The sequence below is a fragment of the uncultured Veillonella sp. genome (genome assembly GCF_963522475.1).
Taxonomy (GTDB): domain Bacteria; phylum Bacillota; class Negativicutes; order Veillonellales; family Veillonellaceae; genus Veillonella.
In genome coordinates this window covers 1-57671 of sequence record NZ_CAUQYW010000011.1, presented here as the reverse complement: position 1 = coordinate 57671, position 57671 = coordinate 1, and the positions used below count along the sequence as shown (strand labels likewise).

The 57671-nt window shown below is 37.7% G+C and carries 51 protein-coding genes (1 of these 51 running past the window's edge); 2 read left to right on the top strand and 49 right to left on the bottom strand.

Annotation, left to right across the window (positions count from 1 at the left end):
* The 20 genes from uvrC to RWP19_RS07075 all read right to left on the bottom strand — a co-directional run.
* Nucleotides 1-1713, bottom strand: the 5' portion of a protein-coding gene (gene uvrC / locus RWP19_RS07170; protein WP_314357086.1) for an excinuclease ABC subunit UvrC. The gene continues 114 nt to the left of window position 1, outside the view; 1713 of the gene's 1827 nt are visible here — the first part of the coding sequence; the start codon lies at nt 1711-1713; the stop codon falls past the left edge of the window.
* Between the two features lie 43 nt (nt 1714-1756).
* Nucleotides 1757-4609 (bottom strand): excinuclease ABC subunit UvrA, encoded by a 2853-nt coding sequence (uvrA, locus tag RWP19_RS07165; protein ID WP_314357085.1) that lies wholly within the window; start codon nt 4607-4609, stop codon nt 1757-1759.
* A 119-nt stretch (nt 4610-4728) separates the two neighbouring features.
* Nucleotides 4729-6903 (bottom strand): excinuclease ABC subunit UvrB, encoded by a 2175-nt coding sequence (uvrB, locus tag RWP19_RS07160; RefSeq protein WP_314357084.1) that lies wholly within the window; start codon nt 6901-6903, stop codon nt 4729-4731.
* Nucleotides 6903-7286, bottom strand: a complete 384-nt coding sequence (locus tag RWP19_RS07155) for a hypothetical protein (RefSeq protein ID WP_105085452.1) — start codon at nt 7284-7286, stop codon at nt 6903-6905. The genes uvrB and RWP19_RS07155 overlap by 1 nt, the downstream gene beginning before the upstream one ends.
* Nucleotides 7276-8211 (bottom strand): signal recognition particle-docking protein FtsY, encoded by a 936-nt coding sequence (ftsY, locus tag RWP19_RS07150; RefSeq protein WP_295210465.1) that lies wholly within the window; start codon nt 8209-8211, stop codon nt 7276-7278. The genes RWP19_RS07155 and ftsY overlap by 11 nt, the downstream gene beginning before the upstream one ends.
* Nucleotides 8211-11765: a chromosome segregation protein SMC gene (gene smc, locus RWP19_RS07145; protein WP_314357082.1), complete on the bottom strand. Its 3555-nt coding sequence runs from the start codon at nt 11763-11765 to the stop codon at nt 8211-8213. Before smc ends, ftsY begins: the two co-directional genes overlap by 1 nt.
* Nucleotides 11766-11810: 45 nt before the next feature.
* Nucleotides 11811-12953, bottom strand: coding sequence for a radical SAM protein (locus RWP19_RS07140; RefSeq protein WP_314357081.1), 1143 nt, complete (start codon nt 12951-12953; stop codon nt 11811-11813).
* Nucleotides 12954-13112: 159 nt separating this feature from the next.
* Nucleotides 13113-13850 carry a ribonuclease III gene (gene rnc, locus RWP19_RS07135; protein WP_314357079.1) on the bottom strand — a complete coding sequence of 246 codons (738 nt, stop codon included), beginning with the start codon at nt 13848-13850 and terminating at the stop codon, nt 13113-13115.
* Complete coding sequence (gene fabF / locus RWP19_RS07130; protein ID WP_314357077.1) at nt 13850-15094, bottom strand: beta-ketoacyl-ACP synthase II; 1245 nt, start codon at nt 15092-15094, stop codon at nt 13850-13852. The genes rnc and fabF overlap by 1 nt, the downstream gene beginning before the upstream one ends.
* 36 nt (nt 15095-15130) lie before the next feature.
* Nucleotides 15131-16087: a nitronate monooxygenase family protein gene (locus tag RWP19_RS07125; protein ID WP_009372047.1), complete on the bottom strand. Its 957-nt coding sequence runs from the start codon at nt 16085-16087 to the stop codon at nt 15131-15133.
* Nucleotides 16088-16164: 77 nt separating this feature from the next.
* The gene (locus RWP19_RS07120) at nt 16165-16395 is read right to left on the bottom strand and encodes an acyl carrier protein (RefSeq protein WP_004693441.1); all 231 of its coding nucleotides are present in this window, start codon (nt 16393-16395) and stop codon (nt 16165-16167) included.
* A 51-nt stretch (nt 16396-16446) separates the two neighbouring features.
* Nucleotides 16447-17190 carry a 3-oxoacyl-[acyl-carrier-protein] reductase gene (gene fabG, locus RWP19_RS07115; RefSeq protein WP_314357076.1) on the bottom strand — a complete coding sequence of 248 codons (744 nt, stop codon included), beginning with the start codon at nt 17188-17190 and terminating at the stop codon, nt 16447-16449.
* Between the two features lies 1 nt (nt 17191).
* Nucleotides 17192-18133, bottom strand: coding sequence for an ACP S-malonyltransferase (gene fabD, locus RWP19_RS07110; protein WP_314357075.1), 942 nt, complete (start codon nt 18131-18133; stop codon nt 17192-17194).
* A gap of 10 nt (nt 18134-18143) precedes the next feature.
* Nucleotides 18144-19088, bottom strand: a complete 945-nt coding sequence (gene fabK, locus RWP19_RS07105; RefSeq protein ID WP_295210555.1) for an enoyl-[acyl-carrier-protein] reductase FabK — start codon at nt 19086-19088, stop codon at nt 18144-18146.
* Nucleotides 19089-19103: 15 nt separating this feature from the next.
* A complete protein-coding gene (locus RWP19_RS07100) occupies nt 19104-20099 on the bottom strand; it encodes a beta-ketoacyl-ACP synthase III (protein ID WP_295258330.1) in 996 nt (331 codons plus the stop codon).
* The gene (gene plsX / locus RWP19_RS07095; RefSeq protein WP_295258327.1) at nt 20083-21111 is read right to left on the bottom strand and encodes a phosphate acyltransferase PlsX; all 1029 of its coding nucleotides are present in this window, start codon (nt 21109-21111) and stop codon (nt 20083-20085) included. The genes RWP19_RS07100 and plsX overlap by 17 nt, the downstream gene beginning before the upstream one ends.
* A 3-nt stretch (nt 21112-21114) precedes the next feature.
* Nucleotides 21115-21675, bottom strand: coding sequence for a transcription factor FapR (gene fapR, locus RWP19_RS07090; protein ID WP_295210548.1), 561 nt, complete (start codon nt 21673-21675; stop codon nt 21115-21117).
* A gap of 296 nt (nt 21676-21971) precedes the next feature.
* A complete protein-coding gene (gene rpmF / locus RWP19_RS07085) occupies nt 21972-22148 on the bottom strand; it encodes a 50S ribosomal protein L32 (RefSeq protein ID WP_004693428.1) in 177 nt (58 codons plus the stop codon).
* Nucleotides 22149-22173: 25 nt separating this feature from the next.
* Nucleotides 22174-22686 (bottom strand): DUF177 domain-containing protein, encoded by a 513-nt coding sequence (locus tag RWP19_RS07080; protein ID WP_314357073.1) that lies wholly within the window; start codon nt 22684-22686, stop codon nt 22174-22176.
* 101 nt (nt 22687-22787) lie between these two features.
* A complete protein-coding gene (locus tag RWP19_RS07075; RefSeq protein WP_004693422.1) occupies nt 22788-22922 on the bottom strand; it encodes a rubredoxin in 135 nt (44 codons plus the stop codon).
* Nucleotides 22923-23457: 535 nt separating this feature from the next.
* Here RWP19_RS07075 and RWP19_RS07070 point away from each other — a divergent pair.
* Nucleotides 23458-24411: a nitronate monooxygenase gene (locus tag RWP19_RS07070; RefSeq protein ID WP_314357072.1), complete on the top strand. Its 954-nt coding sequence runs from the start codon at nt 23458-23460 to the stop codon at nt 24409-24411.
* 17 nt (nt 24412-24428) lie between these two features.
* On the top strand, nt 24429-24977 hold the full coding sequence (locus tag RWP19_RS07065; RefSeq protein WP_295208734.1) for a gamma carbonic anhydrase family protein: 549 nt from the start codon (nt 24429-24431) through the stop codon (nt 24975-24977).
* Between the two features lie 170 nt (nt 24978-25147).
* Here RWP19_RS07065 and RWP19_RS07060 read toward each other — a convergent pair whose 3' ends face one another.
* From RWP19_RS07060 to RWP19_RS06920, 29 genes are all read right to left on the bottom strand, one after another.
* Entirely contained in the window at nt 25148-26386 is a 1239-nt protein-coding gene (locus tag RWP19_RS07060) for a chloride channel protein (protein WP_314357070.1), read from the bottom strand.
* A gap of 2 nt (nt 26387-26388) precedes the next feature.
* Complete coding sequence (gene nrdG, locus RWP19_RS07055; protein WP_295258338.1) at nt 26389-26886, bottom strand: anaerobic ribonucleoside-triphosphate reductase activating protein; 498 nt, start codon at nt 26884-26886, stop codon at nt 26389-26391.
* Nucleotides 26887-27031: 145 nt separating this feature from the next.
* Nucleotides 27032-29182 carry an anaerobic ribonucleoside-triphosphate reductase gene (nrdD, locus tag RWP19_RS07050; RefSeq protein WP_314357068.1) on the bottom strand — a complete coding sequence of 717 codons (2151 nt, stop codon included), beginning with the start codon at nt 29180-29182 and terminating at the stop codon, nt 27032-27034.
* Nucleotides 29183-29427: 245 nt separating this feature from the next.
* Nucleotides 29428-30231: a CpsB/CapC family capsule biosynthesis tyrosine phosphatase gene (locus RWP19_RS07045; protein ID WP_314357066.1), complete on the bottom strand. Its 804-nt coding sequence runs from the start codon at nt 30229-30231 to the stop codon at nt 29428-29430.
* 263 nt (nt 30232-30494) lie between these two features.
* Complete coding sequence (locus tag RWP19_RS07040; protein WP_295208723.1) at nt 30495-30941, bottom strand: VanZ family protein; 447 nt, start codon at nt 30939-30941, stop codon at nt 30495-30497.
* A gap of 34 nt (nt 30942-30975) precedes the next feature.
* Nucleotides 30976-32142: a nucleotide sugar dehydrogenase gene (locus RWP19_RS07035; RefSeq protein ID WP_314357065.1), complete on the bottom strand. Its 1167-nt coding sequence runs from the start codon at nt 32140-32142 to the stop codon at nt 30976-30978.
* Nucleotides 32143-33240: an NAD-dependent epimerase/dehydratase family protein gene (locus tag RWP19_RS07030; protein WP_314357063.1), complete on the bottom strand. Its 1098-nt coding sequence runs from the start codon at nt 33238-33240 to the stop codon at nt 32143-32145. It lies immediately after the preceding gene.
* A 26-nt stretch (nt 33241-33266) separates the two neighbouring features.
* Nucleotides 33267-34718 carry a lipopolysaccharide biosynthesis protein gene (locus RWP19_RS07025; RefSeq protein WP_295208716.1) on the bottom strand — a complete coding sequence of 484 codons (1452 nt, stop codon included), beginning with the start codon at nt 34716-34718 and terminating at the stop codon, nt 33267-33269.
* Nucleotides 34718-35857 carry a CapA family protein gene (locus tag RWP19_RS07020; protein ID WP_314357062.1) on the bottom strand — a complete coding sequence of 380 codons (1140 nt, stop codon included), beginning with the start codon at nt 35855-35857 and terminating at the stop codon, nt 34718-34720. Before RWP19_RS07020 ends, RWP19_RS07025 begins: the two co-directional genes overlap by 1 nt.
* Nucleotides 35835-36767, bottom strand: coding sequence for an ATP-grasp fold amidoligase family protein (locus tag RWP19_RS07015; RefSeq protein ID WP_314357060.1), 933 nt, complete (start codon nt 36765-36767; stop codon nt 35835-35837). The genes RWP19_RS07020 and RWP19_RS07015 overlap by 23 nt, the downstream gene beginning before the upstream one ends.
* Nucleotides 36745-37986 (bottom strand): O-antigen ligase family protein, encoded by a 1242-nt coding sequence (locus tag RWP19_RS07010; RefSeq protein WP_314357059.1) that lies wholly within the window; start codon nt 37984-37986, stop codon nt 36745-36747. The genes RWP19_RS07015 and RWP19_RS07010 overlap by 23 nt, the downstream gene beginning before the upstream one ends.
* Nucleotides 37987-38005: 19 nt before the next feature.
* Entirely contained in the window at nt 38006-39073 is a 1068-nt protein-coding gene (locus tag RWP19_RS07005) for a glycosyltransferase (protein ID WP_314357058.1), read from the bottom strand.
* A complete protein-coding gene (locus RWP19_RS07000; protein WP_314357057.1) occupies nt 39070-40119 on the bottom strand; it encodes an NAD-dependent epimerase/dehydratase family protein in 1050 nt (349 codons plus the stop codon). Before RWP19_RS07000 ends, RWP19_RS07005 begins: the two co-directional genes overlap by 4 nt.
* The gene (locus RWP19_RS06995; protein ID WP_314357056.1) at nt 40112-40834 is read right to left on the bottom strand and encodes an IspD/TarI family cytidylyltransferase; all 723 of its coding nucleotides are present in this window, start codon (nt 40832-40834) and stop codon (nt 40112-40114) included. Before RWP19_RS06995 ends, RWP19_RS07000 begins: the two co-directional genes overlap by 8 nt.
* 21 nt (nt 40835-40855) lie before the next feature.
* Nucleotides 40856-41710 carry a phosphorylcholine transferase LicD gene (locus RWP19_RS06990; protein ID WP_295258296.1) on the bottom strand — a complete coding sequence of 285 codons (855 nt, stop codon included), beginning with the start codon at nt 41708-41710 and terminating at the stop codon, nt 40856-40858.
* 11 nt (nt 41711-41721) lie between these two features.
* Nucleotides 41722-42408, bottom strand: coding sequence for a sugar transferase (locus RWP19_RS06985; protein ID WP_314357054.1), 687 nt, complete (start codon nt 42406-42408; stop codon nt 41722-41724).
* Nucleotides 42402-43601: a DegT/DnrJ/EryC1/StrS family aminotransferase gene (locus tag RWP19_RS06980; RefSeq protein WP_314357052.1), complete on the bottom strand. Its 1200-nt coding sequence runs from the start codon at nt 43599-43601 to the stop codon at nt 42402-42404. Before RWP19_RS06980 ends, RWP19_RS06985 begins: the two co-directional genes overlap by 7 nt.
* A gap of 75 nt (nt 43602-43676) precedes the next feature.
* On the bottom strand, nt 43677-44288 hold the full coding sequence (locus tag RWP19_RS06975; protein WP_314357051.1) for a CpsD/CapB family tyrosine-protein kinase: 612 nt from the start codon (nt 44286-44288) through the stop codon (nt 43677-43679).
* Nucleotide 44289: 1 nt separating this feature from the next.
* Complete coding sequence (locus RWP19_RS06970; RefSeq protein WP_314357050.1) at nt 44290-45732, bottom strand: GumC family protein; 1443 nt, start codon at nt 45730-45732, stop codon at nt 44290-44292.
* A gap of 120 nt (nt 45733-45852) precedes the next feature.
* Nucleotides 45853-47679 carry a nucleoside-diphosphate sugar epimerase/dehydratase gene (locus tag RWP19_RS06965; RefSeq protein WP_314357049.1) on the bottom strand — a complete coding sequence of 609 codons (1827 nt, stop codon included), beginning with the start codon at nt 47677-47679 and terminating at the stop codon, nt 45853-45855.
* Nucleotides 47680-47715: 36 nt separating this feature from the next.
* Nucleotides 47716-48459 carry a polysaccharide biosynthesis/export family protein gene (locus tag RWP19_RS06960; protein WP_314357048.1) on the bottom strand — a complete coding sequence of 248 codons (744 nt, stop codon included), beginning with the start codon at nt 48457-48459 and terminating at the stop codon, nt 47716-47718.
* 418 nt (nt 48460-48877) lie between these two features.
* On the bottom strand, nt 48878-49588 hold the full coding sequence (locus tag RWP19_RS06955; RefSeq protein WP_119206281.1) for an ABC transporter ATP-binding protein: 711 nt from the start codon (nt 49586-49588) through the stop codon (nt 48878-48880).
* Nucleotide 49589: 1 nt separating this feature from the next.
* Nucleotides 49590-50351, bottom strand: coding sequence for an ABC transporter ATP-binding protein (locus tag RWP19_RS06950; protein ID WP_005384247.1), 762 nt, complete (start codon nt 50349-50351; stop codon nt 49590-49592).
* 11 nt (nt 50352-50362) lie between these two features.
* Nucleotides 50363-51376, bottom strand: coding sequence for a branched-chain amino acid ABC transporter permease (locus RWP19_RS06945; RefSeq protein ID WP_314357045.1), 1014 nt, complete (start codon nt 51374-51376; stop codon nt 50363-50365).
* A complete protein-coding gene (locus RWP19_RS06940; protein WP_105086569.1) occupies nt 51376-52257 on the bottom strand; it encodes a branched-chain amino acid ABC transporter permease in 882 nt (293 codons plus the stop codon). Before RWP19_RS06940 ends, RWP19_RS06945 begins: the two co-directional genes overlap by 1 nt.
* Nucleotides 52258-52273: 16 nt before the next feature.
* Nucleotides 52274-53422 carry an ABC transporter substrate-binding protein gene (locus RWP19_RS06935; protein ID WP_101928159.1) on the bottom strand — a complete coding sequence of 383 codons (1149 nt, stop codon included), beginning with the start codon at nt 53420-53422 and terminating at the stop codon, nt 52274-52276.
* 109 nt (nt 53423-53531) lie between these two features.
* Nucleotides 53532-55451 (bottom strand): ABC-F family ATP-binding cassette domain-containing protein, encoded by a 1920-nt coding sequence (locus RWP19_RS06930; protein WP_314357042.1) that lies wholly within the window; start codon nt 55449-55451, stop codon nt 53532-53534.
* Nucleotides 55452-55478: 27 nt separating this feature from the next.
* Nucleotides 55479-56738, bottom strand: a complete 1260-nt coding sequence (locus RWP19_RS06925) for a secretion protein (RefSeq protein WP_314357094.1) — start codon at nt 56736-56738, stop codon at nt 55479-55481.
* A 29-nt stretch (nt 56739-56767) separates the two neighbouring features.
* A complete protein-coding gene (locus RWP19_RS06920; RefSeq protein ID WP_314357041.1) occupies nt 56768-57568 on the bottom strand; it encodes a hypothetical protein in 801 nt (266 codons plus the stop codon).
* Between the last annotated feature and the right edge of the window lie 103 nt (nt 57569-57671).

Genomic DNA, 57671 nt, shown 5'->3' with positions numbered 1-57671 from the left:
TTTCATGGCCTCTAAACAATTGAAATGTGCCCACAAGGCTTTGCGGCGTTTAGGGCCAATCCCTTCTATATGATCTAAAATGGATTCCAAATTGCGTTTCCCCCGCAATTTACGATGGTACGTAATGGCAAAGCGATGAGCTTCATCACGTATTTGTTGAAGCAATTGAAGCTCTGGTGTGTGATGGCTTAAGATGATACTTTCAGATTGTCCTTCTACAAAGACCTCTTCAATACGCTTAGCTAAAGAGATAACAGGCACGTCGGTAACACCTACACTGCGAATCAACGGCAATGCTGCATTAAGCTGACCTTTACCACCATCGATAATAATGAGATCTGGCATAGGCCAATCTGTTTCATTACCATATCGTCGTTCCATAATTTCAGCCATAGACTTAAAGTCATCAGGTTTACCTTGTGTAGTTTTCAATTTAAAACGACGATACTCCTTCTTCGCAGGCTTACCGCCTTCAAATACAACCATAGATGCCACCGTTTCGGCCCCTTGTGTATGGGAAATATCGAAACATTCCATACGCTCTGGTAATCGCGGCAAGTCTAGGACTTCAGCTAATTTTTTAACAGCCCCACCAGTCTTATCAATTTGGTGTTGCCACTGACGGCGACGCTCTTCTAGGAAGGTTTCTGCATTCTCATGAGCCATCTTAATCATATCCATCTTATAACCACGCTGAGGCACAGATACGTCTACATTCTGACCTTTAAGCTGTGTAAACCATTCCTTTAACAAGTCTCTATCGGTGCTATCCATAGGTAATAATAGTTCCTTTGGAATGAAGTTTGTATCTCCATAGTATTGCTTGATAAAGTCCGTCATGATAGTTTCTTGACTATCTCCATCATGTTGTACAAAGTAGTTCTCACGGCCTAATAGTCGGCCACCGCGGATGAATAATAACTGTACGCAAGCCATTGATGTATCCACTGCAATACCTAACACGTCTAAGTCGCCACGCTGTGTAACCATACGCTGCTTTTCTTGAATTTTTTCTATACTAGTTAGCTGATCTCGATAGCGTGCTGCATCTTCAAAGCGTAAGTCTTCTGCAGCAAGCTCCATCTTCTCTTTAATTTCCTTCAGCAAAGGGATAGGCTTACCTTCAAAGAGCTCTATAATTTCATCAATATACTTTCCATAATCCGATACGGAAATCTTGTTAAAGCACGGTGCTTCACAGTAGTGCATATGATATTGCAAACATGGTCGCTCTACCCTCATAGACTTACATGTCCTGAGTGGATAGTACTGGCGTATTAATTTCAATACTACATGTACAGATGTTACATCTGTAAAAGGGCCAAAGTACTTGGCTCCATCGCGTTCTAGTCGGCGCGTCATATATACCCGTGGATAGTCCTCTTGTACTGAGATTTTTACGTACGGATACGTTTTATCATCACGAAGCCTAATATTGTATTTAGGTTCATGCTCCTTGATGAGCGTATTCTCTAAGATAAGCGCTTCCATCTCTGTCTTTGTTTGGATAATCTCCACATCTACGGCACGCTTCATCATAGCCGTAACCTTCGGCGCTCGGTTCGCATCATTACGCACATAGGAACGTACACGATTACGCAAATTAATAGCTTTACCTACATAGATGATACGATTATATTGATCGCGCCATAGATACACGCCAGGTGTAGTTGGTAGATGACTGACCTTCTCTAGTAATTCTTCAGATGGCATATGTCCTCCTTTCTTCGTAGATTTTTAAGTTTTGTACTCACTACTATTTCTTATTTTGAGCTGCTTTCATAAATTTCTTAGTCTGTTCTAAAACAGGGCCTAAGAATTTACCTGTATAGCTTTCTTTTACCTTAGCAATTTGCTCAGGTGTACCTGTCGCTACAATGGTACCACCACGATTACCACCTTCAGGACCTAAATCGATAATATGATCGGCCACCTTAATAACATCTAAGTTATGTTCAATAACAACAACTGTGTCTCCACCATCGACGAGCTTTTGTAGTACATCTAATAGTTTACGAATATCTTCAGCATGTAGACCTGTAGTTGGTTCATCAAGAATGTAAAGGGTTTTACCTGTACTACGGCGAGCCAGCTCAGTAGCTAATTTAACACGTTGAGCCTCACCACCAGATAATGTTGTGGCAGCTTGACCTAAACGGATATAACCAAGACCTACCTCTTGTAAGGTAATCATCTTACGATGAATTTTAGGGATAGCACTAAAGAATTCTACTGCATCATCTACAGTCATATCTAATACATCGGCAATGGATTTACCTTTATATTTTACCTCTAAGGTTTCTCGGTTATAACGTGCTCCTTTACATACCTCACAAGGTACGTATACATCTGGTAAGAAGTGCATTTCTATTTTAATGATACCGTCACCACGGCAAGCTTCACAACGACCACCTTTTACGTTAAAGCTAAAGCGACCTTGTTTATAGCCGCGCATCTTAGCCTCTGGTGTTTGGCTATATAATTCACGAATAGCATCGAATACACCAGTATAGGTAGCTGGATTAGAGCGCGGTGTACGGCCAATCGGACTTTGGTCGATATTGATGATTTTATCGATATGTTCAAGACCACGAATTTCTTTATGAGCCCCTACTTTGTGGTTAGAGCGATATAATTGATTAGCTAAACCTTTGTATAGAATTTCATTAATCAAGGTAGATTTACCAGAACCGCTGACACCAGTAACAACATTGAATAAGCCAATAGGGAATTTTACATTTACATTTTGTAAATTATTTTCCTTCGCACCGCGAATTTCAATACAGTTCTTACCTGGTTTACGGCGTTCTTCAGGAAGCGCTATAAACTTATGTCCACTCAAGTACTGACCCGTAATGGAATCTTTGACCTTCATCACTTCGTCTACCGTACCAGCTGCAATAATTTGACCGCCATGCTCACCTGCACCTGGACCAATGTCCACGAGATAGTCAGCCGCACGCATCGTATCTTCGTCGTGTTCTACAACGAGCAAGGTATTACCTAAATCACGCAAGCCTTTTAAGGTATCGATGAGTCGATCATTATCTCGTTGATGTAGCCCTATGGACGGTTCGTCTAAAATGTACAATACACCTACCAAACCAGAGCCGATTTGCGTAGCTAAACGAATACGTTGCGCTTCACCACCAGACAAAGTACCTGCACTACGGTTCATAGTAAGGTAATCGAGGCCTACATTATTGAGGAAGCCAAGGCGAGCATTGATTTCCTTCAAAATTTGAGCGCCAATCACTTGTTCCCGCTCTGTCAACTGTAACTTACCAAAGAAATCGAGTGCTTCTTTAATGGTCAATTGGGTCACTTCATTGATGTTCTTATCCCCTACGGTTATAGCTAATACTTCAGGTTTAAGACGAGCTCCATGGCATGTGGTACAAGGCTTAATGGACATAAATTTTTCAAACTCTTCACGCATAGAATCTGTAGAGGCTTCACTATGACGACGTTTTACCATCGGTAAAATACCTTCGTACTCAGTAAAGAATTCCTTCACTTCACCGCGCATATTTTCGTACGTGAAAGCCACCTTATCTGTCGTACCGTACATTACCTTTTTTTGCAAGGCTTTTGGCAATTCATCATAAGTAGAATCTAAAGAGTATCCATTAGCTTTTAATAGACCTTCTACTTGGCGCATAAACCATGCATTAGGGTTAGAGCTCAACGCTTGTACACAACCATCGGCAAAGGTAATAGATCCATCTGGAATAACGCGTTCTTCATCTACTTCCATGGTAGAGCCAATTCCCAAACAAGCTGGGCAGGCACCAAATGGACTGTTAAAGGAGAACATACGTGGTTCAATTTTCGGTAAGGAAATATGACAATCTGGACATGCAAAGTGTTGGCTATACATATGTTCAGGTCCATCTACCTCTTGGATAACTACAATGCCTTCTGCCCATTTTGATGCGGTCTCCATAGAGTCTGCTAAGCGAGATTCAATACCTTCTTTTACAACGAGACGGTCTACGACGATATCGATGGAATGTTTTTTATTTTTCTCTAATATAATATCTTCATCTAATGTACGTACAACGCCATCTACACGGGCACGAACAAAGCCTTCTTTTCGAAGTTGTTCAAAGACAGATTTATGCTCCCCTTTTTTTCCTTGAATCATAGGAGCTAATACTAAAATCTTAGTACCTTCTGGGAAGCTCATTACGTCATCTGTCATTTGTTGTATTGTTTGTTGTGTAATAGGCTTACCACATTCTGGACAATGGGCATGACCTACACGAGCAAATAATAGACGCAAGTAGTCATAAATCTCTGTTACAGTACCCACTGTAGAACGAGGGTTACGGCTTGTGGTCTTTTGGTCGATAGAAATTGCTGGAGATAAACCTTCAATATAGTCTACATCAGGTTTATCCATTTGTCCCAAGAATTGACGTGCATAAGCAGATAAAGACTCTACATAGCGTCGTTGCCCTTCTGCGTAAATTGTATCAAATGCCAAGGACGATTTACCAGAACCACTGAGGCCAGTCAAAACGATAAACTGATCTCGTGGTAAGGATATATCTATATTTTTAAGATTATGCTGACGCGCACCTTTTACTATCAATTGATCTTTCATTATGTTCCCTATTTAAAGAGATGATACCAATCGGCATCATCTCTCTGTTTACTAACATGAAATAATATATGTATATTATCGCACATATAGTCTATATAATCTATGTGTTTTGTTACAATCTATTTACTCTTTGAGCTAGTCCGCTTTCTACCTTTAGTTGATGCAGGTTTTTTTAACTTGCTTTCACCTGCACTATGCATATCGGACCATTGTTGACGTAGTTCCCCTAATTGATCACGAAGTTTTGCAGCCTTTTCAAATTCAAGCTGCTTTGCAGCGGCCTTCATTTGACGATCAAGCTCTTCAATTTTATTGAATAACTCTTCCGGCGTTATATCTGCCACCTTAGGCATAGATATATCTTGTGCATATGGTTCGTGTCCATGGTCCATACCCGTTGTAGAGGATTTCTTTTTCCCTTTCTTCGGTGAAAAATCCTTTCCATCGGTGACCATATCTTCTTCAATTTTCGTCAACTCAATAAGCTCTTTTACATCTTTAGAGACAGACTTAGGCGTAATATTATGTTCAATATTATAAGCCTCTTGCACAGCACGACGACGATCTGTTTCATCGATGGCGCGCTGCATAGAACCTGTTATACGATCAGCGTACATGATAACGTGACCATTCACATTACGAGCAGCACGACCAATAGTTTGAATCATAGCTGTATCAGAACGTAAAAAACCTTCCTTGTCTGCATCTAAAATCGCCACCAAAGAAACCTCTGGCATATCAAGACCTTCACGAAGCAAGTTGATACCAACTAGTACATCGAATACACCAGCCCGTAAGTCACGAATAATTTCAGCACGCTCAATAGTAACTATATCGGAATGAAGATAACGAACTCGTACACCCATTTCCTTCAAGAACTCGGTTAAGTCCTCAGCCATTTTTTTCGTTAAGGTCGTAACGAGAACACGTTCATTCTTAGCTGCACGCTTATGAATTTCTCCAAGCAAGTCATCCATTTGTCCCTTAATTGGACGAATTTCAATGGATGGATCTAATAAACCAGTAGGACGAATAATTTGTTCTGCAATATTCGTTTCTACTTCCATTTCATATGGACCAGGCGTTGCAGATACGTAAACAATTTGATTGATACGCTCCACGAACTCATCGAATTGAAGCGGTCTATTATCAAGCGCAGACGGCAAACGGAATCCATATTCAATAAGTGATTCTTTACGTGCACGGTCACCATTGTACATGGCACGTACTTGAGGAATGGTTACATGAGACTCGTCCACCATGATGAGGAAATCATCTGGAAAATAGTCTATCAATGTATATGGAGCCTCTCCAGCCTTACGTTCAGACATATGACGGGAATAGTTTTCGATGCCTGAGCAATAGCCCATTTCTTGCATCATTTCTATATCGTAACGGGTACGTTGTTCAAGACGTTGAGCCTCCAATAGACGGTCAGCAGCTTTCAACTTAGCTAATTGTTCGTCTAATTCAGCTTCAATACGCTCTACAGCAATACGCATCTTATCTTTCGTTGTTACATAGTGAGATGCTGGATAGACTGCAACGTGCTTACGCTCTGCAATGACTTCACCTGTTAAAGCATCTACCTCTACAAGGCGATCAATTTCGTCGCCGAAGAGTTCCACTCGAATGGCTCTTTCACTATACGCAGCAGGGAAAATCTCGATAGTATCCCCTTGTACACGGAAAGTACCGCGTATAAAGTTCATATCATTTCTCGTATATTGAATATCTACTAGTTTAGATAGAATTTCATCGCGAGATTTCGTCTGACCTAAGCGCAAGGACAACACAAGTTCAGAGTAGTCCTCAGGGTCACCTAAGCCGTAAATACAGCTCACAGAGGCAACGATGATCACATCGCGGCGCTCAAAGAGGCTCATCGTAGCGCTATGTCGCAGTTTATCGATTTCATCATTAATAGACGCATCCTTCTCGATATACGTATCGCTAGAAGGAATGTACGCCTCTGGCTGATAGAAATCATAATAAGACACAAAGTATTCTACCGCATTATTAGGAAAGAAGCTTTTAAACTCACTACATAGCTGCGCAGCTAAGGTTTTATTATGGGCAATAATCAGAGTTGGCTTTTGAACGGCCTCTATAACCTTAGCCATTGTAAAGGTTTTACCTGTACCAGTGGCACCGAGCAAAACTTGGGCCCATTCACCGCGTTCAATGCCTTCAGTTAAAGACTGAATCGCAGTTGGTTGGTCCCCTGTAGGCGTAAAGGGCGCCTCCACTTTAAATGGTTGGCCCCCTTCGTAATTATATGTATTATGTTTCATTACTGTTCATCCTGATGTTTACGGATAGCCTTTAATTCTTCCTCCGATAGACGACGGCCTGCATTTTCCGCTTGGTTCAATGTATCCTCACCTTCTAATACTTCGATGAGCATAGCAATGGAGAAGCGATCTAATGTAGGCGTAGTCTTTTGGATTTCATCAGCCATCATCCAATCTGATTCAGTATAGTTATTAATACGTTCTGTAATCTCTTCCCAGTTTGAAAGTAGCAATCTTGTAATAGGACGATATAATTCAATGCCGAAATACTCGATTAAGCTAACAATCTTTTCCATATTTTCTAGGCTAACATTACATTCATTTTTTTTATTTTCAGATTCTACATATTCAAGTAAGAATTCCCGGTTATATTTATTTGTCACCTTGAATCATTCCTTTATTAAATAGTGCATTAGCAAATTCTTTCGCATTAAACGGACGCAAGTCATCCATGCCTTCTCCAACGCCAATCCAGCGTACAGGTACACCTAGTTCCTCTTTAATAGAGATAACTACACCACCTTTTGCTGTACCATCAAGCTTAGTCACAACAATACCATTTACGGGTACTGCTTGGCCAAATAATTTGGCTTGACTTACTGCATTTTGACCTGTAGTACCATCAAGAACGAGCAATGTTTGATGTGGTGCTCCTTCTACGTGGTTATTCGCTACGCGGCCCATCTTTTTAAGTTCTTCCATAAGATTAACTTTAGTATGTAGACGACCTGCTGTATCGACGATAACAAGGTCTGCATTACGAGCTTTAGCGGCTTCCATTGCATCGTATACAACAGCTGCAGGATCAGCCCCTTCTTTATGTTTAACGATAGGTACACCTACGCGATCTGCCCAGATAGATAATTGATCAGCCGCAGCGGCACGGAATGTATCACCTGCAGCAATAATTACCTTTTTCCCTTCTTTAGTGTAATAGTTAGCTAACTTAGCGATAGTCGTAGTTTTACCAACACCATTTACCCCAACTACAAGGATAACCTCTGGGTGGTGAAGTGTAATTTCATCTTCTTGGTCAACTAACATTTCTGTGATGCGGTCTTCCATGAATGGCATTACATCACCAGTATTGTTAATAACACCTTCTGTTACACCACGACGAATTTCTTTCATCAAATATTCTGTCGTTTTAGGACCAAGGTCACTAGTAAGCATAACTGCTTCTAAATCATCTAAGAAATCATCATCGATTTGTGCATAACCAATAACGATACTTTCAACATTTTTTACAAAGGACTTACGAGTTTTCTCTAAGCCGTCTTTAATTTTATCAAAGAATCCAAATGCCATTATGCTAGATCCTCCTTCACATCTTCAAATGCTACTGTTAATAATCGCGATACGCCTCGTTCAACCATGGTCACCCCTTGTAAAACTTCGGCAGCTTCCATCGTCTTTTTACGGTGCGATACTACGATAAATTGTGTTTCTTTATTTACCCGATTTAAGTAAGAACTAAATCGTTCTACATTGGCTTCATCAAGAGCTGCGTCAACTTCATCAAGCACGCAGAACGGCGCAGGACGATAATCTAGGAACGAGAACAATAAAGCAATAACCGTAAGGGCACGCTCACCACCGGATAACAAGGTCAATTGTTGACGTTTCTTCCCTGGCGGCTGAATGTAGAAATCGATACCACCAGTTAAGATATTATCTGGATCAGTCAATACAATTTGAGCCGTACCACCGCCAAATAGTTGGCTAAATACCTCTTGGAATCTACGACCTACTACATCTAATACATCGTATAGCTGTGTACTCATAGCCTTGTCCATTTCAGCAATAACCGCTTGCAATTGCTCCTTCGCTGTATCTAAATCTACTAACTGTGTAGTTAAGAAGTCATAACGCTCTTTAGTTTCTTCATATTCTTCAACAGCGTTCGGATTGACTGGGCCTAGTTCGGCAATTTCTGCCATCAAGCGGGCCTGCTCATCCTTCCAATCGTTTACAGAACCTTCAATGCGAAGAGCCTGCGCATCTTCTAAAGTAAAGCCTAACTCTTGTAGTTCTTCTACAAAGCGCTCACAATCCATGCGATGACGAGTAATCTTACCTTCCATATCGACGAGTCGACCTTGAACGACTTTATATCGTTGGTTCAATCGATCTTGCTCACCGAGGATAGATTCCATCTCTTCACGTCCTGTAGATGTTTTATCATAAGCCTCATCGCGAAGTGCACGCAATCGTTCAACCTCTGCTGTAGCAGAAGCCAATTCTCGGTCTGCCAATTCTTTAGCTTTAGGTAGCTCCACTTCACAGCGCTCTGTAGTGCTAATCAGCAAATTACGTAACGGTGTTAAGCGCTCTACAATGTTAGTAATGGATTGATTGCGTTGTTCTCGCTGAGCTTCACGTTCCTTAATGGTTTGTCGCAACGCATCACAGGTGAGGCGTGCCTCTGTGAAAGCTTCATAAGCCTCTTGCTGTACCTTTTGTAATACAGTTAAACGCTCCATTAAGGCCCCTTGATTGCCGTCTACACCGTGGTCTTCTTGCAAAGAAGCCAATGCTGTTTCTTGGTCTTTCAAGTTAGCCGTTGTACTAGCTAAATCAATATCGATTTGTAATAAACGTTGCTCTTCTTCACAGAGAACACGTTTCTTACGCTCCATTTGATTTTGAATATTTTGTACCTTTGTTTCGCTAGCCACATACAGTAAGTTCGTATATTGGTAGCTTTCATCAAGGGTACCTCGTTCTTTTTCAGCCTCTTCAACCCGTTTTTCCAAGTTTTCTAAGCTAGCTGTTAAAGAACGAATTTGTTCTTCAATATGTACAAGCTCTTGTTCAAGGCTGGCAGCCTCTTCTTTACGACTCAAAACAGAAGCACGCTTACGCTTTGTAGCGCCACCTGTTAAAGAACCACCAGGTTGAAATTGTTCCCCTGTAAGCGTAACGATACGCAATTGTTGATTATATTTCTTCTGTAATCCAATGGCATCATCCATAGAGGACACTACCAACGTACGGCCTAATAAATATTGGAAAATATGAGCGTATGTATTATCAAAGGAAATACAATCAACAGCAGTACCGATTACACAACTTTCATGTAAAGCCGGTGTATCATAGGGTTTTCCTTTTACAGAATCCATCGGCAAGAAGGTTACGCGGCCACCTTGGATAGATTTCAAATAATTGACACCCTCCGCAGCAGCGCGAGCAGTAGTGGTCACAACGTGGTTAACACTACCCCCTAATGCCGTTTCGATAGCCGTAGTATATTTATCTTCTACCGTAAAGAGATCACCAACAGCACCTGTAATTTGTTCGCGCCAAGCTCCTTTACCGTTTAAGATATTCTTAGTACCTTCTAAATAGCCTTCATGTTGTTCTTCCCATTGGGCTAATAGTTCGATACGACCTTTAACACGCTGCTCTTGGGTACGTAATTTTTGTAATTCTTTGCGTTCTTCACGAGCTTGTAAGGCTGCTTCTTTACCGCCATCAACGAGGGCTTGTCGTTGTGCAGAAATAGCATTAAACTGTTGGCCTAATGTGTCAAATTCACCGCGAGCTGCTTGTAATTCACTATCTACTTGACCTATTTCAGCCTTTAAAACCTCACATTGTTTTGTAGACTCTTCCTTACGAGCTTCTAAGCTACGAATACTAGCCTTTGCAGTTTCAATAGCGCTCACAAGTTCTAACTGATGTTGCTCAAAGGCTTCTCGATTAGACTGCAAGGACTGGAACCTCGCTTGTTCAGCGCTAACATCTTCAACAGCTTTTTTATAATTAGACTCTAACTCTTCTAGCTTAGACTCTTTCTCTATTAATTGAGCACTTTCATCTTGAATCAATTGATTTAAAATGTGTAATTGTTGTTCTTCACCCTTCTTCGTAGCTTTCAATTCGCTAATACGCATAGATATTTCATCTAATTCGCGGTGAGCCGTCTTTAATTGCTCTTCTAACAAACGTAACTGGCCAGCTAAACGTTCTTCATCACGTTGCTTTTCCGTATACTGCGCTTCCCACAACTTTAACTGTTCTTGCTCTTTAGTGGAAGAGGATTGCAAGGTATAACGACGAGCTTCTAATTTGGACAATTCCGTTTGAAGATCAATCTCTTCATTCTTAAAGGAGATATTATCGTTTTCAAAGCGAGTTAATAGACGGTCTGATGTCTTATAATTATGAAAGCCTAATGCCCCGTCATAGTCGCGCTTTGTACGACTTAAGGTCATATATTTTTTAGTCTTTTCAGCCTTTTCAGACAAAGGTCCCAGTTGCTCTTCAATAGTAGCCATAACGTCGCGTACGCGTTCCATGTTTCTATCCGTACTAGCAATACGACGCAATGCATCTTCTTTATTGATCTTAAAACGAGAAATACCTGCTACATCTTCAAAGATCAAACGACGCTCTTCAGGCTTTGAATTCAAAATAGCATCAATGCGGTTCTGACCGATAATAGCCATTGAATCTTTCCCCAGGCCTGTATCAGCTAATAAAAGGTGAATATCCTTTAAACGACAAGATCGTTTATTGATAAGGAACTCACTTTCACCAGTACGATAAATACGGCGTGTAATAGCAACCTCAGCCATATCTACATCTAATTGATGGTCACTATTGTCAAATACAAGTGTAACCTCAGCTGCACTCATTGGTTTACGTTTTTCCGTACCAGAGAAAATAATATCCTCTGCTTTTTGACCACGTAAGTTACGGACATTGGATTCCCCTAAAACCCATTTCATAGCATCCGTAATATTACTTTTACCACTTCCGTTAGGTCCAATAACGGCAGTCATTCCTGGCGAGAATTTTACAACCGTTTTATCTGCAAACGATTTAAAGCCCTTTAATTCTAACCGAAGTAATTGCATGACTGCCTCCTTTCTACTAACAACCCCGAATAATCATATCTTTTATTATAACACATATTGTAGGCCATCAATACAGCAACGAACAGTATTTCTCGTACTATCTTCACACCAATCTATGCTAAATTGAGGATACGTTTTTTGGAAATATAAAATATTGCGATTTTTGAGACCTCGCACCTTTGATGTCAGGTTTCTAGGATAAGAAATTACAATCTTATGTTTCATCAAAACATCATCACTATCCGAATAAAATCTACATCCTACCTTATGGGTATGGTAACAATCAAAATAAGAAAAATTGTAATCATTTTGCTTTCCTAACAAATTTTCTGAAGAAAAATGTTCATCAATACATCTTTCAATACGTTGTGTATATTGTTCATTTACAACGAGCTCACCCATAGCAGGTTCATAGGGACCTGCTACCAAACTATTGCCTGAATCTAGCTCTTCCGTGCTTTGTAATCCTGTACGTATAACTTCAATATTATGCTGTTCAAACCATTCCTTTAAGAATGCACAATATTTAATAGCTTGTTCAGTACTTAATGGCTCATACTCACCAGATCTATATTGATCTGCTAATTCCGTATTTTCTATAACAAGAACAGGATAGATTCGTACAAAATCTGGTTCTAATTTAACTACAGCAATAGCGGTTTCTATAATGGTTTCCCAAGTTTCACCTTTTAATCCTGGTAAAAGCTGAACACCTACAGTCATTCCACGTCGCTTTAATCGCGGAACAGCATCTACTACCTCTTGTGCTGTGTGACCGCGCTTAGCATCGACTAAAATACCATCATTCATTGACTGTACGCCAAGCTCTACTGTTTTTACGCCATAGGATTGTAAGAACGAGATAGCCTCATCCCCAACAGCATCAGGACGTGTAGAGCAACGTATGCCATCGATTATATCCTGTTGTAACATCTCATAAGCTGGCGCTAATAAGATATGTTGCAAATCACGATGAATGGCTGTAAAAGAGCCTCCATAAAAGGCGACCTCCCAAAACTTATCATTTCTTTTTTTACCCACATAATCTGTAATCGTTTTTTTTATATAATCCGGTGTTAGGTGACTAATACCAGATTGGCCTGTAATACGGGACTGGTTACAAAATGTACATACATAAGGACACCCTACATGAGGTATAAAAAAAGGTATCATACCAAATGGTTTCATAGTCACTCTCCTTTCTTATATAAAATAAACTCAGTCAAAACCTTTTATATTAATATATTAAGATATAATGCTTTCGATACAACGATCAAACGATCATAAGATAAATATATTACTATTCTATATATTATTATACAGAAAAAAGCGCCATTAGGCGCTTTTCTATTTAGCCATTAACTTTTCTAACGTTAATTGAGCCGCATGTTGTTCTGCAATTTTTTTACTTTTACCAGAGCCTGCCTCGTAAGTAACACCATTGATTTCGACCACCATATAAAAGGTTTTTGCATGGTCGGGACCACTTTCACTGAGCAAACGATAGACGATATGTTTATCACCATCCCGTTGCACATATTCTTGTAACAAGGTTTTATAATCCTTGCCCCGTTTACCTTCTAAAGCTTGCTTGATATAAGTAATGAGATGTTTTAAAACGAAGTTCATCGCCGTTTGGTAATCTGTAGAAATATAGATAGCACCAATGAGAGACTCAAAGGTATCCGCTAAAATAGAATTACGATTATTACCACCAGAAGCACATTCACCATGACCGAGCAATAAATATTGCCCCAATTGCAAAGAACGACTTACAGATGCTAAAGAATCCTCACACACTGTAGCGGCCTTAATTTTCGTCAAATTACCTTCGGCCATGTCTGGATATGTCTTAAATAGGTATTCCCCAATAATAAGATCCAAAACAGCATCGCCTAAAAACTCTAATCGCTGATTGTGATTAATATGCTTTGATTTATGTTCATTCGCATAAGATGTATGTGTAAAGGCACAATCGATAATGGATATATCTGACACAGGTATGTCTAAACGAGCAACAAGCCCATGAAGAGATTCTTCACGAGCTTGTGTCATCTTACTCTTATGCGCTTCGATAGCAGCCATTAATCTTCATAACGGCGTACGCAAAGTGTACCGTTATGACCGCCAAAACCAAAAGAGTTGGAAAGAGCACATTTGACTTGAAGATCACGTGCACCTTCGCGAACATAGTCTAGATCCAAACCTTCATCAGGATTGTCACAGTTGATTGTAGGGTGAATTTTACCAGTTTCGATAGCCATCGCCATAACGATAGTTTCGATAGCACCAGCAGCACCTAACAAGTGACCTGTCATGGATTTTGTAGAATTAACAGCGATATCTTTTGCATGATCGCCGAACAATTCTTTAATAGCCAATGTTTCATTTTTATCATTTAGTCCAGTAGATGTACCATGAGCATTGATATAGTTAACGTCTTTAGGAGCGATACCTGCATCTTTAATTGCTAATTCCATACATTTACGAGCTTGTACACCACCTGGAGCTGGCGCAGTGATGTGGTAAGCATCACCATTAGTACCATAACCTACTACTTCAGCGTAGATGTGAGCACCACGAGCTTTAGCGTGTTCTAATTCTTCAAGAACTACGATACCAGAACCTTCACCCATTACGAAACCATCACGATCACGATCAAATGGACGAGATGCTTTTGTTGGTTCGTCATTGCGTGTAGACATAGCTTTCATAGCCGCAAAACCAGCTACAGCAGCTGGGGATACAGCCGCTTCAGTACCACCAGCGAACATGATATCAGCATCACCACGTTGGATGATACGGAAAGCATCGCCAATAGCATTTGTACCAGAAGTACAAGCTGTCACGTCTGTAATAACAGGGCCTTTAAGACCAAGGCGAATGGATACGCGTGCAGATGTCATATTTGCAATCATCATAGGAACTGCAAATGGGCTTACACGGCCAGGACCTTTTTCGAATAATGTTTCATATACTTCATGGATAGAGTCGATACCACCAATACCAGTACCAACAACAGTACCACAACGATCTAGATCTTGTTTATCCAAGTCAAGATCAGCATCTTCACAAGCAAGAACAGCAGCGCCGATAGCCAATTCTACAGAACGGTCCATACGACGAGCTTCTTTTTTGTCTACGCCATAATTTGTAACATCAAAATCTTTTACTTCACCAGCAATACGCGTTGCATATTCAGATGCATCAAAGCGTGTAATTGGCCCAATACCAGATTGACCTGCCAATAACGCATTGTAAAAGTTCTCTTTACCGATACCTACAGGAGTCACTGCCCCTAAGCCAGTAATTACTACACGTTTTTCCAATTATTCCACCTCTTATAGCTATACAGCCCTTTTAAATTAATCAATCTCTGCTACTTGCTGTTTGAGTTGAGCAAAGATATCTTTAACTGGCATAATCTTGTCGACTTTTCTCATATTATTGCCAGAGAACACTAAACCTGTTTCCACATCACCTTGTTGTGCACGAGAAAGAGCACGGATGATACAGAATTTATGGGAACAATGTTTCAAACAGTTATCACACACCGTTGGAGGTGCTACAGTACCGTCTAATACAGATTCAGCAAATTTATTTTTAATTGCTTGTCCAGGCAAACCTACAGGACTTTGAATTAATACAATGTCCTCGGGATTAGTAGCCCGTACGTACATTTTTTTCAATTCGTCAGATGCATTACATTCATCAGAAGCAGCAAAACGACTACCCATTTGAACGCCACTAGCACCTAATTTCAACATTTCTACAATGTCACGACCATCAAGGACACCACCAGCACCAATAACTGGAATGTTTTTAACAGCAGCTACAACTTCTGGAACGATGTCTCGAGCAGAACGATCCGTACCTAAGTGACCACCAGCTTCACAACCTTCTACGATTACTGCTGCTGCACCTAAACCTTCAGAAATGCGAGCTAATTTTGCGGACGAAACAATTGGTACAATCGGAGTACCAGACTCTTTGCCCATTGCGAACATATCTCTTGAAAAACCAGCACCTGCTACTACAAGATCAATGCCCTCTTCGATGGCAGTTTTCACTAAGCCAGCAAATTGTGTTGCGGCTACCATCGCATTTATACCAATAATACCCGTAGGTGATAATTTTCTAGCTAATTGTATTTCGTATCGTAATTCATCAAACGGCAAACCGGATGCTGCAATAAGGCCGATACCACCTTCATTTGCAACGGCTGCTGCCAAGCGAGCTGTAGACAATCTAATCGCCATACCACCTTGAATAATAGGTACTTTGGCCACTAGATTCCCAATGCGAAGTTCAGGGAGCTTCACTATCAAATCCTCCTGTAAATAAAACCGGTTGGGAGGCCACTCGGCCTCCCGTACGGCTGAATTGTCAGCTTTACAGCTTATTTAGCAGAATCAATATATTCTACTGTATCCTTAACGGTTTTGATTTTTTCTGCAACATCGTCAGGGATTTCAACATTGAATTCTTCTTCGAATGCCATGATCAATTCAACGATATCTAAGGAGTCAGCGCCTAAGTCGTCGATGAATGTAGAATCAATGGTAACTTCAGCTTCATCAACGCCTAATTGTTCCACAACGATTGCTTTTACTTTATCGAAAGTGTTCATTGGTGGTTCACCTCCTTTCAAAGTGTATTTATATATAGTCTAATTTTGAAACTACATCACCATACCGCCATCTACATTGATGACTTGGCCTGTAATATAGTTAGCAAAATCGCTAGCAAGGAATGTTGCTACTGTCGCTACTTCTTCAGCATTAGCCATACGGCCCAATGGAATTTCTGCAACCATAGCTTCTTTAACTTTTTCTGGTAATACATCAGTCATATCAGTATTGATAAATCCTGGTGCAATAGCATTAACAGTAATGCCACGACTTGCTAATTCTTTAGCACAGGATTTAGTAAAACCAATTACACCAGCTTTAGATGCTGCGTAGTTAGTTTGACCCGCATTGCCCATAACACCTACAACAGATGTCATATTGATAATATGACCGGAACGTTGTTTCATCATGATTTTAGATACTGCTTTAGTTACTAAATATACACCTTTAAGGTTGATATCTATAACAGCATCAAAATCTTCGTCTTTCATACGCATTAATAAACCATCACGCGTAATACCCGCATTATTTACGAGAATATCAATGTGACCAAACTCTTTATGAGCTTCTTCCACCATAGCTACAACTTCATCAGCATTAGCTACATTAGCTTTAATTTTAATGGCTTTACGGCCTAAAGCTTGTACAGCTTCAACAGTTTCTTGAGCTGCACCTTCGCTACCGCTATAGTTAACCACCACATCAGCACCAGATTGTGCTAAATTGATAGCTACAGCGCGACCAATGCCACGGGATGCGCCAGTTACAATGGCTACTTTACCCTCTAAATGCATTTTATCGAACCCCTTTCAAAAATTCAAGCGTTTTCTCTAAGGATGCAATGTCTTCAACATTGGCTAATTCCATATCTTTATTGATCTTTTTAGTAAAGCCAGTAAGTACTTTACCAGGACCTACTTCAACGAATCGAGTTACACCAAAGTTAACCATTTCAGCTACGCAGTCTTCCCACAATACAGGGTTTGCAGCTTGTGTAACTAAGGATTCTTTAATATCGTTTGCATCAGTCAAAATTTTACCTGTCACATTTGCCACTACAGGAATTTGAGCATCGCTCACTTGGATTTTATCCAACTCTTCTTTTAAACGAAAAGCTGCAGGTTCCATCAAACGGCTGTGGAATGGAGCACTTACAGGAAGCATAACAGCACGTTTTGCACCGGCTTCTTTCATCTTTTCTGCTGCAGTTTCTACCGCTGCTGTTTCACCAGCAATAACAATTTGACCTGGGCAGTTGAAGTTAACTGCTTGTACAGAACCAACAGAATCGTTAACCTCTTTACAAATTTCTACAACTTGTTCACGAGGTAAAGCCAAAATTGCTGCCATAGCACCTTGACCCAATGGCACAGCTTCTTGCATATATTCACCGCGTTTATGAACAACATACACAGCATCTTTAAAGTTCAATACACCTGCCGCTACAAGAGCACTGTATTCACCAAGACTATGACCACCTACGATATCAGGTGTAAAGCCTTGTTCTTTAAGAACTTCATAGCAAGCTACAGATGCTGTCAAAATAGCCGGTTGTGTATTAGCTGTTTTAACAAGTTCAGTATCAGGGCCTTCAAAGCACAATTTGGAAATAGAATAACCAAGCGCTTCGTCAGCTTCTTCAAAACGTTGTTTCACAATAGGATATGCATTGTACAAATCTTGCAACATGCCTACTTTTTGGGAACCTTGACCAGGAAAAACAAATGCTGTTTTCATAATGGCCTCCTTATTTACCAAGACCTTGAAGGTTTTTAATTACAGTTTCAGTTTCAGCCATGATATCTTTGATAATAGTTGCACATGGCTTAACATCTGTTAACATACCAGAGATTTGACCAATCATTACAGAGCCTTCTTTTACATCACCTTCAATAGCAGCTTTACGAAGAGTGCCTGCACCTAAGTTTTCTAATTCCTCTTTAGAGCCGCCACTAAACTCAAGGGATTTATATTTATGCGCCAATGCATTATCAATGATACGTACAGGATGACCTGTTGTTAAACCAGTCATAACTGTAGCGCGATCTTTTGCTTTCAATACTGCATTTTTATAGTTTTCATGAGCAATACATTCTTCAGATAATACGAAGCGTGTACCCATTTGTACTGCATGAGCACCCAATGCAAAGGCTGCAGCCACACCACGACCATCAGCAATACCACCAGCTGCAATAACTGGTACATCTACCGCATCTACAACTTGAGGAATCAATGCCATAGTGGTAATATCACCTACATGACCACCAGACTCAGTACCTTCTGCGATAATTGCATCAATACCACCACGTAATAAGCGTTTTGCAAGTAATACGGAAGCAACTACAGGGATTACTTTTGTACCAATTTCTTTTAAAGCAGGAATATAAACACCAGGATTACCAGCACCTGTTGTAATTACAGGAACGCGTTCGTCCACTACTACTTCCATAACTTCTTTAACAAATGGCGACATAAGCATAATATTACAACCAAATGGTTTGTTTGTACGCTCTTTTAATTTATGAATCTCATTGCGGAAAATATCAGGAGGCATATGACCAGCTCCAATAATACCAAGGCCACCAGCCTCGGAAACAGCTGCCGCTAATTCTGCAGTACCGAGCCAAGCCATACCACCTTGTAAAATTGGGTACTCAATCTGCAATAAATCACAAATATCAGTCTTAATCATCTTAATGAATCCTCCTTAATACCATTTCAAGACAAGGCTAGCCCATGTTAGGCCTGCACCAAATCCTGCAAACGCAACATTATCGCCGCGTTTAAAACGTCCTTCACGATTAGCTTCATCCAAAGCTATAGCTACAGACGCGGCGGATGTATTACCATACTTATGTAAATTAACAAATACTTTTTCCATCGGCATACGTAAGCGTTTTGCTGCCGAATCAATAATACGAATATTAGCTTGATGAGGAATGAAAAAATCCAACTCATTAAGTTCCATTCCAGCTTGTTCTAAAGATTTTAAAACAGTACGCCCCATCGTTTTAACAGCAAATTTATATACTTCCGGTCCATCCATATGAATAAATGTTAAACCTTCTTCAACTCGTTGATCATTAGCAACTACAGCTGTACCACCAGCAGGAATGCAAAGAGATGGACCGCCAGTACCATCGGCCCCCATATCAACACCTTTAATACCGTACCCCTCAGGAACTTCGGATACTACAGCAGCTCCTGCACCATCACCAAAAAGGATACATGTACCACGATCATGCCAATTTACTCGACGAGAAAGAATTTCAGCCCCTACAACGAGTACCTTTTTATATAAACCGGAGCTAATATAGCTAGCTGCAGTAATCAATCCATAAACAAAGCCAGAACATGCAGCTTGTAAATCATAGGCCGCTGCATTCTTAGCTCCTAAATTCGCTTGTAATACACAAGCCGCTGAAGGAATAATCATATCTGGTGTTAAGGTAGCAAAAATAATCATATCAATGTCTTCTGCGCTAACCTTAGCCATTTGCATAGCCTTCTTGGCCGCCTCAGTAGCCATATAGGATGTATTCATACCTTCCGGTGCAATGCGTCTTTCTTCGATACCAGTACGCTCTCTAATCCATTGATCATTTGTATCAACCATTTTCTCAAGATCAAAGTTTGTTACTACATTGTCAGGAAGGAAGCTCCCAGTACCAATGATTCCTACCGGTTTACTCATCATAGTCATACTTCAAGGCTCCTTCAATATCCATTGTTTCTCTTATATGTTGAATAATCTTACGTTCTACTAAATCACCAGCAATTTCTATAGCAGTTTTAATCTCTTTAGCTTTAGAGCTACCATGGGCAATCATAAACACCCCGTTAACCCCTAGCAATGGAGCACCCCCATTTTCTGTGTGATCCAAGCGTTTAGCCATCTTCTTTAAAGCTGGCTTAACTAGAATAGCACCAATTTTGGCAAAGATACTTCCCGCCATAATACTATCCTTTACTAACTGTGTAAGGCCTGTTACCAAGCCTTCTGCGAATTTTAGGACCACATTACCTACGAAGCCATCACAAACGACAACGTCGACAACGCCTTTCGGAATATCTCTGCCTTCGATGTTTCCTCTAAAATTAATAGTCTTCATACGTTCCAAAATTGGGTAGGTGGCTAAAACGACATCGTTCCCCTTAGTAGCTTCTTCACCAATATTAAGTAACCCTACTGTAGGCTCTTCTTTTCCTAATAAAAGCTTGGCATACTCAGAACCCATTAACGCACCTTGAACAAGATGTTTAGGTTTGCTATTAGAGTTCGCACCAGAGTCTAGCATAACAGTAATACCACTAACGGTTGGCATTGGCGTAGCGATAACTGGGCGATCAACCCCCTTAATACGACCAAGTCCAAACAAAGCTGCCGCGACGGCTGCACCTGTACTACCTGGAGCAATAACAGCATCACAAATATTTTCACGAACTAAAGATGTCGCAACTACAACAGACGCATCTTTTTTCTTCCGCAACGCTTGTCCTGGATGCTCATCCATACCTATTACCTGACTAGCATGTTGTATAGAAATACGTGGATTTTTAGCTTCATTATTAGCTTCTAATATATTAAAAATTTGCTGCTCATCACCGACAAGCACCACATTAATATGTTCATTTGCTCGTACGGCTTCAATGGCTCCTAGTACAGTCTCCAATGGAGCAAAGTCGCCACCCATGGCGTCTATTGCAATTTTCATAATCTACACCCTATTCTCTACGGATTCCATAATAAATTTTGCGCGAAATACTTCTTTTATTTTATCTCTTATAATGACCCAAATAAAGAACTTATTACCACGACGACGTACAATTTCTGCTTTTGCCACCAAATTGGTACCAGCCCCTACTGGGTTCTTGTATTTTATATTTCCAACCTCTGCAGAACAAACGGTAGTTCCTAAGACTACCTTTGCGAGGGAATTCGCTTGCGCATATAAATACTGTGGTTCTACATGTCCAAATCGATCTGCCATATCAGCCGTAGTACGCAACATAGACAATGCTTGCTGACCTTCTGTGACATCAATCAATTCTCCAACCACTTCATACGGTACATGTTCTACCATCTCTTGTGATTGACCTGTAGCCATGACGCGTATGCGTTCACGCAATTCAGGAATCCCCAACTCTAGTCGATCAAGTCGAATAGTTGGCACACTTACATTAAAGTGTGTTGCCAATTCTTCATCAGTAAGAAATGGCGTAATATTCAGTTTTTCTTGTAACTGTTTTTGTCGCTCTTGCTTCTTTAACCGACTCATGGGACCACCTTTTATGACCTAGTATTAATATTACATCCTAAGTATATACAATAATCCCCCTATTGGCAAGGCTTTTCATACATATAGTAACAGATTTTCTCATATATACTAAATATAGTTGTTATTTTATATTTGAGTATCTTTTTGTTTATAAAAGTATAAAAAATGCCACTATTTTATAAGTTTATATTACTATAAAATAATGGCACTGACTAATACATATCAAGTATATTAAATTATAAATATTACTAAAAAAGGCGCCTACTAAAGTAGGCGTCTTTTTACTAGCTCACATATTAAGCATTAGCTACTACTTGCTCACCTTTATAGTGACCACATGTAGGGCAAACACGATGAGGCATCTTAGGTTCGTGGCATTGTGGGCATGCTACATAACCAGGAGCTTCTAATTTCCAATTAGCACGACGGCGATCGCGACGGCATTTAGACAATCTACGCTTAGGTACTGCCATTATCTGCACCTCCTTAGTACAATCATTAGGACAATCTATCATCTTTCTCATCAAGCAAAGCACGTAACTCTGCAAATCGAGGATCCACCACAAAGGATTCACAAGAACAAGGTGAAACATTTAAATTTGCTCCGCAATGAACGCACAATCCTTTGCAATCATCCTGACATAACACTTGAGAGGGCTCATTGATGATTAATGTATCCCTAATTAGTTCTGTTAAGTCAATTTCCTCTCCATCGAAAGGAATCACATCTTCAGTAGTGTCTCTAGAATCACTAAAGATTTCCTCAAAGAAATCCTTACGATCATGCTCAGTTGCAGTTAAACAACGAGAACATTCGTAATCACCTTTAGACTCTATCAAACCTTGAACGATGTAATTTTGACCATCAAACCAAAACTCACCATTAATGGTTATATCATGACGGCTCCAAGGAAAAGCAGTTACGTCACCAAGCTCAGAGGTTGGTATCGTATAGCTATAAGGAAATTTCTTTCCTATATGTTCTTTTGCTTGCTCTACTTGCAGTTTCATAATCTTACCTCGACTCATAATATTATAAACATGACATAGTGCTTTGTCAAATAAAAAAGACTATCTTAAGCGGACTCAAGATAGTCTTTTTGGTAAGTCAATTACATTTTTTCGAATTGGTCTTTACCAACACCGCAGATTGGGCAAACATAATCAGCTGGTTGATCTTCGAATTTTACGCCTTCAACAGCTTCGTCATAAACCCAACCACATACTACGCATACATATTTTTCCATGAGTATTTCCTCCTTCACTTGAAAATTATTGTTTAATGTCTATCTTTTTTAATTTAGATACTCTATCTGTAATGTAGTATATCAAAGATATCGAAACTTTTCAATACTCATTTGCTCAATTTCTCATTTTTCTAATATTTAAAAAGCATATATAATATGCGGATTTGTGCTACGCCATAACTTGAAATACATTATCATTTAGGTCATTGAGCCATAAATATAAACAAATTGTCGCCCTCATTACAAGACCGCTTTTACTCTCTTAAATGACCATTATTAATCCAATAGTTTGTTGTGTATTACCTAAAATGAATACCTAAGGTGTACATAATTTATATATTATACTATTATATATAAGGGAATATATTTGTAGTATATATTTTAAAACAACTTAATTAATAACTTATGATGTAAGTATGTACTTATGAACTCTTTCACCTCTATAAAATATAGTCATATTCTAATTATTTTACTATTTTTATTTGGACTATTAAATAGAGAAATTGTAATTTATATTGTTATCATAGGAGGATTTATGAGAACATCTTTAACAAATCTTTTGCAGATCGAATATCCTATCATTCAAGGTGCTATGGCTTGGGTATCTGAACACAAATTAGTAGCTGCTGTCGCTAATGCAGGTGCTACTGGTGTTATTGCCCTAGGCGGCCGAGATGCAGAATGGACACGTAATGAGATTCGTGCATGCAAACAATTAACAAATAAACCATTTGGAGTAAACCTCATGCTAATGGCACCTAACAAAGATGAATTAGTGGATGTTATTATCGAGGAAAAACCAGCCTTCGTAACACTGGGTGCTGGCAACCCTGTTCCATATATTAAAATATTCCAAGATGCAGGCATTAAAGTTATCCCCGTAGTACCATCTTTAAAATTAGCTAAGCGTATCGAAGATGCTGGTGCTGATGCAATGATCATTGAAGGCATGGAAGCAGGCGGTCATATCGGCAGCCAAACTACAATGTCCTTAATGGAAAACATTTTACCAGAAATCAGTATTCCAGTTGTTGTAGCAGGCTCTATCGTTGATGGTCGTGGTCTTGCTGCAGCTTTATTAATGGGTGCACAAGGTGTACAAATGGGCTCTCGATTCTTGTTAGCAGAAGAATGCCAAGCACACAAAAACATGAAAGAAGCTATTATTAAAGCTACTGATACAGACTCTGTTGTAACAGGTCTTCTCTCTGGTCACGGTGGTGTCCGTAGCTTGAAAAACGAATTCACGACTCGCTACCTAGCTGCAGAAACTGATGGTGTTACTACACCTGAAGAGCGCACCAAAATGTCTCAAGGTACTAATAAACGTGCTGCTATTGATGGCGATGTTGTAAACGGCGCCGTACAAGTTGGCCAAGCTTTAAATCGCCTTGTAGCTATTGAGCCTGCTCATACAATTGTTCAAACAGTAATGAATGAAGCTATTATATCTATTCGTAAGGCACAACGCCTTCTAGAAATCGTTTAATAAATTAGGAGTGTCATATGTTACCATTTCATGGAAAATATCCAAAATTAGATCCTAAAAGTTGTGTAATGCCCGGTGCTGAGCTTGCTGGTGATGTAGAACTTAAAGAATATGCATCTATTTGGCAAAACTGTGCACTTCGTGGTGATGTAAACAAGATTGTAGTAGGTCGTTACTCTAATGTACAAGATAACTCTGTATTACATGTAGATGACGATAAAGCATGTATCCTCGGTGATTATGTAACAGTTGGCCACGGTGCAATTGTCCATGCAAGCACAATTGAAGATAATGTTTTAATTGGCATGGGTGCCATTGTACTAAGTGGTTGTCATATCGGCTCTGGATCTATTATCGCAGCTGGTGCAGTAGTAAAAGAAAATACTGTAATTCCTCCTAACTCATTAGTAGTCGGTATTCCAGCTCATATTGTTCGCACAGACGAAACTCAAATTGAACGTATTCACAATCAAGCTTTAAAATATAAACACTTGTGGACTATCGAATACGGTATACTTCCTGATGCAGGTGGCGAAGAATACGATAAAAATGCTAAAATCGTATAAACTCATATATAAATAATCACTCAAATAACAAACGCGGATAGTTGTTTATCAACTATCCGCGTTTGTTTTGAATTCTCAAGCTTAAATTGGCTTTTAAAATAACTAGATATAGCCTTATAAATCAATCCAATATCTAATTATAGATATTTATAAACACTCTACTTTAGAAACTATTTACTCATCTTTAACTTGGTCTGAACAATTTGTTCCACCATAAGTGCTGTACCCATGGTCAACGCTATAGGGAAGAACATCTCTACGGAAAATCTAGTCAACTCAAGCATAAATACGCAAGATGTCAGAGGCATCTTCTGTGCTAGTCCTAAAAATGCCACGGCACCGATAAAGGCAGCCATCCCCAATGATATAGGAGCCACGGCAATAGACCAAAAAGTACCAAATACAATGGCTAACGTACTTCCCAACATCATAGATGGAGTAATACGCCCACCATAAGCACCAGCTGCTAATGCAAGTAATACCGCTACCCACTTAGAGCCAAATAATCCTAATGCATAAGTCCATGTAATATCATTAGTAAAGGTTAATTCGTTCCCAGCTTTACCATTTCCAAGTATTTCAGGAAAATACATAGCTAACGCACCAATAAGTGTAAACGCAACAATAGATATTGGGATCATAACAGGACTGCTACGATGAATAGAAGGTAACTTACCTTGAGTAATATTAAATAAAACTACACCTAAAGCAACAATAGCGCCCAAGGCGATAGAGAATTCTACATAGTGACTGCCCAAGCTAGGTTGAGCCATTGTATATTGAATGACATCCCCTACACCAGCTTGTCGAGTTACAAAAGTTGCTAATCCGCAACAAATAAGCGCAGCACTTATAGCGCGTATATTCCAAGTAAGGAGCAAGGTTTCTAACGTAAAAATTGCCGCTGATAACGGTGAATTATAAACAGCCGCCAAGCCAGCGCCTGCAGCACAAGCAATCAATAATTGGCGATCTTCTTGTTTTATGTCAAAATGCTTAACTAAAAAAGTTGTAATCCCCGCACTTGCTTCACGTGGCGCCACTTCTCGCCCTAATGGTGATCCAATAGCTACTGTAATAATTTGTAATGTTGCATGCAAAACAGTAGTAATAGGATCCATATCCATCTTGCCGGAAACGGCAGTTTTGATATCTACAATACCTTTACCATATTGATGAATAAGGAACCAACCCACGCCACCAATTAGACCACAAATAATGAGTGGTATCAATCGTTCTACTGGAGATACCCGCGCTACAGCAGCACCAAAACTCATATGATCTACAGAAGAATAATGATATACAAAATGCTGAATACTATGCATTAAATGTGTATAAGAAGCCCCCACTAATCCTGCTATAAATCCTACAATAATTATGAGCCCTATTAAACGTTTATCAAATGTCATACTTACTCCATTGCTAATACGACTTCACCAGTTTCTAATGTTTTTTTAACATCTATAATACGCTGATTAGATGACCCTCTAAAGCGTAATGCAGGGTCTTTTAGTTCTTCTATAAAGCGACCATCTACTAAAATATCAATTTCATGTAATAATGTGCTTCTCAACTCATCATCTAAGATATCATCTATTTCATAACCTGAATAGGCCCAAATTTTCTTTGCCGGTACTGCTGCGCGGACTGCCTGCACCACGGGTAATAAACCTTGTACATTTTGAAAAGGTTCCCCACCCAATAAAGTTAAGCCTGAGCAAGTAGGATTTTTCACATACGATACAACTAAATCAGTTTCAGCTTGAGTCCATTCTTGACCGGCATTAAAATCTTGATACTCTTCATTAAAACAGTTATAACAGCAATGTGTACAGCCAGTTACGAATATAGATGTACGAATGCCTTCTCCATTGGCAATGTCATATTGCCTTATTTGACCATATCTCATCATTACCTCCATGTACTGTTTATCAACTTTGAATAGCACTATATAGATATATTTCAATTTCTTATAGATACAGTAAAAGCTGTGCCTTAGGCACAGCTTTTATGATATATAAAATTATAATAATAAATACTAATACTATTTATTATTAGATATGCATTACACGATCTTTAATTTCCTTCGTACGACCTTCATTCCAGAAGTTTTCACCTAAGTAGCCACAAGTACGACGAATAACTGTTAATTTATCACGATTTGTATTATGGCATCGAGGACATTCCCATTCATTATGTTCATTGACCTTAATTTCACCATCAAAACCACATTCGTGACAATAGTCAGACTTGGTATTAAACTCAGCATAAGAAATATGATCATAAATATATCGAATCATAGTCAAAACAGCCGGAATATTGTTAGTCATATTTGGAATTTCTGCATAGGAAATACAACCGCCTGTCGATTTCTTTTGGAATTCAGATTCAAAATTAAACTTATCAAATACATTGATTTCTTCACGAACATTTACGTGATAACTATTAGTATAATATCCTTTATCAGTAATATCTTCAATCACACCAAAACGAGCACGATCTAAAGACGAGAATCGATTTGTTAAGCTTTCTGCAGGTGTACCATATAACCCAAAACCAAGGTTATGTTTATCATTCCATAGATTAATAGCCTCGTTTAAACGATCCATGATTTTCATGGCAAATACACGGCCTTTTTCACCTGTATTAGATTCACCAGTAATCAAACGAGTCGCTTCATAGATACCGATGTAACCAAGAGAGATTGTTGCATAGCCACCAGTGAGGAATCGACCGATTTTTTCACCTTTTTTCAGGCGTGCAATAGCACCATGTTGCCAATGGATTGGAGAAACATCACTAACCACATCTTTTAATAGATTATATCTTAATAATAATGCTTTTTCCGCTAATTCGAGACGTTTGTCTAAAATTTCAAAATACTTCTCTTCACTACCGCGAGCTAAGATACCAATTTGAGGCAAGTTCAAACTTACAACACCCATATTAAAACGGCCATCAAATTTATAGTTCCCGTTTTCATCCTTCCAAGGAGATAAGAAAGAACGGCATCCCATCGGGCTAAATACATTACCTTCATAGTTTTCTTTCATCTTCTTAGCGGAAATGTAATCTGGGTACATGCGTTTAGCAGTACATTGTGCAGCTAGTTCAGTTAAATAATAATATGGACTATCAGGCGTTACATTATGTTCATCAAGAACATAAATCAATTTAGGAAATGCTGGCGTAATATATACGTCAGCCTCATTTTTTACGCCTTTAATACGTTGACTTAAAATCTCTTCTGTAATAAGAGCAGCTTCTTTAGCATATTCATAATCAGGTTTAAAATACATAAATAATGTAACAAATGGAGATTGACCATTAGTAGTCATTAATGTATTGATTTGATATTGGATTGTTTGGATTCCATCCTTAACTTCTTTACGCGTACGTTTCCAAGCAATTTCACGGGCCTTTTCCATATTTGGTTCCATCCCGTAAATTTCAACTTGTTCTTCAATAACATTGTTAAGAATTTTTTCGTAAGATTTACGTACGAACGGTGCCAAGATACGATCGATACCATTAATACTTTGGCCACCATATTGGCCAGATGCAACTTGTGCAATAATTTGAGTTGTTACTGTACATGCAACTTGAAAAGACTTAGGTGTATCAATCTTTTTACCATTAATAACTGTGCCATTATTGAGCATATCCTCTAAATTAATTAAGCAACAGTTAAACATGGGCTGAATAATGTAATCCATATCATGAAAATGGATAGCACCACTATCATGAGCCTCTAAAATATCCGTAGGAATTAACTTACGTCGAGCAATATCCTTAGATACTTCACCGGCAATCAAATCCCGTTGTGTAGATACGATTGCAGCATCTTTATTTGAATTTTCATCAAGAACACTAACATTACTACGATCTAATAAACCAATTACATCTTCATCCGTCGTGTTTTGACGACGTTTGAAAGCTTGAACAGCTTTATAACCTTCATAGGCACGTGCCGTTGCAGGATTATGATACTCAATCAACTTATAATACACTTGATCTTCAATAGCATAAATTGTCATATCTTTTTGGAGTTTATGAGCATAATCTTCAATTTCATTTGCAATACGCTCTGCTAACCCCTCTTCGTACAACCCTGTACTACTATGTTCAGCCTTTTCAATAGCTAAAGCAATTTTGTGTTTGTCGAAAGGCACCTTTGTACCATCCCGTTTGATGACCTGCAACATATTGGCAACCTCCCCATTTTGTTACCGCTAAAACATATGTTAAGACATAGAAAAAAGTATGGTAAACCATACTTTTTATAAATTTATATGTAAAAATGTAAAGAATTATTACTAAATCCTCTATTTTTTACTGCTAACTCAGTATACTATATATGGTGGTTGTTTTCAAGAAAAAATACAATATAAAGTAAAAATAGGTTCTTCCAGACATACCAATACAGCATGAATAAAAGAACCTATACCAATTACAATGTAAAGCCAAATAGACGCGACAAAAAGTTGTTCTTTTGACCTATCCAACCAGAAGGAACTGCAGGATAGAATGTACGATCAGCTAAAAGATCGCGCTCATTAAGATGAATATTCGGCAACAAATCTTTTTTGTATGTGCTATCTAATTTGGAAATAGCTTCTACGTATCCTTGATGAGCTTGTACATCACTTTCACTACAATACCCAGTACCTAAGAAGTGAATTAGTCCATTACGATATAATTCAATAGCTCTATGATAGTTAGACTGACTATGATTAAATGATGCCATATTACATTGAATTAAAATGCCTTTATCTACCCATTCCAACAATTGCTCTGGTTTTGTAAACAATTGACGATGTGTTTCTACTTCACTAATAATAGGAATAATCCCCATATTGAGCAAATCTATTAACCATGCATTAATATGATGGATTTTGCTATTTTCAGGGATTGAAACTAACATAAAATGGCTATTTCCCAATAAATATTGATTACGATGAGCTGCAATATATTCGATCATTTCATCACAAAGCATAACTCGAGCCCCACTATGAATAGTGACATCCACTTGTTGTTCCCCTACTGCAAGCTTCACATCATTTAGTGTTGTCCCCATTGCATCCCATGTATTCTTATCCATACATACAGTTACATCAGGTGTACTAAAAATATCTGTAATACCTTGTTCGACCAAAGATTTTATCATTTTTACTGTTTCTGCCATTGTTAGTGGCCCTTGAGGCCCTAATACAGCTGGCAAAATACAACCATGTAAATCAACAACCCGATTCATATTCTTTCCCTTCTACTTACGATACTCCCTTACAGAAATCGTCCTCTTTATAAAGTTCATATTATTCTCATTTATTTTTCATTTTATATTCATGATTATATCAAGGGAAAAGTGGCTTGTATAGTGGTTTTTATATAAAAATAGATAAACTATAATATGTTTATTTAATATTTTTTTAATATTCTCACCTTAATTTCATTAAAAATACCTCATAATCACTATGACTATGAGGTATTTTTACGTATCGGTATATTATTAACAAATTAATTTTTAAATGTACTTCTCTTGTATCCAATATAATAAACTAATTTTACCAGTAAAAGCCCAAGAATAACACCGATAGTATCAATTAAAATATCAGAAAGTTGAGAGCTACGACCTGGTGAAAACAATTGTATAAATTCATCAAGACTAGCTATCAGTATTCCTAAAGCTATAGTCTTTATTACTGTACCATATGTAATATATCGACGTAAAATCGTATATAAAACACTACCAAGGATTGTAAACTCTGTGAGATGGGCTAATTTTCGAACAATCCTATTCAAGGTCCATATATTTCCATGAAAGCCTAATTTATTTACTATAGGTACAAAAGCCTCTGCAAAAAATATACTAAATCCATCTGAAGATCCACCATTTTGCATCGAATTATCCCATATAAAAAACACAATTAAGCCTAATAAAATATATAGTATACAACGTTTCATAGTCCTCTCCTAAACGCCATAATACATATCTACCTCAATCGCGGTCAAAAATATCTCTTGTGTAAACTTTATCCTTCACATCTTCTAGACTATTATCCCAACGATTAGCAACAATGACATCACTAACACGTTTAAAGTCTTCAAAGTTGCGAATTACAGGTGAGTTAAAAAAGTCTTCTGCATCAAGAGTCGGTTCATACACAACTACTGCTATGCCTTTTGCCTTAATACGCTTCATCACACCTTGTATTGCAGATGCTCTAAAGTTATCAGAGTTCATTTTCATCGTCAAGCGATAAATACCAACAATTTTAGGATTTTTACCAATAATAACATCAGCTACATGATCTTTACGAGTACGATTTGCATCTACAATGGCCGAAATCAAGTTTTGTGGAACATCATTATAATTAGCTAATAATTGTTTAGTATCCTTTGGTAAGCAATATCCACCATAACCAAAGGATGGATTATTGTAGAAATCACCAATCCGAGGGTCTAAACAAACACCATTAATGATTTGGCTTGTACTAAGGCCACGTACCTCTGCATAGGAATCAAGCTCATTAAAATACGCCACACGAAGTGCTAAATACGTATTAGCAAATAACTTAATAGCTTCTGCTTCCGTTGAGTCCGTATATAATTGAGGTATATTTTCTTTAACGGCACCATCAGCTAATAGTTGACCAAAATGACGGGCCCGTTCAGAATTTTCTCCTACCACAATACGGGAAGGATGTAAGTTATCATATAAAGCTTTGCCTTCACGTAAGAACTCAGGGGAAAAAATTAAATTCTCCGTATTAAACTCTTTACGCATTTGAACGGTATATCCAACAGGCACAGTTGATTTTATAATCATAATAGCATCAGGATTAACATCTAATACTGTTTTAATAACTTGCTCTACAGAAGATGTATCAAAGAAATTTTTTTGTGGATCGTAATTAGTAGGAGTTGAAATAATAACATAATCAGCACCTTTAAAAGCCTCAGTAGGATCTAATGTAGCTTTAAAATTTAATTTTTTAGTAGCTAAATATTCTTCCAATTCCGCATCTACAATAGGTGACTCTTTGCGATTTAACATTTCTACCTTTTCAGGAATAATATCGAGAGCCACCACTTCATTATGTTGTGCTAATAAAACACCATTTGAAAGGCCTACATAACCTGTACCAGCAATTGCTATCTTCATTTATTTGCCCTCCATCATATAAAACTTTTTATACCATATAGCAAATTTCCGTAATCCTTCACGTAAAGATGTATTAGGCTTGAATCCAAAGTCTTTTTCTAAAGCACTTGTATCTGCATAAGTTACAGGTACATCACCGGGTTGCATAGCCACTAACTCTTTATGGTCTTCAAAATTATAATCTTCTGGTAATACACCAGCAGCAACTAATTCCTCTGACAGAATACGCACAAAATCAAGTAAATTTTCAGGATGACTATTACCTATATTATAGATAGCATAGGGAGGAACAGGTAACCCATCAGCGCCATTACGACGTTCTGGAGCGGCACACATCACCTTAGATACGCCCTCCACAATATCATCAATATAGGTAAAATCACGTTTACAATTACCATAATTAAAGATTTTTATAGTACCGCCGCTTCGCAACGTATTAGTAAAACCAAAGTACGCCATATCTGGTCGGCCTGCCGGACCATATACTGTAAAGAAACGAAGTCCTGTACTAGGAATGTTATATAACTTGGCATAAGAATAAGCCAATAATTCATTTGATTTTTTTGTAGCTGCATAAAGAGATACGGGATTATCTACTTTATGCTCTGTAGAGTATGGAATTTGTTTATTCGCACCATATACAGAAGATGATGAAGCATAGACTAAATGTTCCACTCCGCTTTCACCATCATCATAAGAATGACGACATGCCTCTAATATATTGTAAAAACCAATAATATTAGACTCGATATACGCATCCGGGTTAGTAATAGAGTAACGTACCCCAGCCTGTGCTGCCAAGTTGACAACAATACGAGGTTTATAAGTAGAAAAGATTTCTTCAATAAAATCCTTATCTGCAATATTACCTTTTTTAAAGATCCATGTATTCTTATTATCTTTACTTATTTCATCAATTTGTTGTAATCGATAATCCTTTAAGGCCACGTCATAGTAATCATTAACAGAATCTATGCCAATAATTCGAGTCTCTTCTGCTTCAGATAATAAGGACATAACAAGATTAGCCCCTATAAATCCAGCGGCTCCCGTTACAAGAATCACCGTATTGTTTAAGTCTACATTTTTTGAAAGCATATGTACTCCTTTCATAGTTCTGTTAATTATGAGCGTTGCACCTTACTCAAGATTCTTTTAAATCCAGAAGTAATCATAGCACGCTCAGATGGGATAATACATAAAATAGCTATATATAATACTACACATAAGAGCATACATGCTACAGTCCACCATACGGAATCGTACAAATGTAAAGTGCTATATGCAAGAGCTCCTACAATAGATGCAGTAACTAAATACACACCGATATTAGTAATTACCCGTAAGGCACTCATATGTATAAATAATGCTAAGAAAATCATAGCAACCATTAACATTTCCATACGTACTATCGAGCGAGCATAAACAAAGGTACTAAAATCATATTGAATACAAATATAAATAACCGGTATTAGTACAACTAAGTGCAATATTTGAGTCCAAAATGATAAGTTAGGCTCCCCTTTTGCACGAAAGATTTCAGAAATTAAGTTTGCCGTTACTGTCATAATAGCAGAACTCAGTGCCCAAGATCCTAAAACGATACCAGCTAAAGTCCATTGTGGACCAAGTAATAAATGCACCACAAAATCTTGGAATACAAACAACCCCACCCCTATAGGAACTAAGAATAAAGCCATATAGCGTTGGAAGGTAAAGAACGTCTTTGAAAACTCCTGTTGATCATGTTGTACTCGACTTAATGCGGCAAACAACACCGGAGCTAATGAGGACGTCGCCATAGCCATGACAGTTGTAACAATAGCCATAGGCATTTTATATATCCCTAAATAGTAAGCATCGAGAAATCGGCTAATAATAAAGGTATCTACCCAAGCGGTAAGCCAAATAGAAAATGCTTCTGCCAGTGACCATGCACTATAGCTAAACATGTTCATAAAGACTCGAGAACTAAAGAATAGATGGATTTGATTTTTCCTACTCTTTAATAAGGCTAAAGCCGTAAACAACTGAGCCCCTAACATACCGACGATCAAAGACCAGTAGTCATATCCCATAAGCGCCATAGGTATGGATATTAATATAGGCGTCAGAATTGTAATGAGCCGAATGTTAAGAAGAAACTTAAAGTTAAAGTCTCGTCGATACAAAGCCATTTGTACACTACTAAAAGCAGAGAGCGGAATCATGGCCCCCATTATAGCCAATGGAATACCTAAACCATTGTTGCCAACTAGTACAGCCAATTCATCTCGACCGATTATAATGCCTCCCCACAAGAGTATCGAAAGAACTAAATTCGCAATAAAAGCCACATCTGTAGCCTCTTGCTTTTCTTTATCACTTTCAAACTCATGTTGTACAAGGAACTTCTGAAATCCCGCATCAGCAAGCATTTCTGCAAATGATATAACCATCATAATCGTTGCCAATATACCAAACGCAGTTGGCGCTAGCATATGAGCCAATATTATATTTGTTAGTGGTGTAATAAGCTTTGCTAAAACTTCTGTTATGACAGACCATTTAGCAGCAGCTACTATTTTAGTATCCATTATTTTTTATTGATATTCTTAATGCCCCTCAAGAATAATTCATGGTGAGCTTCACATTCCAAGTAGTTTTGAATTGCTAAATAACTTGTTTTGCCTAAAATGAGTTGCATTAACTTTCGACCAAATAATGCATTGATAGCACGTATAATACATGATCTGCCAATAAATTCGCGCAAATAACGCTTTATATGAGTATCAGCAAAATCTTTATAGGCTTGAGCTACAAAGTAAGCATCTTTAATGTTTTCACTTCGTTGTTTATAAGCTGTCAAAGTTTCATCCGCTTCTGATTCAGTAGCTTGACGTGTTCCCATTTCAGTGCTACGAATTGGTACTTCAGATACAATAAAGCTATCCTTTGTTGCCTCTACACGGATTAATAAGGAATCTTTTACGAATTCCTTATGGTTTATATAAAATTCAGAATTAAAAATAAAGTTACCTTGACCATAAATGATAGAACCACCATTATAGTCTTCACGAGAGCCTACGCAGTGATTATGTTGACAAATAACAAGATTCGCACCTCTATCAATAAACTTGCGGCAGTAGCGTTGTAACATCGGTGATGGATAACGATAGAATTCCTTACCACCATGGTATAAAACTATAACATAATCACACTGCTCTTTTAAAGCTAAAACTTCATCAAAGCTCTCTAATACATCAAATGGATTAGCCCCCATTGTATGGCAAGAAGCAACGGTAAACTCATGTTCTACACATAAGTAAAATCCTATTCGTATACCTTCTTTTTCAAAGATAAATGGCTTTTTAGCTTCCTTCAAACTAGAACCTGCCCCAGCATGTGCAATATCTTGATTTTTTAACAGATTTAAGGTTGATGTTAAACCTTCCTCACCTTGATCTAAGGAGTGATTATTAGCTAAGGTTAAAAATATAGGTTCTAACGCCTTATAGCCATGAATTGTTTTTGTAGGTGCAATTAAATTATTACCAAATTTCACAATTGGTGTTTCTACATCAGTAAGGGGAACCTCTAGGTTAAAAACATTTAAGTCAGATTGTTTAAGAATTTCATACAGCTCTTTACCTACTAAGGCTTCACCATTACCATTTTCAAATAATGCTTTATTAATATCTGTAGGAACTAAATCAGCTCCGATGTAAATTCTCAAGATGTAACCACTCCCCTAATTCATAATCCTTTGACATAGGACGAAACTTTTCAAATCCAGCACCAGGGAAAAATGTTAACTCTCCAATATATAGGCGCCCTTTAATTTCATAAAAATCAACACGTAAAAACGGACAATCCTTACTAAGTTCAGCGGTTAAACGTTTCATCTCATCATACGTAACGGGCAAAGGAAACTCTGTAGACAATGGTGGATAATGACCAAAATGAATTCCCATTGGCTCCCAATCAATATCATAAAAGTTCATACGTGTTCCAGTCTTAGAAAAACGATTTGAACATACTACTGTTAATTTTGGCTCTCCATGGAAACAATACATTTTATAGTCTAAGATTTCATTGCTACCTAACTCAGATAAATATTCCTCTGCTATAATCCGACGAGGAACATCTTTATAAGGCCACTCTCTGGCTATACGCGAATAATCTCGGTGTAAGGATGCACTTAATTTAGCTTTAGCTGCTTCGAAGTCAAAAGATGATTTATCTTTACAAATTACGATGCCCCCACTATCATGTGTACATTTCAAAACAAATTGATTAGGTAATGCATCAAGGTCAATATCCTCTACAGAATCCCATACAGCAAGTGTAGGAATTATATATTGATCACCTACACGCTGTGCAATAAAAAGCTTGGCTTCATACTTATCTACCATTACCGTTTGTATAGGTTCTCTATAATTAACTTTTAGCCATTGTAACTTTTCACTAAACATTTTTGGATTTTCTAAATCTAGAGGATACCCCATATATTTAGGAAATACCTTCTTTAGAAAGTCCGCATCAGACAATGAGTCATAACAGCCCATTTTAATTAATACTCTCGTTCGATAGTAAGGTTTTGTTAAAAAGGACATACCAACTTTACACAATTTGCTGAGCTTCATTTTTACGTCCTTTCCGGAGCAATTGCACCTCTAAATAAAATATCATCATATAAAAGTATGTACTCTTACTTTCATAAGATACCATCCCCATATCCATAACAATTTGAGAAAGGAACAAAATAAGGACCATTACGTATTCATTACTATGAAAATCTCGATAACGAATTAAGTTATATGCTATATATATATACATAGAGTAATACGCCAATAAGCCAATGACTCCAGTACCTGCTAATAATTCAATATAGTTATTATGTAAGTAGTAATTCTCTTTACCATATAAGAAAAAGGTATATACAGAAGGATTATTAACCCCTACTCCAGTTATAGGTGACTGATAAAACAAATCCCAACCGATATCTACCAAAGCTAAACGAATAATCGTAGATGAGTCACCACCAGTACCAGAAAAGGCATCGACCATACTCGACATACGGTCCAATACCTCCGAGAACATAGGTAGTTGTAATACTGCAACACCAACTATAGTAAGAGCTAACAATGATCCAATAATTTTTGCAATAGAGTTCACTACATTAGCACTACGTAAACTTCTAAAAATGAATAGTAATACGGTACCAACAACAACGAACACTAATGCTTTACGACTGCCAGTAGCTGCTAGGATTCCTAATGTAGGTAGGGCAATAATATTCCACCAACGAGGACGATCGTACAACATATAATACAATGTCATGACAATAGCATTGGCTCCTAATAAACCAACTGTATTCGCATTTAATGCATCATTGGCAATTCGTGCAGAAGAAGATAAAACTGTAATAAAGTAATCTAAACCATAGAAATATACTGTGTAAAAACAAACTATATAACCAGTCCACATACCAATTTTTAATAATGTGTCCACCGATTTTTTATCTTGATAACACATGTATAAAATGATAAGCATAAAGAATATCTTTACGATATCAAAACTTCGACTGAGTGCTACAGATGGCTCAATAGCATTAATAGTACTTAGATAACATGCACTAATGAATAGGAGCATATAAGCATGTAACGAAGTAAGCTTAAATTTAATAACTCCCTGTTCTCGTATAAGATAAAAAACAATAAGACCAAATAGGCATACAAATAATACATAAGCACCATAATTCGCATCGCCAAGGGCAAAGGAAATGGTCAACGACAACACTAAAAAAATTAGAGTTATGAACCATATCATGCGATCAGCAATAGCCGTAATATTTAACTTCAATGGTTCTCCTCCTTACAACTCATAAAACATCCAACCAACGTTTAGCAATCTTGCATAGTGGGAATTTATCACGCACCTTAATGGCTTCCTGTGAAAGTTTAGATGCTAGTGCCGGATTTTTTAAAACGCTACGCATAGCTTCATACATAACTTTTGTATCTCCTACAGGCACCAGGATACCATTCTCTCCACTGTTTATTACCATACGAGCACCACCTACTGGGCAGTCTGTAACTACTGTAGGTAAACCCATTCCTAGTGCTTCTAACATAGAGTTTGAAATACCTTCAAAATCAGATGATGAAACATACATAGAACAAGGTGCGACCTTCTCTAAAATATTACTAGCAAAGCCAGGCAATAAAATACGATTCTCTAAATTGAGCGCTTTAATTTGAGCACGTAGTTCATCTTCTAAAATACCTTGGCCATAAATAACAAGTTTATAGTCTGGAAACTCATCTGCCAGCATACTAAAAGCATTGATCATCATAGGCAAATTCTTTTGAGGATGTAATCGACAGGCTGTAACAATCGTCTTCTCACGTTCTCCTTCTATTGGTGGTGGCAATTTACCATTAATAGGATTGGGAATAATAACACCACGTTCCTGTACAGATTTTGGGAAGTAAGAGCGAGCGTCTTCTGTTTGGAATACTAGAGCATCAGCAAATCTAAAGGCAAAATTACGCAGCGCTTGTTGATGCCAACCAATAGGCACCTTGCGCGGATTATTTCGCTCCGAAAAGACGATGCGATTTTTCACAAACCAAGAGCTAATGGCTAAAATAAAGCTCGATGCCGACAAAAACGACAAGCATGTTGCGTTAGGTCTTGTCTTCAAAATCTTAATTAGCTCTATAATTTCCTGCATAAATCGAACTACCTTATTAGAGCTTGTAGTATGGATTTCAATTTGTTCAATCCCATTTTCTAAGGTATATTCATTACCATAACGATTTGGACTAGTTTGGATGACCGTAATATGATGACCATCATGTACCCATTGACGAGCTAACTCTGTTAAAATTCGTTCAGCTCCATCATTACCAAGGGAGATGGTAACAATAATTATTTCCTTCTTCATAGGCCTTCCTCTTGAATATATTCTGCAAGTCTCACATAAGCCTGCGCCATTGTCACCTTAGGATGCCAACCTAAGGATTTTAACTTCTTAGAGCTTAAGAACATGTGTACTGTCGGCGCATAGCCTAAGCCTTGCACATCCTCAGGAATATCAAAAATTACTTCGCTTTTATCATGACTTACATGCCTCGATACTAAATGTGCAATACTTGCTATAGAGCGTGTTTCTTCATCATGACATATATTGTACGCTTCTCCAGGTTCTCCATCCTTCATGAGGGTTAAGATACCCGTTAATGCATCCGTAATGTAACAATAGTTCGACATGGAGTCACCTTTTGTATGAAGAATAATGTTTTCATTTCGTAGAGCACTCTTAGTAAACTGCATGAATACACGATTATCAGATACAGGAACACCTGGTCCAAAAGTTTGAGCAAGTCTAGCTATAACAGCAGGAACTCCAAATTCTACAGCATAGGACTTACAATAACACTCACATAATCTCTTACTTTCAGAATAAGAACTACGAATATTTAAATGATCTAAATGCCCTAATCGTTCTTCTGTCATCACTTGTCCTGATTCATAAGGTACACCATATTGTTCCATGCTCGATAAATAAACAAGTTTTTTTATCGTTTTATGACGACCTAATTCAAGCATGGTCTCCGTACCATGAATAGAAGTACGAATAGTTTCTACAGGATGCTCCATAAAGAACTTAGATTGTGTCGGCGCTGCACCATGTAAGATATAATCACAAGGCACATCAATCGATTCTAAAGAGCCATCAATAAGTGTAATAGAATCATTATCTAAATAATCCCCTAGAATAGTTTGTGCTTTATCATGACTACGTATGTGACCTATTACCTGTATATCTAGACCATACGATTCATTGGCAAGTATTAGCAGTTTTATAAACATAGAGCCAATAAGTCCCGTCGCACCTGTCACAAGAATGCGTTGATGGCGGAGGAATTCAAAGTACTCTTTATCTTGTAGTAAAGCGGTTAACTCACGTTTAATAACGGAATTACTCATCCTGTAATCCTCCTAATTCACGGTTCTTAATGATACCTGTGAACATATAATAATCAGATGGTGTAGTAATCTTTATATTTTCTGTCTCTCCTAATACTGGATACAAGGTGTATCCATAATGCATCATCATAGATGCAGAGTCTATAAAATTATGGATACCTTCTGCTTTAGCTTGATTATGAACCGATAGAATATCATCTAGTTTAAAACTTTGAGGTGCTTTTGCCATAAGGCATTCACTACGATTTAAGATACGGTTTATAGAACCATTATCTGTAACCATAACGGTTTCAATAGCAGGTGTGACAGTAATAGCAGACCCCTTTGCTTCTACAGATTCAATATTTCGCTCTATTGTTGCCTTATCCACAAGTGGTCTAACACCATCGTGAATCAATACGGTAACCTCTTCATTAGGAAATAACCGTTTTGCCTCTATCAATCCATTATATTGAGAGTCTAAAGCACTGTCTCCACCTTGAACAATGGATACAATTTTTTGTAAACCTGCTTCTTTAATAAGATTTTGAGTATGATCAATCCACTCTGCTTTACAGGCTAAAACAATACCATCAATAGAGTCGGTCTGTTCAAACACATCTAAGGTTTGAATCAAAATAGGTCTACCATTCCATTCAAGAAACTGTTTTGGCGTCTTGCTATTCTTCATACGAGCACCGACGCCACCCGCAAAGATTACTGCTATTCGTTTCATAGACCCTCCTTAAAGTTGAGCTTAGTTCTTGGCATAATGTATACCTTTATACTCCTTGTAAGGTGTATGTAAATCAGCAAATACAGCATCATGTTTAGCTACACGCTGTTCTACTGGAGGTAATTGCATATAATCGCCCCAAATAAGATGTAAATATCTTTCATACCCTTTCATAACAGGTATCTGATGACCCTCAAAGGCTTTATATACAACAGAAGCAAAGTCTTCTCGAGGATGCCGTAACTTCATGCCTTTTAAACTACCAATTAACTCAGTACACTCTTTACTCGTATTGAAATCATATTTGGTCATTTGCTTTTCTGCAAAACGCCATATATGGTAACGTAATGACTGACTAGAGAATACCTTGTAGATACAACCTGCTAATGCACGATATATCGGTCCTTTATTATCTGGAAGCCGTTGTGCATTGAAAAGCGCAAAGGTCATAGCCCACATCAGTTGTAGCACTCGACTAATTTTACCTGGTGCACAGCCATCAATAGGCATGATTTCAAGAGCTAAACCATGACAAATATCTTCATACATACTATGGCGATTAATAAATGTCGTATGATTATCTCTAATAGAAGCACCTGCATCATGATAGATATGGTGCCGATCTGTACGACAATAAGTATACCGTTCTGTATCTGCATACTTAGGCCACAGTTCAGCTAACTTTTCGTAATCTGGACGTGGCATAAATAAATCCAAGTCGTCATCCCAAGGTATAAAGCCATTATGACGTATAGCCCCAATGAGGCCACCGCCACAGAGGTAAAAGCGCAAATTATGTTTGTCACAAAACTCTTTAAAGTACAGCAACATACTAAGCTCTTTATCTTGTATTTCCTTTGTCATAGATGTACTCATAGGGACCTCTCTTAACGTAAAACAGCCAGTACTGTGTCAACCATCGTTTTAATATCTTGTAAAAAAGAAAACTCTTTAATACTTTTTAAATTCCAAGCCATCTTGCCTGGTAATACTTCATTGATATACACTTCATCTACATTTTGAGCATTTTGTAAAAGTTGATCTTCATCTTTATAGGTAATGCTAGCCACACTAGTTACACCAGCCGGTAATAACAAAGTAGCTTTCATCTCATCCGTATAAGCTGCCACATAGCGAGGTACCTCAGGTCTTGTACCAACAAAGCTCATATCGCCTACAAGAATATTAATTAGCTGAGGTAATTCATCGAGGCGACAGCTACGAAGCATATTGCCTACCTTGGTAACGCGCATATCATTTTGTGATGTTACTTGAGCACCTAATGATTCTGCATTTTTTACCATGGTACGAAATTTATAGATACCAAAGGTACGACCATATTGCGTCACTCGAGTTTGGCGGAAGAATACCTCTCCTTCGCTATCTCGTTTAATCATGATGGCTAACACCAAAAATACAGGACTTAATACAATAAGCATACCAGCGGCTATAACACGGTCAAAAATGCTTTTACAAAGAAGGCTTGTTCGTCTTTGATTCAATATTTCAAAGTATGGACGCACCTCTTCACACTGCAACTCTTGTGGTAGATCGTGAAAGTTTTTTACTAACATTCGGTAATAATCCTTTTAAATGTTTCAATGATATATTGCACTTCTTCATTCGTTAGCAATGTATGAAGAGGCAATGTGATTTCATTTTTAAATTGATTATAAGCATTTGGATAATCATCAATGCTAAATCCTAAGTTCTTATAAGCCGTATGCATAGGAATTGGCTTATAGTGAACATTGGTTGCAATACCCGCTTCAGCCATAGCCTCGATTATCTTATTACGGTATTCAGCATCTTGACCATCTAAACGTACTAAATATAAGTGGCCACTACTTTGATGATCATCAGTATAATGATGTAACAATGTAACAGGTAAATCTTTAAAACCTGCATCATAAGCTGCGATGATTTCCTTACGTCGTGCTAACAGTTTTGGGTATCTTTCAAATTGAGCCAAACCAATAGCCGCCATAATATCGGTCATATTACATTTATAATATGTACCCTTAATATCGTATTCCCATGCACCAGCCTTTGTCTTAGCAAGGGCGTCCTTATCTTGTCCATGCAAAGATAATAATTGGAATTGTTTATAAATGACTTCATCATCAATACCATCTATATGTCGCCATGTAGCACAGCCCCCTTCGGCAGTCGTAAAGTTCTTTACTGCATGGAAGGAAAAACTACTAAAATCAGCTACATTACCAGTTGGTATACCTTTGTATGAAGCACCAAAGGAATGAGCACAGTCCGCTACGATAGGAATATGTCCCAATGCTTTTTGAATATCATTGGCAGGTGTAAATAGCGCTTTCTTTTCTTTTACAATAGAGCGTAAACGGTCATAATCACAAGGCACCCCTGCAATATCTACAGGAATGATTGCCTTTGTTTTTGGTGTAATAGCACGAGCCACTGCATCATAATCCATTTCAAATGAATCTTTTTGGGTATCTACAATAACTAGTGTAGCCCCTACATGAACAACAGGACTTGCACTAGCCGTATAGGAATAAGCACTAGTAATTACCTCATCACCAGGACCAATACCTAATACTCGAAGAGACATCTCAAGCGCCGCGGTAGCAGAGTTTAAACAAACAGCTTTAGGTGTACCTAACTGTTCCGCAATTTTTTTCTCTAATTGCTTAGTACGCGGACCTGTCGTAATCCAGCCACTCTTTAAGGCTTCAACGACTTCATTAATTTCTAACTCTGTAATATCGGGAGGAGAAAAATTAATTTTCATATAAATCACCTCATAACTTTCTTTACCTAATCGATACGCTTGATTTATCAGATTAAATATATGTTAAAGTGGGTATTATGCATCAATAACGATAGAACCTAATAAAGGAATACCAACTTGAGTAAGTCTTTTCTTAGCTTCAGTTAAGTCTTTAGGACTTGCAATCTCATTTTTAACCACAAGCATAACGCCATCTGATTTTTCAGCTAATACAACAGCATCCGTAACATCTAATACCGGTGGTGTATCAATGATAACCACATCGTATTCATCACGAATATAATCCCATATTGTAGATAATTTACTTGAATCAACTACCTCTGAAGGATGACTAACTACTTCACCTGCTGTAAGCACATCTAAATGAGGAACAATATTACGATGAATTGTTAAATCTTCATCCAGAATTACGGCATTAGTAAGCCCCTTATTTTGTACATTAAATGCTAGATGTTGAATTGGATTACGTAAATTACCATCTACCAAAAGAACTTTATTATTATTTTTCGATAAGGCTATTGCCGTATTAGCCGCTACTTCAGAAGTACCTTCTCCACTAGTTGCCGCTGTAATACAAATTATCTTACATTTATGTTGATTGCATACATATTGTAAATTGCTACGCAATGTACGATATGCTTCTACAAGCGGTGTATCACCACGTTCATTAGAAATTAGTCTAATCATCTTAACCTCTCACTTTGCGCCACAATGTAATAATACGATTACTAGGTTCTTCTTCCTTTTCATCATGATTTGGAATAACACCTAAGTTTTCAATGCCAAGAATATCATTAATTTCTTGTACAGACTGAACCTTGCGATTACAGAAGAACTGGCCCAATGTGTAAAGACAAGCAAGAATAAGACCTAAAACTGCAGAGCCTAATACAATAAGAACCTTACGAGGAGAAATAGCTTTTTCTGGCAATGTAGGCGCATCAACAATTTGCACTTCATTTGGCACCATTACCTCGGCTACCTTAGCTTCTTCTAAGCGTTTAGAAAGCATTTCATAGATATCTTGTGCCACATCAACATCACGTTTAGCTTGGATATATCCACGTTCTTTTTCTGGTAAGTTTTTCATAGCATCTTCGTTTTCTTTATCAAGATTAGCTAACGTAGATTCTTTACCTTGTGCTACAGCTAAAGCAGCTTCATTTCTAAATTTATCTGCTAATAAACCTTGTTGAGCAGAATTGCTAGATGGAGCTTGTTGGGTTGCAATAGCATTAATTTCTGCATTTAGACCACTCTTAGCCTCTTCAATTTGTTGGTTAATCTCTTTCATCGCTGGATGCTCATCCGTATATTTACCAACATAAGAAGCTTTACGTGCCTCTAAATCAGCTAACTGACCTTTATAAGCTTGAACAGTTGCACTATCTGAAATACTTTTACCTGCTGATCCCAACTGCTCATTAATACTACCTAAAGCGGCTTGAGCTGTTTCCAAATCCAGTTGATTTTGAGCTTTTTCTCGATCAATAAGAGTAATCTTATCTGTTAACCCTTTCATTTGGTCAGCAGTAGAATACACTTTATTATCCACTTGGAATTGTTGTAATTTTTTTTCCGCTTGTTCTAATTCTTCTTTTGCAGAAACAACGCGTTTTTGTAAAAATTCACGAGTAGAACGTTGTTCTACGTGAGAAATATCTGCCAAGCGCTTCAAGAAAGTATCAATTAATAATTGATTTGCCTCTTGCGCTTGTTCAGGGCTTTTACCAGTTACACTAACTTGTAGTAACTCAGTTTCTTTATACGGTTTTGTTTCAATACGCGTTTTAACAAATTCTTCATATGTCGGAGCTTTACCTGTTCCTTCTGGATCCTCAATAGCGGAAATAACAGGTTCTACAACATTACGACTTTTTAAGATTTCTGCATCTGTATTCATCAATTGGCGTGCCATAGAATCAGAATATCCATTAGCACTTGATAAAACAGAGTTACTTAAGCCTTGAGATTGTTTAATACGTAACATAGATGTAGATTGATATGTGGACGGTGCAATTAATCCATAGGCACCACCTAATACCATACAAGCTACCGTGATATTAATAATTTTACGGCGCTTTTTAACGAGGACTCTACCCACCTCTTTTAAATCAATAATTTGTTCCACCCATATACCCCTTTCTGTAAAAATTTACAAACAACAGAGTCTCTCCCTCTTAGGAATATCAACTGTATATCTTACTAATATATAAATTACAGTTCCAAATAAATAATTTTAACTAAATTGTTATACATTATGATTTGGATGATATGTAGGAACAATATCTTGTAATACATTGATTACATCCAAATCAGATTTACATGTTTCAAACCGCTCAATTTTAGCACTTAACCATTCTTGGTCTACATCTTCTAAGGCAGCTTCAAAAATTTTTTTATGTGTGGTCGTGTTTGTACCTTCCTCAGCAGTTAATAACTCTTCATATAACTTTTCACCTGGACGTAAGCCAGTAAACTCAATTCGTATATCTTTATATGGCTCAAACCCAGAAAGACGAATCATATTTTTTGCTAAATCAACAATTTTTACTGGTTCTCCCATATCTAATAGGAACACCTCTCCACCAGTACCCATTGCACCCGCTTGTAACACAAGCTGGCTTGCTTCAGGAATAGTCATAAAGTAACGAGTCATCTCTGGATCTGTAACAGTTACAGGACCACCTGCTTCAATTTGTTTTCGGAACAATGGAATAACAGATCCCCGACTCCCCAGTACATTACCAAAACGAACGGTGATAAATTTTGTATTATACTTATGATTCATACCAAGTACAACTTTTTCTGCCACTCGTTTTGTGGCACCCATAACACTAGTTGGATTCACAGCTTTATCTGTAGAAATCATAACAAATCGTTCAACCCCATGAGCACCAGCTACATCAGCTACATTACGTGTACCATAAATATTATTAAGTACGGCTGCAATCGGTTGAATTTCCATAAGTGGTACATGTTTATGAGCTGCTGCATGAAAAACTACATCTGGATGATAATCAGTAAAAATTTGATCTAATTGATTCTTATCTCGAATATCCGCAATAATAGGAATCAGTACACCTTTAGGTGCAATAGAACGCAACTCTTGATGAATTAGATAAATACTATTTTCACCATGACCTAATAGCAATAGTTTGTTAGGTTTTACCCGTAATACTTGACGACAAATTTCAGAACCAATAGAACCGCCGGCACCTGTAACAAGAACAACTTTATCTTTTAGATATGGTTCTACTTTTGTAGTATCTAGATGAATCTCATCGCGTTCCAAAAGATCTTCAATGGAAATAGGATGTAAATGGGATACCAAAACCTCATCATCTAATAATTGATACATACCTGGTAACGTATTGATTTTACATTTTAGAGGCGAGCAGATTTCCATAATTTCTCGGATAACATCACGTTTTACAGAAGGCATAGCAATTATAATTTCCTCTACCTTATATCTCGCAACAAGCATTGGAATATCTTCACGACCCCCTAAAATTCTAAAGCCGTTCATCAAACGATTATGCTTAAACATATCGTCATCCACAAAACCAATAATCCGTCGAGACCTCTTATGATAACGTTCAATTTCACGAGCTATAGTCGCACCTGCATCACCTGCGCCTATAATCAACGCATTCACTTGGCCATTTTCATCATCGTCCCCATTACTATAATGAAGTGCCACATAGTGCAGTAACATTCGCCCCATACCTACTGTACCAGTGGTGAGGAACCATGTAATAAAATAAATAGAACGAGGTAATGATTTACCAAAAACAAACATGGAGGAATAAAAGAGTCCCGTACCAATAGTTGTAGCTACAAAAACAGCTAGAACTTCTCTCATTCCTGCATAACGCCATATACGAGTGTATAGGTGCATAACCAAAAACATCAACATATACGAAACGAGTAATAGAGGTAATGCGTCTACCATTTGATTAATATATCGAGATTCTATGTAGCCATCAAATCTAATAAATAAACTGATGAATGCCACAATAACAATTGTCGCAATATCAGCAATAAACAATATAGCTGGTAATAAATATGAACGCAAAAGAACGCCCCCTTATATACGAGATAAACCTTATCCTTAATCCTTACCGATTCGTGAAACCATGTATGCACCTGATAAGATTGGAACAATGTCGCGAGCAAAGTTAATACGACTATTTTTAGTTAAATAAAGAACATCTCCCTCTCTCATAATATAGTTTTCGGACATATCTCCAGTTTGCAACATACGATTTAAATTAATTGGTATTGGTTTTTCAGGATTATCTTGATGAATCAAGTAAATTTTCTTTTTAGCTGTATCCCAGTTAAAGCTACCTGCCGCTCCAATTGCATCAATAACAGTACTAGACTTAGTTAACGTATAGGCACCAGGTTTATTAATTTCACCGAATACATAAACACGAACACCACCAAGTTTTGTAACATTTACAGTAATATCTGGATTAATTATGTAACGAGATAAACCTTGCTGTAATTGCGCGGTGAACTCATCGATAGTTAAACCGTCTGCTTTTACTGCGCCAACCATAGGAAATGATACATATCCATCAGGGCGAACAGTATACATAATATCATTACCATTACGTGTACCAAGATCAGCTTGTTGTACAACTTGAATCGTTAGTTCATCCCCTTGGCGTAAACGATATTCTTTGTCAGAGCTTACAACAGATGCACTAGTTTGTAGTGATGCATACTTATCTGATTCTAATGTTTTAGCATTGTAAGACTGTTCTGTTGTTACATTAACAGATGCAGCCATAGATGTTGTTGTGGCACATAGAAATGCGGCCATCATCATATACTGTTTTTTATTCATACTTTACCTCTTTAGTTTACATTCAACGCACTCAATACATCACTTAAATTTTAGAATTATTAATCCTAAAAAATCAGTTAAGTCATTTTATCATTTTTTTAAACTTTCTTCCATAATTAGAGGTCTTTACGAGATAACTTCATCAAACCTTTATGAATAAATCCTATAAATATAGTATTTTATTTATATTTTTATGGGTATTTTTTTACTCATTTCATTCACATTTCACTAGATTTTTTTATTGTATTTCAGACAATAAATAAAATATGTATAAACTCTATTCACCGTTGTTTCATAAAATCATCAAATACTCATTAATTTTATTGATATGATAAAAAAATAAGGTGTATATACTAGATTTCTAGCATATACACCTTATTTAAAATTTTAGATAAATACAATAAACCTAAAATACTAATTATTCAACACGACCGCCTAAATATGCTTCCATAACGCGAGGATCATGACGTACTTCATCAGCAGGACCGGATAATACCATTTTACCGGTCTCCAATACATATGCATAATCAGCAATTTTCAACGCTTGTCGTACATTTTGTTCTACCAAAAGAACAGTAGTTCCTTCTGCACTAATTTCTTTGATAGTTTCAAAGATTTCATTTACAACTAATGGTGCAAGACCCATGGATGGTTCGTCCAATAATAACAATTTTGGACGTGCCATTAGCGCACGACCAATTGCTAACATTTGTTGTTGCCCACCAGAAAGTGTGCCACCTAATTGATAGCTTCGTTCATCAAGAATTGGGAAGCGTTTAAATACCTTTTTAATATCCGCTTCAATCTCATTATCATTACGTATATAAGCACCCATTTCAAGGTTTTCATAAACGCTCATATCTTGAAGAATTTGACGACCTTCAGGAACTAAAGAAATACCACCATGTACTATTTGATGTGTTTTATGACCAGTAATGTCTTGACCTTCAAATAATACTTTACCTGATGTTGGTTTTACAAGACCCATAATAGTCTTCATCGTTGTAGACTTACCGGCACCATTAGCGCCAATCAAGGATACAATAGAACCTTGTGGTACTTCCAAACTGATATCTTTTAAGGCTGTAATATGTCCATAACCAGCCACGATGTTTTCCAGCTTTAACATATTACACCTCCTCTTTACCCAAGTATGCTTCAATTACAGCCTCATTATTTTGAATTTCTTGAGGTGTACCTTCAGCAATTTTTTTACCAAAGTTGAATACTACCAAACGGTCACAAATATTCATCATTAATTCCATAGCATGTTCAATTACTACGACAGTAATACCAAGATCGCGAATCTTACCAATCAATTGGCGTAACGCTTCTGTTTCACTATCATTCATACCTGCTGCCGGTTCATCGAGCAAAATTAATTGAGGATGTGTAGCCAAGGCACGTGCAATTTCAAGACGACGTTGTTTACCATATGGCAAAGATGTAGCAACCTCTTCAGCATCTTCTTCAAGACCTACGAGTTTTAAAAATTCATAAGCAATACCGCGACAACGCTCTTCTTCAATACGTTGGCGTTTTGTTCTTAAGAAGCTGGCCACAAAACCCGAACCTGTTCGACAGTGCATACCTGTTAAAACAGTTTCCAAAGCAGTCATATTACCAAAGAGACGTATATTTTGGAATGTACGAGCAATGCCCATTTCTACCGTTCTATGAGGCTTAATACCTACAACGGACATACCATCAAATACGATTTCGCCAGAACTTACAGGGAACACCCCTGTAATTAAGTTAAAGAGTGTAGTCTTACCAGCACCATTTGGACCAATAACACCGAATACTTCACCTTGTTTTACACCAAAGGATATACCGGTGAGAGCTGCAACGCCACCAAAGCTTTTACTTACGTCATTTAATTCTAATAGCATTCAGTTCCCTCCTATCCTTGTTTTTCTTCTTGTTGTTTACGTTTATACGCTTCAAAACGTTCTGTTAATACTTGTGATTCAGGAATATATGGAGCTTTTTTTAAGCCTAATTTACGACTAATTTTGTCTACCATAGATTCTGTTAAAATACCATCTGGACGAACTGCCATCAAGATAACAAGTAATGCACCATAGATGATGTCCCGATAATCGGATAAGAAACGCAATACTTCTGGTAATAATGTAAGAATAAAGGAACCTAATACGGAACCCCATACTACATTAGAACCACCAAATACAGGGAATAGTAAGATTTGTACTACCTTGTGATAGCTAAAGTCTGTTGGATTAATAAAGTTTGTAATATGAGCATACAAACCACCGCCAATACCGGCAATGAAGGCACCAATGATAAATGCCATCATCTTGTAGTAAACAACGTTAATGCCCATTAATTCTGCTGCATGATCATCAGCCTTAATCGCTGCAAAGGCACGACCCACACGACTATTATTAATGCGCACACAGAAGGCAATAATCAATACTAAAATGATTAGCAAAATAATAATAGCCATTAAGTTGCCCCATGCAACAGCATCGATACCCATTAAACCATCAATATCAAGTTCATAGGCTAAATTTGTTAATTCTTGAGGAATAGATGGAATACCAGAAAGGCCTAACGCACCATTAGTAATATCCAAGTTCAAGAAAATAACACGCACAACTTCGCCAAAGCCAAGCGTAGCAATGGCAAGATATAAACCGCGAAGACGTGTTGTTGGTAAACCAATAATAACTGCTACAAGACTAGCAACTAGTCCACCAATAATGATGCCTACAACGATAGGCAAATCAGCTTTCAAAGAAAGGATAGCCCCTACGTACGCACCAACGCTCATAAAACCAGCAGCCCCTAAAGAAAGCTGACCACTTGCAAGCGTGAAGTAAATAGAAATACCCATGATGGTATTGATGATGAAGAACATCACGATCTGTAGATAATACGGGTTTAATAAATCCATTAAGGTCTACCCCCTTTATCTTTAGAACCAAACAAGCCTTGTGGGCGCCAGAATAATAATAGGATGATAAGACCAAAGGCCACCGCATCACGGAATGTAGAGGCACCATATGCAACAGAGAAGATTTCTGCTACACCTAAAATGAAACCGCCCACCATGGCGCCTGTAATATTACCAAGACCACCTAAGATAAGTACGGCAAGGCCTTTAAATCCAATAATAACACCCATAGTAGGCTCAATCGCATTAAATGACAATCCTACCAATACACCTGCGGCAGCACCTAAAGCAGATGCAATCATAACTGTAACAGATATAATCATTGTAGGATTAATACCCAAGAGAGCCGCTGTTTCAGTACTCATAGATACGGCGCGAATAGCTTTACCAATTTTAGTTTTCTTAATGACTATATTAAGAATCAGCATTAGGACTACAGAAACACCTAAGCCAATAATTTGTACCATGGAAATTTTGAAAGCTCCAAAGTCGATTAGACCACCAATATAGTCTGGTGGAAATGATCTTGTTTGAGGGCCCCAAAGCAATAATGCCAAACTTTCAAGAAAAATAGAAACACCAATGGTACTAATAAGTGGTGCCAAGTGAGACACCTTTTTTTTACGTAGTGGACGAAGCGCCACAAATTCTAAAAGATAACCGAGGATAGCACCGACAGCCATAGCTACGATAAGGGCTACAAAAATGTTAACGTCAAAAACAGTTACCATAAAAAGACCAACGAAGGCACCTATCATAAAGATGCCTCCGTGTGCCATGTTGATGATATTTAAAACGCCAAACACAAGTGTTAAGCCAATAGCGAGTACAGCATATAAGCTACCGAGGGTTAACCCGTTAACTAATTGTTGTAAAAACACTATACTACCTCAACTTTTATTTTTTTAATGCGTCAAATTGACCATTTTTAATTTGTAAAACTTGAACTTCCATAGATGGGTCGCGTTTTTCATTGAACTTGAATTGACCAGTTACACCAACGAAGTCAGCAATATTTTTCAAAGCTTCACGGAATTTTTCACGATCTGTTGTAGAACCTGCTTTTTTCAAAGCTGCTTCATAGAGGTATACCGCATCATAAGCTTGAGCTGCGAATTGGTCTGGTTCTTTACCGTATTTATCTTTGTAAGCTTTACGGAAGTCTTTTACCTTTTGATCGTCTTTGTTAGGGAACCAAGGTGTACCTACGATAACACCATCAGCTGCAGCGCCTGCAATTTTAATGAATTCAGGGCTGTTGAAGCCATTGGAACCAACTACAGGTTGATTCATACCCATTTCACGCATTTTTTTCATAATCAATGCACCTTCTTGGTAAAGAGAAGCCACAACGATTACATCAGGTTTTGCTTGTTGAATCTTAGTCAATTGAGCAGAGAAATCTGTATCTTTATCTGCAAATGTTTCAGTATCAACGATTTGTACACCTTCAGATTCCAATGCTTTACGAGCTGTATTATTTACAGATACCATTTGGTCATTGTTGTTGGAGTACATAATAGCTGCAGTTTTAAAGCCCAAAGTTTTATGCGCTTCTTTAATTGCAGTGTCTACTGCTAAGGATTCAGGTACAGCATTACGGAAAATGTAATCGCCGATATCTGTAATACCTTCAGCAGTTGTAGATGTACCAAGAGCTACGATTTTGCTTTTGTTTGCTACAGGACCTGCTGCCATCATTTCACCAGATAACATTGGACCAATAACAGCTACAACTTTATCTTTAGAAATTACTTTATTCATTGCATTGATAGCTTCGTTTTTATCACCTTTAGTATCTTCTACTAACAAGTTGATTTTTACAGCGTTTGCATCAGCGTTGATTTCACTAACTGCCAACTCTGCACCAGCTTTAATGGATTCGCCGTATGCCGCTGCACCACCAGTTGTTGTTGTTAACAATGCAATTTTAGCTTCATTGCTATTTGCATTACCTGCATCTTTATTACTGCCACAACCAGCAGCAACTGCCATTACACCAGCAAGACCAAAAATGGCCGCTTTTTTTAACATGGATTTATTCATGCTACACCCTTCCTTTGAAACATAAAACTTTAAATCTATATCTATATTATTAGAGTTTTGAATCCTTTGTCAATTAAAATAACTCTATAATAATATATACTATTATAAGTTATTCAGATAATCGTTCCCATTTTTCATACAATGCATCTAACTCACTTTGTGTTGATTCAATTTGTATGGAAATTTTGGACATTTCATCTAAATCTTGCTGTACTACAGGATTAGCTAATTGAACTTCATACATTTTCATAGTTGCTTCTAATCGAGCAATTTCAGATTCCACCTCAGCTAATTGCTTTTCTATCATATAGGCGTTTGGTTTCTTCTGTGATGCCTCTGTAGCTTCTTCTACTGAAAGTATAGGTTCATGAAAAGAAGTATGTTTATTATCGCTAACACTATTTTCTAAATTTTGCTCGTTAGCTAGGGCTAACAAATCTTCCTGTTCCTTTAACTTTTCTTTGTAATACGAATAATTACCGAGATACTCAGTAATTTTTCCATCATCTAAAACAATGGTTTTTGTAGAAACTTGATCCAAGAAATATCTGTCATGGGAAATAATAAAGCAAGTACCTTCAAATTGTTGTAATGCTTCTTCCACAATTTCACGCGTTGGAATATCTAAATGGTTTGTCGGTTCGTCTAAGATAAGAAAATTATCTCCTTGAAGGAATAATTTTAACAATGCTAACCGAGCTCTCTCACCACCGGATAAGTCTCCTACTAGCTTAAATACATCGTCCCCTTTAAATAGGAATGAGCCTAATACATTGCGGGCTTTTTCTTCAGTGTAGTTAAAGTGATTCATAATCTCTTCTACTACCTGCCAAGAATCATGTAATTCTTCGTGCTCTTGCGAGAAGTATCCCACTTGTACACGATTGCCAATATCTACGTGACCATTCTCAGGGAATAATTCACCTACAATGGTTTTTACCAGAGTCGATTTACCTGCTCCATTAGGTCCAATAAGAGCTACTGATTCCCCTCGTCGTACTACGAGTGATATATCATTAATGATAGGACTTTCACCATACCCTACCGATAAATGATCAAGGACGAGAACCTTATCGGCGCTCATCGCTGCAGAAGGAAATGAAAATTGTAAATGATGTGAAGTTACCGGTGCATCAAGTCGTTCTAAACGATTAAGTTGAGACTGACGACCACGAGCCATTTTAGATTTAATACCTGCACGGTATTTATCTATATAAGCCTCAGTCTTCTTAATGTACTCTTGTTGCTTCTCATAGGCCATCATATCCGCTTTTAAACGTTCATCTCGTTGTTGAATATAACGACTATAATTACCACGATAAGTTGTAGCCTTATGGTTATCCAATTCTACAACGCCAGTGACGATACGATCTAAAAAATAGCGGTCATGGCTGACAATGAGAATCCCGCCATGATAGGCAGACAAATACCCTTCAAGCCACTCTAACATGTCCATATCTAAATGGTTAGTTGGTTCGTCTAAGAATAAAAAGTCTGGACGCCGTACCAATGCTTTAGCTAAATTAATTCGAGTCTTTTGACCACCAGAAAAAGCGCTTGCTGGTTTATCTAAATCCTCATCAATAAAGCCAAGACCATAAATGATGCGCTTAGTCTTTTGCTCGTAATCATAGCCGCCTAACCATTCAAGGCGATTTTGTAAATAATCTAATCGTTGTAAATCAGATTCACTCGCCTCTTCTGTTTCTAAGCGTGTGGTAAGTTCTTTAAGTTGTTCTTCCAATGCATGTACATCAGTCCATGCCTTTTCAATCTCAGTAGCTAAACTATCATCACCAAGATTTACATCTTGTTGTAAGTACCCAATGCTTGCAACAGGCGACTTAACTACATTACCTTCATCAAGATCTTCATAGCCTAATATGCATTTTAATAAGGTCGATTTCCCAGCCCCATTAGGACCTACTAAGGCTAGGCGATCACCTTCTTTTATCTCAAAGGACACATTGGAAAATACTTGGCGCACCCCAAATGATTTTCCAAGGCCTATCATTCGAATGCGTTCCATTCACAACCTCCTAATCATTACTTTTCATTATATCACAATTGCCCGTACTAATATTAACATTTCTATAGAGTCTTTTGTTTTTCTACTATGACGAAATAGTTTTCCCAATAATGGAATGTCTCCTAAAATAGGTACTTTTTGAATTTGATGTTGATCGCGATTATCCATTAAGCCACCTATAACAAGCACCTCTCCTGGTTGAAGTTTCACCCTCGTATGGGCTTGCCGCGTACTAATTTTATAGGCTTTCATTTCGGATACCATGATTGGGGTACTTACCTCAGCATGGATTTTTGCATCAACACCTCCGTCAGCAGTAATAATAGGAGTGTAGTTTAACTTAATTCCCACCTCTTCATAACGTGTAGATCGCTTACGTTCACCATTTACTTCGGACTCTTCTATAACGGGAATACGTTCACCTATTAAAATATGTGCTGTTTCACCATTTAAAGCCATAATAGAGGGCTTTGCAATTAACGCTGCTTTTCCCGAACTTTCCATAAGGCTCAACTCAGGTTTCATAAAAAATTTATATGCATCACCGCCTGGTGTTTTACCAAAGGTAACAGCACCATACGAGTTTGTTTTATCTTCACCATGTCCGGTTAAACTGAGCCAAGACCATCTAATACCTTGCTCCTTTGCATAAGATTGCTCCATAGCAATAACGGTAGCTTCTAGTTGTACTTGCTTAGGTTCCTTATCAATCGCCTTAATAAGTGTTTCTACACGCCTTTTTTCTCCGCTTGTCAAATGCATAATGACTTCATTTTGTTCTGAAAGCACAGCCATTTTATCATTTTTTACAACTGTGCCCATTACATTTTTTAAAGACTCTGCAGGTAAATGTTCTGGAGTTATGAGATATAACTCCCTATTTTCAAGAGCTTTATCATCTGACTCTATTAGGATTGTATTATATTCTTTTGATACAGAGAAATGATATAGTCGCCCTAGCTCTTTTATAAGATCCTCTGGCGATTCACCTTGCACAGTGGCCGTAATGTTACCAGTTAAAGACTCTACACCTATAACAGATATATGATAACTACGACAAATTCCTAATACTGTTTCTTTTAGAGAAGCATTGCTAACAGATATAGTAATTGGTTTCTTATCTTTATTAACGTCTGAGCTTGTTGTTACATTATTACTTACAGTTTCATCTTTACTATTTGCTAATCCTACTAAAGGTTGTGCTAGTAATAAATATATCCATATAGTTATTAAAATAAGTGATTTTAATACTACACAAGCTTTGATTATCTTGTTTTTTATTATCATATATTCAATGATCAAGCTAGCTCTACACTCTAAATTGTTAGCCATCGCGATGAACCTCCTTCAACGATTTCTACAGTACTTGTAGTAATATTGGATATGAATGCCCCTTTCCAAGTACTTCCAACCGTAACCATCTGCTCTTCTGAACCTTTTCGTAAGATAGCAATTTCTTCATTTCCCTCTATGATTCCCACAAGTTTAATGGGTTCTTGTAGGGAGATTACATTAGAATTAGTACTTTTTATTGAATAGGTATTTGCATTATTAATGTTATTACTTTTATCGTAAATCATATCACCATATAGCACTTTATTTGATCTATCGCTATCGGTGTTGTTATTCTTACTCACTCTATGTCGTCTAGTAGTCCTTTTGTTATTAGAAAGCTTCTCATTACCAAATGATATTTCATCATCACCAATAGCATCTAAATCACTATCTATATCATTGGTATTATCATTGCGACTTAGTAAATCAACACTAGGAATATCTCTAAAAACTTCTCGCCAAGGATGTGCACGCTCTACACTACTCACATCATATAGAGTCTTTCCTTTAACTCCATCTTGATCTTTCCCATCACTAATAGTTTTATTATGATCTCCTTCTATTTTATTAGTTTCTCCTTGTATTTTCTTATTACCCCCATCATTAAAATGATTAGAATGTACTTGTATGCTTTCTTCTTGCGAAGGGTAAATAATGCCAACCAATATCATTCCTATCGCTAATATAAGAAATATTACAATAGCAATTCGATAGTGGCGTATAAGAAAATACTGTCTTTCCCACCATCCTCTAATACGTTCCATAAAATCTTGTAAATTCATATTCCACCTCCTGCTCACATATTCTAGGAGGTCCTTTAAAATTCCTACAAATCATAACCACCCGTAGAACGGGTGGTTTGCTCTGACCCTATAAGGGTCTTTC

Bases quoted from the DNA above. Each gene is read 5' to 3' on its own strand.
- RWP19_RS06925 (WP_314357094.1), bottom strand. From the start codon at position 56,738: ATGATAATAAAAAACAAGATAATCAAAGCTTGTGTAGTATTAAAATCA.
- RWP19_RS06920 (WP_314357041.1), bottom strand. From the start codon at position 57,568: ATGAATTTACAAGATTTTATGGAACGTATTAGAGGATGGTGGGAAAGA.
- RWP19_RS06995 (WP_314357056.1), bottom strand. From the start codon at position 40,834: ATGAAACGAATAGCAGTAATCTTTGCGGGTGGCGTCGGTGCTCGTATG.
- RWP19_RS07040 (WP_295208723.1), bottom strand. From the start codon at position 30,941: ATGAAACGTTGTATACTATATATTTTATTAGGCTTAATTGTGTTTTTT.
- RWP19_RS06975 (WP_314357051.1), bottom strand. From the start codon at position 44,288: ATGATTAGACTAATTTCTAATGAACGTGGTGATACACCGCTTGTAGAA.
- RWP19_RS06950 (WP_005384247.1), bottom strand. From the start codon at position 50,351: ATGCTATTAGAATTAAATGACGTAAGTAAAAGCTTTGGTGGCGTTGCA.
- RWP19_RS06955 (WP_119206281.1), bottom strand. From the start codon at position 49,588: ATGTTAAAGCTGGAAAACATCGTGGCTGGTTATGGACATATTACAGCC.
- nrdD (WP_314357068.1), bottom strand. From the start codon at position 29,182: ATGTTGCAGGTCATCAAACGGGATGGTACAAAGGTGCCTTTCGACAAA.
- RWP19_RS06935 (WP_101928159.1), bottom strand. From the start codon at position 53,422: ATGAATAAATCCATGTTAAAAAAAGCGGCCATTTTTGGTCTTGCTGGT.
- ftsY (WP_295210465.1), bottom strand. From the start codon at position 8,211: ATGGCATTTGGATTCTTTGATAAAATTAAAGACGGCTTAGAGAAAACT.
- smc (WP_314357082.1), bottom strand. From the start codon at position 11,765: ATGCAATTACTTCGGTTAGAATTAAAGGGCTTTAAATCGTTTGCAGAT.
- RWP19_RS07100 (WP_295258330.1), bottom strand. From the start codon at position 20,099: ATGACTATGATGAGTAAACCGGTAGGAATCATTGGTACTGGGAGCTTC.
- RWP19_RS07080 (WP_314357073.1), bottom strand. From the start codon at position 22,686: ATGAAACTGCAAGTAGAGCAAGCAAAAGAACATATAGGAAAGAAATTT.
- RWP19_RS07075 (WP_004693422.1), bottom strand. From the start codon at position 22,922: ATGGAAAAATATGTATGCGTAGTATGTGGTTGGGTTTATGACGAAGCT.
- plsX (WP_295258327.1), bottom strand. From the start codon at position 21,111: ATGAAAATTGCAATAGACGCCATGGGTGGCGACTTTGCTCCATTGGAG.
- RWP19_RS06930 (WP_314357042.1), bottom strand. From the start codon at position 55,451: ATGGAACGCATTCGAATGATAGGCCTTGGAAAATCATTTGGGGTGCGC.
- RWP19_RS07015 (WP_314357060.1), bottom strand. From the start codon at position 36,767: ATGAAGCTCAGCAAATTGTGTAAAGTTGGTATGTCCTTTTTAACAAAA.
- RWP19_RS07005 (WP_314357058.1), bottom strand. From the start codon at position 39,073: ATGAAGAAGGAAATAATTATTGTTACCATCTCCCTTGGTAATGATGGA.
- RWP19_RS07140 (WP_314357081.1), bottom strand. From the start codon at position 12,953: ATGAAACCATTTGGTATGATACCTTTTTTTATACCTCATGTAGGGTGT.
- rnc (WP_314357079.1), bottom strand. From the start codon at position 13,850: ATGGCTGCTATCGAAGCGCATAAGAGTAAGATGACACAAGCTCGTGAA.
- fabG (WP_314357076.1), bottom strand. From the start codon at position 17,190: ATGCATTTAGAGGGTAAAGTAGCCATTGTAACTGGCGCATCCCGTGGC.
- RWP19_RS06985 (WP_314357054.1), bottom strand. From the start codon at position 42,408: ATGTTAGTAAAAAACTTTCACGATCTACCACAAGAGTTGCAGTGTGAA.
- rpmF (WP_004693428.1), bottom strand. From the start codon at position 22,148: ATGGCAGTACCTAAGCGTAGATTGTCTAAATGCCGTCGCGATCGCCGT.
- uvrB (WP_314357084.1), bottom strand. From the start codon at position 6,903: ATGAAACATAATACATATAATTACGAAGGGGGCCAACCATTTAAAGTG.
- uvrA (WP_314357085.1), bottom strand. From the start codon at position 4,609: ATGAAAGATCAATTGATAGTAAAAGGTGCGCGTCAGCATAATCTTAAA.
- RWP19_RS07120 (WP_004693441.1), bottom strand. From the start codon at position 16,395: ATGAACACTTTCGATAAAGTAAAAGCAATCGTTGTGGAACAATTAGGC.
- RWP19_RS07065 (WP_295208734.1), top strand. From the start codon at position 24,429: ATGTTACCATTTCATGGAAAATATCCAAAATTAGATCCTAAAAGTTGT.
- fabD (WP_314357075.1), bottom strand. From the start codon at position 18,133: ATGAAAACAGCATTTGTTTTTCCTGGTCAAGGTTCCCAAAAAGTAGGC.
- RWP19_RS06960 (WP_314357048.1), bottom strand. From the start codon at position 48,459: ATGAATAAAAAACAGTATATGATGATGGCCGCATTTCTATGTGCCACA.
- RWP19_RS07070 (WP_314357072.1), top strand. From the start codon at position 23,458: ATGAGAACATCTTTAACAAATCTTTTGCAGATCGAATATCCTATCATT.
- RWP19_RS07000 (WP_314357057.1), bottom strand. From the start codon at position 40,119: ATGAGTAATTCCGTTATTAAACGTGAGTTAACCGCTTTACTACAAGAT.
- RWP19_RS06945 (WP_314357045.1), bottom strand. From the start codon at position 51,376: ATGGATTTATTAAACCCGTATTATCTACAGATCGTGATGTTCTTCATC.
- RWP19_RS06980 (WP_314357052.1), bottom strand. From the start codon at position 43,601: ATGAAAATTAATTTTTCTCCTCCCGATATTACAGAGTTAGAAATTAAT.
- fabK (WP_295210555.1), bottom strand. From the start codon at position 19,088: ATGATTAAGACTGATATTTGTGATTTATTGCAGATTGAGTACCCAATT.
- RWP19_RS06990 (WP_295258296.1), bottom strand. From the start codon at position 41,710: ATGAGTACATCTATGACAAAGGAAATACAAGATAAAGAGCTTAGTATG.
- RWP19_RS07030 (WP_314357063.1), bottom strand. From the start codon at position 33,240: ATGCTTTCAAAAAATGTAGACTTAAACAATACGGTGATTCTTGTAACG.
- RWP19_RS07060 (WP_314357070.1), bottom strand. From the start codon at position 26,386: ATGACATTTGATAAACGTTTAATAGGGCTCATAATTATTGTAGGATTT.
- RWP19_RS07035 (WP_314357065.1), bottom strand. From the start codon at position 32,142: ATGAAGATAGCAATTGCTGGTACAGGTTATGTAGGCCTTTCAAATGGT.
- RWP19_RS07045 (WP_314357066.1), bottom strand. From the start codon at position 30,231: ATGAATCGGGTTGTTGATTTACATGGTTGTATTTTGCCAGCTGTATTA.
- RWP19_RS07025 (WP_295208716.1), bottom strand. From the start codon at position 34,718: ATGGATACTAAAATAGTAGCTGCTGCTAAATGGTCTGTCATAACAGAA.
- fapR (WP_295210548.1), bottom strand. From the start codon at position 21,675: ATGAGTCGGTTAAAGAAGCAAGAGCGACAAAAACAGTTACAAGAAAAA.
- nrdG (WP_295258338.1), bottom strand. From the start codon at position 26,886: ATGAGATATGGTCAAATAAGGCAATATGACATTGCCAATGGAGAAGGC.